The 57,671-nt window shown below is 44.1% G+C and carries 40 protein-coding genes (2 of these 40 only partly in view); 30 read left to right on the forward strand and 10 right to left on the reverse strand.

Translation table 11 applies throughout. The features are described from left to right. From MHH86_RS15595 to MHH86_RS15625, 7 genes are all read left to right on the forward strand, one after another. Positions 1-1,144, forward strand: the 3' portion of a protein-coding gene (locus MHH86_RS15595; protein ID WP_076141231.1) for a hypothetical protein. Its footprint begins 962 nt before the window's first position; the window shows 1,144 of its 2,106 coding nt (coding positions 963-2,106); its start codon lies off the left edge, out of view; it ends in the stop codon at positions 1,142-1,144. A 243-nt stretch (positions 1,145-1,387) separates the two neighbouring features. Beyond that, a complete protein-coding gene (locus MHH86_RS15600) occupies positions 1,388-2,287 on the forward strand; it encodes a sugar ABC transporter permease (RefSeq protein ID WP_036677455.1) in 900 nt (299 codons plus the stop codon). Positions 2,288-2,292: 5 nt separating this feature from the next. Beyond that, the gene (locus tag MHH86_RS15605; protein WP_051490964.1) at positions 2,293-3,177 is read left to right on the forward strand and encodes a carbohydrate ABC transporter permease; all 885 of its coding nucleotides are present in this window, start codon (positions 2,293-2,295) and stop codon (positions 3,175-3,177) included. 142 nt (positions 3,178-3,319) lie between these two features. Next, positions 3,320-4,750 (forward strand): extracellular solute-binding protein, encoded by a 1,431-nt coding sequence (locus MHH86_RS15610; RefSeq protein ID WP_081383668.1) that lies wholly within the window; start codon positions 3,320-3,322, stop codon positions 4,748-4,750. Positions 4,751-4,851: 101 nt separating this feature from the next. Beyond that, on the forward strand, positions 4,852-5,820 hold the full coding sequence (locus MHH86_RS15615) for an alpha-L-rhamnosidase N-terminal domain-containing protein (RefSeq protein WP_076144077.1): 969 nt from the start codon (positions 4,852-4,854) through the stop codon (positions 5,818-5,820). A gap of 96 nt (positions 5,821-5,916) precedes the next feature. Then, a complete protein-coding gene (locus MHH86_RS15620) occupies positions 5,917-7,314 on the forward strand; it encodes a family 78 glycoside hydrolase catalytic domain (protein ID WP_051490962.1) in 1,398 nt (465 codons plus the stop codon). 60 nt (positions 7,315-7,374) lie between these two features. Beyond that, positions 7,375-8,415: a hypothetical protein gene (locus tag MHH86_RS15625; protein ID WP_036677251.1), complete on the forward strand. Its 1,041-nt coding sequence runs from the start codon at positions 7,375-7,377 to the stop codon at positions 8,413-8,415. Positions 8,416-8,770: 355 nt separating this feature from the next. Here the strand turns inward: MHH86_RS15625 and MHH86_RS15630 are convergent, their stop codons facing one another. Both MHH86_RS15630 and MHH86_RS15635 read right to left on the reverse strand, forming a co-directional pair. Next, positions 8,771-10,498 (reverse strand): sensor histidine kinase, encoded by a 1,728-nt coding sequence (locus MHH86_RS15630; protein ID WP_162164258.1) that lies wholly within the window; start codon positions 10,496-10,498, stop codon positions 8,771-8,773. 31 nt (positions 10,499-10,529) lie between these two features. Next, positions 10,530-11,813 carry a response regulator gene (locus MHH86_RS15635; RefSeq protein WP_036677246.1) on the reverse strand — a complete coding sequence of 428 codons (1,284 nt, stop codon included), beginning with the start codon at positions 11,811-11,813 and terminating at the stop codon, positions 10,530-10,532. A 270-nt stretch (positions 11,814-12,083) separates the two neighbouring features. Between MHH86_RS15635 and MHH86_RS15640 the strand changes: the two genes are divergently transcribed. From MHH86_RS15640 to MHH86_RS15655, 4 genes are all read left to right on the forward strand, one after another. Further along, positions 12,084-14,258 (forward strand): alpha-amylase family protein, encoded by a 2,175-nt coding sequence (locus tag MHH86_RS15640; RefSeq protein WP_076141235.1) that lies wholly within the window; start codon positions 12,084-12,086, stop codon positions 14,256-14,258. Positions 14,259-14,321: 63 nt separating this feature from the next. Then, positions 14,322-16,487: a GH92 family glycosyl hydrolase gene (locus MHH86_RS15645; RefSeq protein ID WP_076141236.1), complete on the forward strand. Its 2,166-nt coding sequence runs from the start codon at positions 14,322-14,324 to the stop codon at positions 16,485-16,487. A gap of 417 nt (positions 16,488-16,904) precedes the next feature. Further along, a complete protein-coding gene (locus MHH86_RS15650) occupies positions 16,905-18,002 on the forward strand; it encodes a peptidyl-prolyl cis-trans isomerase (RefSeq protein ID WP_036677240.1) in 1,098 nt (365 codons plus the stop codon). 25 nt (positions 18,003-18,027) lie between these two features. Then, entirely contained in the window at positions 18,028-22,953 is a 4,926-nt protein-coding gene (locus tag MHH86_RS15655) for an S-layer homology domain-containing protein (RefSeq protein ID WP_076144071.1), read from the forward strand. An 855-nt stretch (positions 22,954-23,808) separates the two neighbouring features. Here MHH86_RS15655 and MHH86_RS15660 read toward each other — a convergent pair. The 3 genes from MHH86_RS15660 to MHH86_RS15670 are packed head-to-tail and all read right to left on the reverse strand — an operon-like array spanning position 23,809 to position 25,636. Continuing rightward, positions 23,809-24,054, reverse strand: a complete 246-nt coding sequence (locus MHH86_RS15660; RefSeq protein WP_036677231.1) for a hypothetical protein — start codon at positions 24,052-24,054, stop codon at positions 23,809-23,811. Further along, a complete protein-coding gene (locus MHH86_RS15665) occupies positions 24,051-25,199 on the reverse strand; it encodes a M56 family metallopeptidase (protein ID WP_076144070.1) in 1,149 nt (382 codons plus the stop codon). Before MHH86_RS15665 ends, MHH86_RS15660 begins: the two co-directional genes overlap by 4 nt. Next, positions 25,196-25,636, reverse strand: a complete 441-nt coding sequence (locus MHH86_RS15670) for a BlaI/MecI/CopY family transcriptional regulator (protein ID WP_036677226.1) — start codon at positions 25,634-25,636, stop codon at positions 25,196-25,198. The genes MHH86_RS15665 and MHH86_RS15670 overlap by 4 nt, the downstream gene beginning before the upstream one ends. 374 nt (positions 25,637-26,010) lie before the next feature. Here MHH86_RS15670 and MHH86_RS15675 point away from each other — a divergent pair, with 374 nt between their 5' ends. The 13 genes from MHH86_RS15675 (at position 26,011) to MHH86_RS15735 (ending at position 44,453) form a co-directional block, all read left to right on the forward strand. Further along, a complete protein-coding gene (locus MHH86_RS15675) occupies positions 26,011-26,766 on the forward strand; it encodes a hypothetical protein (protein ID WP_143760444.1) in 756 nt (251 codons plus the stop codon). Between the two features lie 136 nt (positions 26,767-26,902). Continuing rightward, positions 26,903-27,760, forward strand: a complete 858-nt coding sequence (locus tag MHH86_RS15680; RefSeq protein ID WP_076141239.1) for a hypothetical protein — start codon at positions 26,903-26,905, stop codon at positions 27,758-27,760. Between the two features lie 515 nt (positions 27,761-28,275). Then, positions 28,276-28,617 (forward strand): helix-turn-helix domain-containing protein, encoded by a 342-nt coding sequence (locus MHH86_RS15685; protein ID WP_036677218.1) that lies wholly within the window; start codon positions 28,276-28,278, stop codon positions 28,615-28,617. A 317-nt stretch (positions 28,618-28,934) separates the two neighbouring features. Then, positions 28,935-29,498, forward strand: coding sequence for a TetR/AcrR family transcriptional regulator (locus tag MHH86_RS15690; protein WP_076141240.1), 564 nt, complete (start codon positions 28,935-28,937; stop codon positions 29,496-29,498). A 73-nt stretch (positions 29,499-29,571) separates the two neighbouring features. Continuing rightward, positions 29,572-30,759, forward strand: a complete 1,188-nt coding sequence (locus MHH86_RS15695; RefSeq protein ID WP_249267689.1) for an MFS transporter — start codon at positions 29,572-29,574, stop codon at positions 30,757-30,759. Positions 30,760-30,764: 5 nt separating this feature from the next. Then, positions 30,765-31,976: an FAD-dependent monooxygenase gene (locus tag MHH86_RS15700; RefSeq protein ID WP_076316416.1), complete on the forward strand. Its 1,212-nt coding sequence runs from the start codon at positions 30,765-30,767 to the stop codon at positions 31,974-31,976. Positions 31,977-32,118: 142 nt separating this feature from the next. Further along, positions 32,119-33,861, forward strand: a complete 1,743-nt coding sequence (locus MHH86_RS15705) for a histidine kinase (RefSeq protein WP_076316417.1) — start codon at positions 32,119-32,121, stop codon at positions 33,859-33,861. Then, on the forward strand, positions 33,858-35,441 hold the full coding sequence (locus MHH86_RS15710; protein ID WP_036677208.1) for a response regulator: 1,584 nt from the start codon (positions 33,858-33,860) through the stop codon (positions 35,439-35,441). The genes MHH86_RS15705 and MHH86_RS15710 overlap by 4 nt, the downstream gene beginning before the upstream one ends. 8 nt (positions 35,442-35,449) lie before the next feature. Further along, complete coding sequence (locus MHH86_RS15715; protein ID WP_036677205.1) at positions 35,450-37,192, forward strand: extracellular solute-binding protein; 1,743 nt, start codon at positions 35,450-35,452, stop codon at positions 37,190-37,192. Positions 37,193-37,419: 227 nt separating this feature from the next. After that, positions 37,420-40,770, forward strand: coding sequence for a glycoside hydrolase family 9 protein (locus tag MHH86_RS15720; protein WP_076316418.1), 3,351 nt, complete (start codon positions 37,420-37,422; stop codon positions 40,768-40,770). A 121-nt stretch (positions 40,771-40,891) separates the two neighbouring features. Then, entirely contained in the window at positions 40,892-41,851 is a 960-nt protein-coding gene (locus MHH86_RS15725; protein WP_038574490.1) for an ABC transporter permease subunit, read from the forward strand. Between the two features lie 13 nt (positions 41,852-41,864). Next, on the forward strand, positions 41,865-42,800 hold the full coding sequence (locus MHH86_RS15730; RefSeq protein WP_038571187.1) for a carbohydrate ABC transporter permease: 936 nt from the start codon (positions 41,865-41,867) through the stop codon (positions 42,798-42,800). Between the two features lie 90 nt (positions 42,801-42,890). After that, complete coding sequence (locus tag MHH86_RS15735; protein ID WP_076316419.1) at positions 42,891-44,453, forward strand: ABC transporter substrate-binding protein; 1,563 nt, start codon at positions 42,891-42,893, stop codon at positions 44,451-44,453. 94 nt (positions 44,454-44,547) lie between these two features. Here the strand turns inward: MHH86_RS15735 and MHH86_RS15740 are convergent, their stop codons facing one another. The 4 genes from MHH86_RS15740 to MHH86_RS15755 all read right to left on the reverse strand — a co-directional run bounded on the left by MHH86_RS15740 (position 44,548) and on the right by MHH86_RS15755 (position 49,905). Beyond that, positions 44,548-46,308, reverse strand: coding sequence for an ABC transporter ATP-binding protein (locus MHH86_RS15740; RefSeq protein ID WP_076316420.1), 1,761 nt, complete (start codon positions 46,306-46,308; stop codon positions 44,548-44,550). Then, positions 46,308-48,059, reverse strand: coding sequence for an ABC transporter ATP-binding protein (locus MHH86_RS15745; RefSeq protein ID WP_038571195.1), 1,752 nt, complete (start codon positions 48,057-48,059; stop codon positions 46,308-46,310). Before MHH86_RS15745 ends, MHH86_RS15740 begins: the two co-directional genes overlap by 1 nt. Before the next feature lie 119 nt (positions 48,060-48,178). Then, positions 48,179-49,234 carry a HAMP domain-containing sensor histidine kinase gene (locus tag MHH86_RS15750; RefSeq protein WP_080742500.1) on the reverse strand — a complete coding sequence of 352 codons (1,056 nt, stop codon included), beginning with the start codon at positions 49,232-49,234 and terminating at the stop codon, positions 48,179-48,181. Further along, positions 49,231-49,905, reverse strand: coding sequence for a response regulator transcription factor (locus MHH86_RS15755; RefSeq protein WP_076105748.1), 675 nt, complete (start codon positions 49,903-49,905; stop codon positions 49,231-49,233). Before MHH86_RS15755 ends, MHH86_RS15750 begins: the two co-directional genes overlap by 4 nt. A gap of 324 nt (positions 49,906-50,229) precedes the next feature. Here MHH86_RS15755 and MHH86_RS15760 point away from each other — a divergent pair, with 324 nt between their 5' ends. Both MHH86_RS15760 and MHH86_RS15765 read left to right on the forward strand, forming a co-directional pair. Then, complete coding sequence (locus tag MHH86_RS15760; protein ID WP_036677191.1) at positions 50,230-51,195, forward strand: aldo/keto reductase; 966 nt, start codon at positions 50,230-50,232, stop codon at positions 51,193-51,195. A gap of 36 nt (positions 51,196-51,231) precedes the next feature. Then, positions 51,232-52,083 carry an aldo/keto reductase gene (locus MHH86_RS15765; RefSeq protein ID WP_036677189.1) on the forward strand — a complete coding sequence of 284 codons (852 nt, stop codon included), beginning with the start codon at positions 51,232-51,234 and terminating at the stop codon, positions 52,081-52,083. Positions 52,084-52,202: 119 nt separating this feature from the next. On the opposite strand, the gene MHH86_RS15770 is transcribed toward MHH86_RS15765, so the two are convergent. Further along, positions 52,203-53,699, reverse strand: coding sequence for a glycoside hydrolase family 43 protein (locus tag MHH86_RS15770; RefSeq protein ID WP_038571198.1), 1,497 nt, complete (start codon positions 53,697-53,699; stop codon positions 52,203-52,205). 174 nt (positions 53,700-53,873) lie between these two features. Here MHH86_RS15770 and MHH86_RS15775 point away from each other — a divergent pair, with 174 nt between their 5' ends. The 4 genes from MHH86_RS15775 to MHH86_RS15790 form a co-directional block, all read left to right on the forward strand. Continuing rightward, positions 53,874-54,788 (forward strand): ArsR family transcriptional regulator, encoded by a 915-nt coding sequence (locus MHH86_RS15775; protein WP_076316421.1) that lies wholly within the window; start codon positions 53,874-53,876, stop codon positions 54,786-54,788. Positions 54,789-54,942: 154 nt separating this feature from the next. Beyond that, the gene (locus MHH86_RS15780) at positions 54,943-55,962 is read left to right on the forward strand and encodes a phosphotransferase (protein ID WP_179088400.1); all 1,020 of its coding nucleotides are present in this window, start codon (positions 54,943-54,945) and stop codon (positions 55,960-55,962) included. A 70-nt stretch (positions 55,963-56,032) separates the two neighbouring features. After that, positions 56,033-56,956 (forward strand): aminoglycoside phosphotransferase family protein, encoded by a 924-nt coding sequence (locus MHH86_RS15785; RefSeq protein WP_076223645.1) that lies wholly within the window; start codon positions 56,033-56,035, stop codon positions 56,954-56,956. A gap of 235 nt (positions 56,957-57,191) precedes the next feature. After that, a protein-coding gene (locus tag MHH86_RS15790) for a discoidin domain-containing protein (protein WP_076316422.1) crosses the window boundary here: on the forward strand, positions 57,192-57,671 show its 5' end (the start). Its footprint extends 2,172 nt past the window's final position; only the first 480 of its 2,652 coding nucleotides appear in the window; its start codon is at positions 57,192-57,194; the stop codon falls past the right edge of the window.

Consider the following 57,671-nt stretch of genomic DNA (forward strand, 5'->3'; position numbering starts at 1 on the left):
CATTGGGGCGGCAATTACCAGAGGTCAAGAAAGTTATGGCGGTGATGCAGAGCAGGTAGTGGCTGTAGGTGGTTCGCGCGGCGGCTTAACTGCGCTGCTGGCTGGAGGCAATCCGCTTTGCTTACCCTATCGGGTGCGCTACACACTGTGTTATGCACCGCCGTTGATTCTGAACGGGCTCACCCGTGAGTTTGCCGAAGGAGCTTGCCCACTGATCTGGCATGTGGCGGAAGTAGACACCGGTTACCGGGAAATCTGGAAGAAAGATTGGCAGCATCCACAGAACGGCAGCACGGGAATCGAGACTCTGCTACAGACTCTGACGGGAACTATTGACTCTGCAAGTCTAAAGGAAACGACCGGACTGGAATCCGAATTTTTTCTGGAGGGTCTTAAAGCGAGTGGCACAAAGCTGCTGATTAACCATGGCACGCATGATGCCTTTACCCTTAGCCGCTTCAGCTTTTCCTTCGCGGCTTTGGTTCGGAGTCGCGGGATACCGCTTCGCCATGAGATCGGATACCGCTTCGGCCATAACAACTGCACGGATCTTTACGAGCAAGCTACTCTATGTCTAATAGCTCTGCTACAGGAACAGGAGCTCGAATTCACGGGCACGGTGCATTATCGCAGACGCAGTCCGGCTGCGGGAGAGTGGGAGCAGACCGAACGTTTTGTCCCAACTCATCAACCCGTTTTTCTGGAAGCACCTAAGTTCGTAGCGGTGGGTAGCCCTGTGGCTTGGACTCTTTATGGAGAGCCGGGAATGGAATACCGCCTGGATCTGGGAATCCTAGATCAGCAGGCTTGGGAACAGAAGCAGCAGGTAGTTCGAAATGAGCGCATCACACTGGCGTCCGGTGTATTGCCGGACAAACAACATCCGCTTGAACTCTGCTCGTGGCAGGATGGCGTAAGCCAGCTCACTGACGGACAACATGCGGGCTTTTATCTTTATGAGCTGTCATACAGGCTCAAGGGTGAGCAGAAGTGGAGCGTAGTTTCTCCCTCCCGTGTGCCACAGCCCGGCGTAGAGCCTCAGTCGGTGCTTCGTATTTTGGAGGAGCAGCCCAATCCGGCGAGCGAAGCGTTTCGGGCGGAAGCGGCCGTCCTCTGCATCAGCGCAGGGTTAAGTGAGGCCTAAACGATTCACCATAACATGAACATAAGCGGTGTGCGGCCATTCCGGTGCGTGCACTGCTTTTTTTTGCCAACAAATAAGTAGCTTTACAAACGCTTTCGCAGGGTTACCGGATTTCGGCGCTCAGTAGGAAGCGCTATCATTTAGGTATAACAACTATACAACGCCTGACCGGATTAAAGCTTGATTCCGGGAGGAAGGAAGGACAGGAGCATGATTGGAAAAACCAGTGAACTAAATCCTTTAATGACAGAGAAAAAGAAAGGTTATCCTGTACGGCGTTTATTCAAAGATTGGTCATCCTGGATATTAATTGTACCCACACTGTTTGCCTTTTTCTTTTTTTCCTGGCAGCCGCTCGTGAAGGGCATTGTGCTCTCTTTTTTCAATACTGAGGGTTATAATGCCGTAAGCTTCGCCGGACTGCAGAATTACAAGGATGTTATACAGAACTCGGCGTTTCAACAGACATTGACCAACTCTTTTGTGTATGTGTTCTGGTCACTACTGATCGGTTTTGCCGTACCCATTATTGTCGCTGTCGTGATTAATGAATTGAGACATGGGAAGTCATTTTTTCGCTTTTCGGTCTTTTTTCCGAGTATGGTTCCCGGCATTGCCGCTTCGATGTTATGGATGTTTTTGTTTGAGCCCGGAAAGGGTGGCGTGCTGAATATTATGCTGAGTGCCATGGGATTTCCGGTGCAGCAATGGCTTCAGGATCCGCAAATGACGATAATGCTGATTATCTTCACGATTACCTGGCGAAATTTCGGGGGAACAGTGCTGCTTTATCTGGCAAGTCTACAGAGTATTAATCATGATCTGTACGAAGCAGCCTCGATTGACGGTGCGAATGTATGGCGGAGATTCAAAAGTATCACCATTCCGCAAATCTCTAGCATGATCGGACTGATGATGATTTTGCAGATCAGCGGTGTATTCCAGATCTTCAATGAACCCCTAGTAATGACTGAGGGTGGACCGAACAATGCCTCAATGACCTTGATGCTGCAAAGCTATTATTATGCGTTCCGGAGTTTTGAAGCAGGCCATTCAATGGCGCTCGGGGTTATTACTTTTCTAGTCCTGATGGTGCTTACCATTATTTATTTCCGGCTGGATAAGAAATTGAACAGGGAGTAGAAGCTATGAAAACTAAAGAAGCATATGGCATTATCGGCAATATAGAATACAGATCACCTTGGGTGCGCCTGCTGTATTGGTGCATGTTCATTCTGATGATTGTGCTGGCCGCTGTCTGTATTTTGCCTCCGGTCTGGATTATGGTCTCAAGTCTGAAGGACATCAAAGAGTTTTATGCAATCCCGCCCACCCTGATCCCCCGCTCGTTCAATGTTGGCAAGCTATGGGAGACCTGGCAGGAGTTTAACTTCCTCAGTTATTATCTGAATACGGCTTATCTGGCCGCAGGTTCTGTACTGTTCTGCCTTACTTTTAACGGACTGGCCGGATATTTCTTCTCCAAGCTAAAGCCGCGGGGCAGTGCCCTGCTGTTTGCACTGATCGTGTGGACCATGATGGTGCCGAATACAGTGGGCATGGTGCCGCTGTTTAAGAATCTGATTGATTTTCCGCTGTTGCACTTGAACCTGACCAATACTTACTGGCCGATGTGGTTTATGGCTGCTGTGAATCCGGTGGTAATTCTGATCTTCAAAAACTTTTTCGATACCATCCCACAAGCGCTGCTGGAAGCCGCCAAAATTGACGGAGCGAGCACAATCGGTATTTTTATTCGAGTCATTCTCCCGCTCAGCGGACCAGTTATGGCTACAATTACAATCCTTACGATGAACAGTGTCTGGCAGGACTTCTTCTGGCCCTTTATGGTGCTGAAGGATAAATCGACCTGGTCGGTCATTGTGGCTATTTACAATCTGAAGGCGACATTGCCGCAGGACATACAGTTTATTGCGTTGACTTTTGCGATTCTGCCGCCGATTATCCTGTTTATTTTTTTCCAAAAGTACATTATGAACGGGCAATCCTTCGGCGGCAGTATTAAAGGGTAACATCACCCGATCACAAACCATTTCACAGTTTTGCCCCGTAGGGTGCTGCAGAAGGTGCATGTTAAGATGATTTCAGATTCAAAAAGAAAGCGCTTTACATGTTGCGAAGAATGCTTTAACAATAAGACTAGGGGGAATTACATTGAAAAAAGGACACACCAAGAACCTGACAGCTACACTGGCACTTACGCTGCTTTTTTCTGCCGGACTGGCTGGCTGTGGAGGCGGCTCCAATGAGAAGAATGCCGGAGGAAAGACGGAGACAGCGGGCAATCAACAGGTGACGATCAAGGTCAGTAACTGGCCAAAGCCGAATGAGGAAGCCAAAATCGCCCAGTATGAGCAGGTCATGGCGAAGATGAAAGCCAATTATCCGGAAATTATTGTGGACAAAGATGAATGGGGTTATGATGTCAGCTCATTCCTGCCAAAAGCGGCCAGCGGCCAGCTTCCGACGGTATACGAAACCTTTTTTACAGAAACAAGCAAAATCATCAAGGCAAATTACGCGGCTGACATAACGGATACGATGAAAAAATATGGCTACGACAAGGCGATCAATCCAGATCTGCTGAAAATGGTTACCAAGGACGACAAGTATTATGGGATTCCGAAGGACGGATACGTCATCGGTATGCTCTACAATATGAATCTTTTCAAGGAGGCTGGACTGCTGGACGACAAGGGGATTCCTAAATTTCCTAAAACATATGAAGAGCTAGCAGAAACTGCGCAGATTATTAAACAAAAGACCGGTAAAGCCGGAATGTTCTTGCCTACAAAAAGTGGTCAAGGCGGTTGGATGTTCATGAACATTGCCTGGGCATACGGAGCAGAATTTGAAAAACAAGTGGACGGGAAATGGCAGGCGGTGTTCAATTCGCCGGAAGCAGCAGCGGCCCTGCAATATGTGAAGGACTTAAAATGGAAATATGATGTACTGCCCGACAACAATCTGGTCGATGTTACGAACGATATGTTCCGCTTGTTCGGAACCGATCAGGTCGCTATGAGCTTCGGCACGAATGACTGGTCACCGGTCATCCAGCAACAGACTAAGATGTCCAAGGACAATGTGGCAATGTCCGCGCTTCCAGTAGGACCGATCGGGAAACCTGTAACCCTGCTCGGTGGCGGCCTATATATGTTCTCGCCTAATGTAACACCTGAGCAGATTGATGCCGGATTCAAATGGCTAAAAACCTACGGATTTACACCAGAGTCCTCTGAAGAGGCACTGACCGGTTGGGATATTGAGAAGAAGACACTGAGCGATCAAGGGCTGATCGTAGGGCCTTACGGGTTGCGGATTTGGACTGATGAGAAACGGATTGGAGAAGAACAAAAGATTCTCGACAAATACAACAACGTCAATCTGGATTTGTTCCGTGATTATATGGACAATGGCAGCAAAGGCATGCGGGCGGAAGAACCAGTCAACGCACAGGAATTGTACCAAAAGCTGGATATCGTACTGCAAACCGTACTGACGGACAAGAACGCAGATCCGCAACAGATCTTGGATAGGGCTGCCGAAGAATTCCAACGTGATTATCTCGATAAGGTTAAATAAAACGCAGACCAACGGCGACGTCGTCCTTCTGAAGGGCGGCGATGCCGTTTCTGCGTAGATTGCCTTAACTACTTAAATGAGATAAAGGAGATATGCATAACATGGCAGCAAAAGAATGGGGAGACTGGGGAGCACGCTGGATCTGGCCGCAGGAGGAGCAAGGATCAGCGGATAGGGAACAGCAGCACGAGCGTGCGTACTTTCGCAGAGTGTTCGAACTGCCAGCTGGTATCGGAAAGACCTGCACCCTGGATTTGGCCATTACCGCAGACAGCCGCTACAGGCTGTTCGTCAATGGGCAGCGTTTATGGGCCGGTCCTTGTAAAGGACATGGTCATATACAGTATTATGAAGAATTCAGTCTGGACAATGTTCTACAACCAGGTTTAAATGTGCTTGCTGTTATGGTCGTTCATTATGCAGGGACTACGCCCTTTGAACTGGGTGAAGACGGACCTTTGTCCGTCTGGCGCTCGCAAAAAGGCGGTCTGCTTGTGGAAGCGGCAGTTACACAAGGCGGGCAGCTAGTACAGGAGCTAAATACGGATAGCTCATGGAAAAGTATTAAGGATCGCAGCTATAAGCTCCAGCAGTTTCCGATCATACGCTGGATGGGTGGACTGGAAGAAGTGGAGGGTGACGCAGCGCTGCTGGATTGGACACTGCCCGAATATGATGACAGTGCCTGGCTTGCTACCGGAATTGTGCAACCGGTGCGGGATGAATATGGCCAATTAACCCCTTGGCAGCTGGCCCGGCGTCCGATTCCGCTGTTGTATGAGCGGGAGCAATTTTTTCTGAAGCTAATGCGCAGCAGTAGCGGGGTAGGGCAAGCCTTTTTTGAGGAAGGGCATAGTCTGGAGCTGCGAAATGGAGATGGCGGCGCTTCACCCAACGCAGTACTGCCTTCCGCTGGAATAACAATAGAAGCAGGGCAACATTTTTGGTTGGAGTTGGATGCTGGCGAGCTAACCACAGGGTATTTGCAGCTTAGACTTCTTGGAGGCAAAGGTAGCCGGATTACCCTACTATGCGCTGAGTGTTATGAAGAAGAAACGGGGGATGATTAGATTCGCCGCAAAGCTGTCCGCGATAATACGAAGGAACATGTATTAAGAGGGGGCTACGATAGCTATCACCCGGCAGGTTACGGCATCTCTGCGCGGATGGAAATCTACGAACCGTTCTGGTTCCGTACTTTCCGCTATGTACGGCTGGAAGTGCAGGCTGGTGTCGAGCCTCTAACGATTTCCAGCTTTAGCTATAGGGAGACCGGATATCCACTGCAGCCGGAAGGAAACTTTCACTGCTCCGATGAACAATATAACCAACTATGGGAGCTCAGTGTACGAACACTTCAGCGCTGCATGCATGAGACCTACGAGGATACTCCGTATTATGAACAGCTGCAGTATACCATGGATACCAAACTGATGATGGAGTTTACGTACCTATTATCAGGGGACGACCGGTTAGCGCGGAGAGCTATGGAAGATTATAAGGCCTCTCAGCTACCAAACGGGATGCTGCAAAGTCGCTATCCCTCTGTGCTGCCGCAGGTCATTCCTTCCTTCTCCCTATATTGGATCGGAATGATTCATGACCACTACAGATCCTTCGGGGATATGGCCTTGGTGAATCAGTACCGGTTAGCGCTGTTATCTGTGCTGGACTGGTTCGATCAACATCTGACTCCGGAGGGTCTGGTGGACAGAACGCCCCGCCAATATTGGAATTACTTCGATTGGGTGGAGGAATGGCCGCTCGGCGCACCGGATTGTACGGATGATGCACCCGCAACCGTACTGAGCCTGATGTATGCGGCCGCGCTGGAGCAAGCGGCTGAATTGCTTGCAGCCAGCGGTTGGACACAGATTGCTGGTGAACTGCGTCAACGCAAAGCGGCGGTCAACGCTGCGGTAATGGATTGCTGCCGGCTAACGAACAGTCTGCTGTTCCGCGACAGTCCGGAGGCAACTGCGGGAACGCAGCATAGCCAGCACACGCAGGTCTGGGCGGTTTTGGCGGGCACAGTGGATGTTGTAGAAGGGGCGGCACTGCTGGAGTCAACGTTAACAGACACATCACTGGCTAAGCTTTCGTTGCCGATGAGCTACTATCTATTCCGCGCGCTAGAGAAATGCGGAATGTATGACCGCTCGTTCGGACTATGGACACGGTGGTTGAAGCAGTTGGAGCTTAATCTCACTACACTTCCAGAAATAGATTCAACCGGCACCAGAAGTGACTGCCACGCATGGAGCGCACTGCCGATCACTGAGTTCACCAGAGGGATATTGGGTGTCCAACAAGGAATAGAGGGAATAACTATAAAGCCCCACTATGGAGAACTGCGGCAGGCCAGCGGAACCGTAAATACAAGTATCGGCCCAATAAACATCAAATGGGAGATCCGTTCAGTAACAGGACAGGAGATCTTCCACATGAAAGCTTCCTGGCAAACCGGATCGGCAATTACAATAATTCTGCCTAATCATGAAGTGCATGAGACAGATGAGGGTTCCTTTTACAAGGAGATCGACATTAGTCACCTTAGCTGTTAGTCTGATTTCAGTTGATTTTGTTTTCATGATTCATACACCGGAGGGGGATGGGGAAGTCATATGTTCAGATCGTTCGGCCGCAATATCCGCCTAGTCCTGGTGTTGTTCATTACTGTCTATATTGTCGCTTCGAGCTTCATTCTGTACCGTACTATGGAGCATAGAAGCCTTGACATGCTGCGGCAGCTATCCGTTCAGTACACTGGCCAGCAGCATAAGAACACACTTCTGTTCATGAACTGGCTGGAGGAGACCTCGAAGCTTATATCCAACAACCAGGTGGTGCAGAATGCGCTGAAAAAACCAACATATGACGGGGCAATCTCTCCGATACTTGAGGGCATACGTTCTTCCAGTAGTGACATTCTCGGCATTTACATTTGGGGAGAAGCAGGGGGAACTTACTCCTCGAGCAATGTTTCCGGGTTGCTGCCCTTTGCAGAGATCAAAAAAAAACCAGGGATGGAACAATTTCTAAATAACCGAGAGCAGGCTTTGCGCTGGACGGTGCTGAACCGGGAGCATCTAATGAATGCACCTTCGGATCTGCGCGACCGTCTGTTGCTTGAAGTAAAAATTAAGGGTTCGATGGGAGACGTCCTCGGTCTGCTCTCGCTCGAAGTGGAGATTGACAAGCTTTACAGCTTCTACCTATCTGGCGAGAATACAATCTACGGGGAAAATGAAGTTTACCTACTGACCGGAAACGGGAAGCTATTGAGTGCTGCCGATGTCCCGAAGGAGCGACTGCAGGAGATCAAAGCAGCACTAGTTACTTCGGAAAAAGCTACCTTGGCTGAGCCAGTGACACAGGGTATCGATCAAAATAGTACAGGCAGAGGTGATGCAGATCTGCTGGAGCGGGAAACGGCTGACGGCCTGATTTTGCTCTATCCACTACCGGAATCGGCAGAGCGGATTGTCACCTATATCTCAGCAGATGGCATGAATGCAGAGCTGCGAACGTTTAAGTATTTAATGCTCGCCCTGAACATCGTAGTGTTCATAGTGTTCTGGCTGCTGATCTCAGTGCTTAGCGGCAGTATAGTTAATCCACTGAAGCAGTTGTACCTGAAGATTAATTCAACAATGAAAGACTAAGATAAGATGGAGTCTGAATCATGAAAATCGCTAACCGAAGTGTATTTCATACATCTAGCGTGGGCAATAAACGGATGAAGTAAGATATAGTTGTATTCAGTACACTTATTATTCGGAAAGTTAGTTGCTGCCAACAGAATTGGAACGTATAGATGTACCAAATACACTTAAACTTCTGCTCGCTGCAAAAAAGGGTGCTTTAGCTGTATTAAATACAACTAAAGCACCTATAATTCTCGAAAGTATCTTTAATTTTCCACTACTCAATCGTCTTTTTAAGCAAAGTAGAAGTCCCGCCTACCCACTCAAAAAGGATCGATTTCTTTGTTGTGTCCGCATTTATAAACTAAATTCGCTAATTGGGCAGTTCCTTCTTCAAGTTGATCGTAACTGTGGTGCCTTGCCCCGGTGTGCTGGAGATACTTAAACCATATTGAGGACCATATTCCAGTTTAATTCGTTCGTCCACATTTCTTAGTCCATACCCGCTCTGAAACAACACATCTTCCTTGGCTTGGCTAAGCGTCGCACCGTTGGAAAATCCCACCCCGTCATCAGTCACTGTGAAGCGAATCTCATCTGCCACTAATTCGCCTTTAATCCAGATTCGGCCCATCCCGCGTTTCTCGCTGATGCCGTGTTTGATCGCATTCTCTGCAATAGGCTGAAGAATCAGCTTCAGAATGCGAACCTTGCGCAGCGATTCCTCAATCTCGTATTCAATCTCGAACTTATCCGGAAACCTCATTTGCTCAACTGTCACAAAACTCTGCACCAAGCGGATTTCTTCGTCCACGGTCACGAACTTGTCGCCTTTATGCAGGCTGATTCGAAAAAAGGTAGCTAATGAAGAAATCAGTCGTTCTATATCGGGCTGCTTCTTCAGTCGGGCAATCCAGGCAATTGCATCCAGTGTGTTGTAGAGAAAATGGGGATTGATCTGTGATTGAAGTGCGGTCAGCTCAGCTTTCCGTTGCTTTTCTTTCTCCTCATCTTTCTCCAGCATTAATTGGCTGATCCGCTCCACCATCTGATAGTAGCTGTTCTCAAGCTGAAAAATCTCATCAACCTGACCGCGCTGTTCATAAACAGCGGCCAGATCTTTTTTGCCAAACAGGCTCAGCTTCTTCTTCAAGTTCAGCAGTGGACGGGTGATTTTGGCTGCCAGATAGAAGGAAAAAATCAGCAGCACAATAAAGGTAACGCTGGCGAACAGAAGCGCATTTTGATTGCCTTTGGCGATTCCCGAGAGCAGTTTGTGATTGGAAATCACGCTGGTGAATTCCCAGCTGACCCCAAGTGTCTCCAACCGGGGATTCAAAGGATAAGTAGCAATGATGTAGGAATTTCCGTTATCTGACCAGGTACGATAGCCTTCTTTTTTACCTGGGCGAAGAGGGGCGTTTTCCTCCAAAAAATTGCCCAAGAGCCGTTTGTCGGGGTGAGAAATAATCCGATTGTCGGAAGTCAGGAAGGAGTAGCCGATGCCAGTGAAGCTGGAGGAATACAGGTCCGCCAAAGCAGCCTCCCTGACATAAATGATCACGACCCCGATATTTTGCCCTGTATTGAAATTGCGGAACTGCTGGCCGAATGGAATATACGCATTGCCTTCTCCATCCCGTTTGATCTCACCGACAACAGGCATGCTGCTCTCCTGAATGCGTTTGATGAACAGGGCTTCAGGCACCTCCAGCATCTGCTCCTTAGACTGGTAAGAATAAAGCATATTATCGTTGGTGCTGATAATCACGTTACCCACCAGGTCGTTCTGGGCCAGCATACCGTCGATGATAGCTCCGATTCGCGATTCCTTATCAGCTGACGGCAGGGAATCATTATTGATGATTTGGTAGATATCACTGTTCACCAGAAACCGCAGAAACAACATTTGAATGTCATCGACCATGAGCTCCACGCTAAGCCCAATTTGGCGCTGAGTCTGAACGACATGGCGGTACAGATCCTTTTGCAGGTAGGTATAGGAATAAAAATTGAAAATAACGAGCATCAGCACCAGATGCAGAGACAGTCCTGCTAACAGAACAACAACAATCCGGCTTTTGATCTTGAACCGCCTCATCCAGGAATCCATCCGGTTGGCTAGTCTCCGCTTACCCATAGGTTTTTGCATATTCACTCGGCGGGATGCCCGTCATTTTTTTGAAGATCTGGCTAAAGTATTTGGAGTCGGTGAAGCCGACCTGATTGCCAACCTCGTACACCCGATACTTCGGATTGCGCAGCATACGTTTGGCTTCCTCGATACGGTATTCCGTCAGACATTCGTAAAAGGTTTTGTTCAGATCTTTACGGAATAGATGCATCAAATGGGTTGGACTGACGAAGACCGCCGCAGCAACCATCTCAACGGTAATGTTTCCGGCATAGTGCTCCCGGATAAAAGCGAGTGCGTCCCTGATTTCACGCCGGCACCGAGCCCCAGCCTCTTCTTCAGCATACAGCACACGTTCAATGCCAGAAAGGGCACGCTGCGCAGCAAGTACAGCCTGCCGGTATGAATCTACGATCCCGTTCCATTCTCCCGCAGGTTTACCTATGCCGACGCTTAAGGCCTGGCCGAAGTGCTGTTGGCTCCATTCAGATAGTTGTTTGCCCAATTTTCGTGCAGAATCTCCGGCCAGCTCTGGTTCCCCGGTCCGAAGGATCATAACCCACTCCAGATGGCTGTCCCGGAATAGACACAGTTGCTCAAAAGAATGCGCTTCCAGAATAGTCGCCGCTGCATCCTCCAGCGCTTTGCCTACAGTATTTCCTTGAAGGCCGTTATCAGGAGGAAAGGTAATGGACAGCGGTAGGATAGCTTTTCCAGGTTCCAATTGCAGTTCCAGTAATTTTATCTTATTTGAAATAAACTCTTCGTTATGCAGTTGGTCATGCAGCAAATCCTGCCAGAACTGCTTGGAGATCGAGGCCAATTCCTCATTAAGCTGTGAATACCGCTTGGAGAGTTGCTTTTTGCCAAGGATTTCATCCCCGACGCTTCGAACTGTATTTGCAAGTTCTTCTATATTAATGGGCTTTAGCAAATAGGTGGAGGCGCCATAACGCAAAGCAGCCTGCGCATATTGAAATTCGTCATAACCGCTGAGCACGACAATCCCTACGAGCATGTCCTGTTCCCGTATTTTTTCGATGAGCTCAAGACCGTTCATATACGGCATACGAATATCGGTAATGATCACATCTGGACGGTGCACTAGGGCAAGCTCCAATCCTTCCTCGCCATTGCTGGCTTCTCCTATGATCTCGACGTTGTATTCTGCCCAGTCTATGGTCTGGGTGATGCCCATGCGGACCAGATATTCGTCATCCACTACAAGCGCTTTCAACATTGGCTTCACCTCGAAGTAGTTTCTAATATGTCTTACAGCCATTATAAACATGAAACCTCTTAAAGAGGAGGTATAATTTCTGAGGTTGTCAGGATCGCAAACGATTTCGCAGTATATTCCCCGGTGACTCTGCGCAGTGACTGCCACGTAGCGTAAGGATCAAACATTTCAACAGCTTCGCAAACCGTTTCATAGGATTCCATCCTAACTTTTGCAAAATCCACTGTGATAGACTTTAAGCGTAAAAGAGCAGTAAGCGCTTTTATAAACATAGAGAGATCGAAATTGAACGTTGTAGGAGGAGTACACTAGATGCAAGATTCATTTATTCCATTTGGGTTTCAATATTACCGTTCCCCGACCCCCTTCCGTGATCAATGGGAACAAGACCTAAGCAATATTGCCGGACAGGGCTTCAATTGTGTGAAATATTGGGTACAATGGCGCGCGAGTGTGTCCAAAGAAGGGACCTATCATTTCGATGATATTCAGGAGCTAATGGATATTGCGCAGAGGAATGGTTTGAAGGTCATTTTGAATGTAATCTTCGACGTGGCGCCGGCCTGGTTCTATAAAAAATATCCTGATTCCAAAATGGTTACAGCGGACGGTTCCATTCTGGAACCAAGGGCGATTAACTGCCGCCAGATCGGCGGAGCGCCGGGGCCCTGTTATCATCATCCAGCTGCCGCCGAAGAAAAGGCAAAGTTTCTGGCGGAGACGGTGAAGACTTTTAAGGATCATCCGGCGCTCTGGGTCTGGGATTTATGGAATGAGCCTGAACTAACCACAGGAATCAAGCGCAAGTTGTCTTTTGACAACCAGGTGTGTTATTGCGAGCAATCGCTGTGGGTGTTCCAAGAATGGCTGAAAAATAAATATGTTACTTTGGAAGCTCTCAATGAATCATGGCAGCGGACTTACGGGAGCTGGGAGGAAGTAGAGGCACCGCGTGGACAAGGCGTATTTAATGATCTGGTGGACTGGCGCCTGTTCATGTCCGGTACTTTAACGGATGAGCTGCGGAGCCGGGTAGATATAGTGAAGTCACTGGATCTTTTGCATCCTGTTATGGCCCACACTGTGCCCGCCCCTATCTTTAATATGATTACAGCGGGTTCGGACGACTTCAAGCTGGCTGAGCCCTGTGACTTGACAGGCAATAGCCTTGGGTCCTCGGCCTGGTCTGCTGATCTACTGATCTCTGCCGCCAAAGGTAAACCCATTATCAATTCGGAGATTCATGCTTTGCCAGGCAATACTGCAATGAAGCCGCGTCAGCCGGACCTGCGGGAAATGAAACGGCATATTCTGACCCCGCTCGCTCGTGGCATCACGGGATATTTGTTCTGGCAGTACAGACCAGAGATATTGGGACAGGAGGCCCCTGCATGGGGCAGTGTATATTTGGACGGAAGTCCAACCCCATGGTACAAGGATATGGCTCATCTAAATAAGCTGGTGCAAAACAATAAGCAAGAGCTGATGCATGCAAAACGGCGCGGAGACGGGATTGCCATTCTGTTCAGTCCGCAGAACCAGGTTGCTAACTTTGCGGCACATGATCATCTGGACACCTACAACGATTCCTTACAAGGCGCCCATAAACTACTGCATGAGCTCAATTATAAAGTTGAATTTCTGCATGAGACGGATGTTAACGAGAAGACACTGGAGCAATACCACTGCTTGTGGATGCCTTATCCTCTATATTTGAACCGCAAACTGTGTGACATCCTACGCCAGTGGGTGGAAAAGGGCGGGATCTTGATTTCGGAATGCTCGTTCGGTGCACTTCAGGCAGAGAATGGCTGCCACAGCTATACGGTGCCCGGTTATGGATTTGACCAGGTGTTCGGGGTCCGTGAGACTTGGATTCATTCCGCTGAGAACCTGGATCACAGCTATCATCAGGTTGCGTTCGAATCACGGACAGCGATTCCGTTGCGGAATGTTATGGAGCACAGCAAGGCGGAGGAATCGGCAGCAGACGATACGGCGCACGGATCCTATTACAAATCGGATATCGAGCTGGAAAGCCATGTGAAGGTACTGGCTGAATTTGCCGAGGACCGCATGCCTGTGTTGACTACCGCCGCTTATGGCAACGGGCGTGCCGTATGGTTCGGTACCTTGCTTGCGGCTGCCTACTGGCAGGATGGACATCCCGGAACGCTTCAGCTGGTGCGGGATCTATTACAGAAGGAACTAAAGCTGCAGCCGTATGTACAAGCAAGCGGCGGTGTCCGCGCGGATCTCTCCGAGTGGGAAGGTGAGCAGGACCGAGGGGCATTTCTTTATGTTCATAATGAAGGGGATATGGCGGTTAAGGCTGACGTTACGCTGGGTATCATTTATACTTCAGTTGAACCGTGGTTTGATGACGGCAGCGCTGAAATTCAACCAATGAATCTATTGAAACCCACAACTACAAAACTGACTGTGCTTGTGGAAGCTGGAGATGTTCAAGTATTCCGATTATCTTAACCGGTGTCAATAAAGAACGGAGAATATAGAGTCGGTGAAAACTGGCCAAAGGAGTGTATCTATTTGGGTTGGTTAGATTATGTAAATCCATTACAGGGGACGGAGTCAGATTTCCGGTATTCACATGGCAATACACTGCCACTTACAGCGATGCCATTTGGTATGGCGGCTTGGTGCCCGCAAACCTATGAAGCAGGTGGAACCTGGTTCTTCCACCCGCGCCATCGCCACCTAGAGGGCATCCGGCTGACCCATCAGCCCAGCCCGTGGATCGGAGATTATGGGCATCTGACCCTGTTGCCGCAGACAGGTCCACTGCTCCTCAGTCCCGGTTCACGTTCTTCTTCCTTCAAAACGGAAGAGATGCAAGTGTCCCCTCACTATTTCGATGTGTTTCTTCAACGTTACCGCACCCGGCTGGAGCTGACTCCAACCGAACGTTGTGCAGCGATAAGAATAACTTTCGCTGAGAGGCAGCAGAACAGGCTTATTATAGCACCCCTGAAAGGTGAGTCACATATCACCTTCCAGCCGGATAAACGTAGAATTACCGGCTACACAAGAGGCCATACCGCCGGGGTTCCCGATAATTTCGCGATGTATTTCGTGTTCCAGTTCGACAGGGATTTTCACATGGAGGAGTCGGGAATCTTTAACGGAGATTATCAGCCACTGGAGACCCATGAAGGGACTGGCGAACGACTGGGCGCTTACGTAGGAATAGCTGCACCGGAATCTGGCATAGTGGGAGTGAAGTGCGGGACTTCCTTTATTAACGGAGAGCAGGCGCTGCTTAATCTGAACCGAGAGATTGGGGAAGACAGCTTCGGAGAGATCTTGAATAGAGCAGAGGCAAGCTGGGAAGAACGGTTGGGGCGCATTGTTGCTGAAAGCGCAGATGAAGAGAACCTCCGCACCTTTTACAGCTGCATGTACCGAATCTGCCTGTTCCCGAGAACGTGGCATGAATATAACGAGCAGAACGAGAAAATCCATTACAGCCCTTTTAATGGCAGCATCTGCCAGGGTCCAATGTATTCGGATATCGGGCTGTGGGATGTATACCGAACCAGCTTTCCTTTATACAGTATCTTATTCCCATCTTTATTGGGTGAGATAATGCAGGCGTGGACATTGGCATACAAGGAGAGCGGCTGGCTGCCAAAGTGGCTGTCACCAGGGGAGCGCAGTGCCATGCCCGGCACACTGATTGATGCCGCAGCTGTGGATGCCGTGGTTAAAGGCATCGGCGGATTTGATACAGAGGTACTGTATGAAGGTCTTCTGAAGCATGCAGATCGTCCATCAGTGGACGAGAAGCTGGGCAGAAGGGGCCTTGAATTGTACTTGCAGCATGGTTATCTGCCGCATGACCGTTTCCATGAAAGTGTAAGCAACACGTTGGATTATGTATACGGAGATTTCTGTATTGCGCAGATTGCCAAAACACTTGGCAAAATGGATGATTATGAGCGTTTTATGGCTCGGGCACAGAATTATAAGCTGCTGTTTGATCCAACAGTTGGGTTTATGAGAGGTCGCAATGAGGACGGTACTTGGCAGGAAGCATTTGATCCTCTGGAGTGGGGTAATCCGTTTTGTGAAGGCGGGGCTTGGCAGGGGAGCTGGGCTGTGCCCCACGACTTCCCGGGACTAGCCGGGCTGATGGGCGGTGAAGAGGCTTTTGTCCAGCGTCTGGATCAGTTGATGGCTGAGGAACCTGTATTTAAAGTGGGATCCTATGGTTTGGAAATACACGAAATGTCGGAAATGGCCTCCGCCGATCTGGGGCAGTTTGCCATCAGCAATCAGCCGAGCTTCCACATTCCTTATATATTTGCCAGACTCGGTGTGCTGTGCAAAACGCAGTATTGGGTCCGCAAAACCATGACCGAACTGTTCAGCAGCCAGATGGATGGTTTACCCGGCGACGAAGATAACGGCAGCATGGGTGCTTGGTTTATTTGGAGCGCCATCGGCCTGTACCCTTTAAGTCCTGGAATTCCTGAATATGTGCTCGGCAGCCCGCTTTTTGATAAGGTAACTATTCAGCTTGAAAATGGGCAGCAATGGATCATTGAAGCAGAGAACAACAGCCCCGCCAATGTGTACAGTAAATCCGTCCACTGGAACGGATCGCTATGGCAGCACCACTCTCTGTCACATGATGAGATTGCCAAAGGTGGAGTCTTGAATTTCTGTATGTTTTCGGGCACAGATCAGTCTTAAGAACAATGCAAGGCAGTCTGGAAAATTCCGGACTGCCTTTGTTTTTATTAGATGATTTTACAATCAAAAAAAATTGAGGAACACACTGAATCAGTGATGAATGCAAATCGACTTTTCTATAAATCACTCCGATCCCGTAATTGCATGGAAATCATGCTTGATATACAACAAGCTGCTGCTCACTCCCGACAAACGCGCTGAATTCCTGCACATTGTACAACATTCCACGTTCGAATACGTAACTTCTCTATTCTCCGACAGCATTTTTTTATAGGGCGAAAACTGGGCTTTACGGTCAAATCGTGAAATGGCAAACCATTTCGCAGCTTTCCCGCCTGTTATTTCAACGTAAACATGTCTAATATCGAAGAGAATGAAAGCGCTTAACATCGAGGATGAGAGAGGAGGAAATAACTTATGACTCTAAAACTTCATTCCAAAAGAAATCAGCTAATCGTTATTCTGACCGCTCTGTTAGCAGGAAGCCTGCTGCTGATTGGTGCGAAGAATATGCAAGCTCCACAAGCAGAAGAAATGCTTCTGACCCTTAACGGGCAGGAGGCCACAGCAGCGGAGTTCAACTGGCATCTTCAAATGAATCGGGCACTGATTGTTGATTATTTTAAACAAACTTACAACGCCGACTATTCAATAGACTTCTGGTCTGCCTACTATTCCGGCGAAAATCCAATGCAGAAATGGATCAATACAGCTCAAACTCAGCTTTTGACGAAGCGGATGGAGCTACAGCTTGCTCAAGAAGCAGGAGTCGTAACGGATATCAGTTTTGAAGGTTTTCTCAAGGAGATGGAGCGCGAGAATAATCGGCGGAGTCAGGCAGCAGCGAATAAGGAGGTGGTATATGGTCCTCTTCATCTGGAGACGCAGGCCTATTTCAGTTATTACATGAGCAACCTTGAGGATGCCACGATTGAGGCCATGCGCAGTAACGGAAGTATCGTGATTTCAGACGAACAGGTGAAATTGGAATATGAAGCAAATCTAATTGCGAAATATTCTCTGCCGGGAACGATTCGTCTGGAATGGGCAACGCTTCCCTTTGGCCCAGAAACAGAGTACAAAGATCAGCAAAAAGCCTTAGAAAGAATGGAAAAGCTCCATGCAATAGCAACAGCGACAGCAGCAACAGATTCTTCAGGCACAGGCTTCCAAGGCCAGGCAAAGGAGTTTGGCGTAAACGTTGGCGAGGTGAAAATAACAAGTGCTTCACGTCGAACAGCAGCTCTGGAAAATCCAAAGGTATTGCTTACCGCAGAGCAACTGGTGCCGGGAGAGTTTAGCGGTTTGATTACTGAAAATGGGGCTATCCACCTACTTTACTGCCTGTCGGCAGATGATGCAGCTATTCAGCCGTTCGATCATGTGAAGGATGCCATCGCACTGAATTTGGCGCAGCAGAAGTATAGATCCATTGTGGACGAAAAGCTGTCCGAAGCTGTCGTGGAATGGAATTACCCGATGGCTGAAGATCTCGCAAACCATACCATCCAATAAATGTTCAAGGGGGAATAATACAATAATGTTCAAAAAACTCGCAAAATCACTGCTTATAATGGTGCTGATCTTCACAGCGGTGCTTCCTGTAATGGGCGTTTCTGCCCATGCTGAAGAGACGAATGCCGATGATTTCTCAACCCTTCCGGCAGCGGAACACAGGTCCGAGAACTGGCTAATTGACAGTAGTAATCCTCAGTTTTTCGAAGGAGATGCAGCCCGGCTGGTCAGAACCTCCACGGAGACTGGCTATGCCATTTACCCTTTGACTGGAGTTCAGTCGTTTACGCTTCAAGCGTATTATTTCTCTGGTTCCACGGCTGTTATCAAGTTCTACGGATCGCCAGATGCAGATATCTGGACGGAGCTTCCAGCCATCAACGACAGTCCCACGGCAACCGGTTCTGGCTGGTACGGAACAGTATATACACCCTCGGGGGCGCTGCCGGATGGTGTCAATTATCTCAAAATTGAAGTCAGTGGTGACCTCGATACCTGGCTGATGCAGCTTGGGCACCTTACGCTCTCCAATGTGTCGCTTGCACCACAAACGATTGTTGATGAGCTTGACGACATTGCACAGCTTTATGCACACAGTACAAATTGGTCTTTAGATACAAGCAATCCCGCTTTTTTTGGTGGAGATCATTCTCGTGCGGTGAGAACAGCAGACTCAGCAGAATCACTCGTGTACCATTTGCATAATCTGCAACATTTCACAACCCGCATGCATTCCTTTGCCGGGTCTAGCGGGACTATCAAGTTCTATGGTTCGGCGGATGCATCCACTTGGACAGAACTTTCTGCTGTTCATGAACCTCCACAGGCCACTGGTGATGCGGCTTGGACTGGGATGAATTATAGTCCGGCACAAGGGATTCCTTCCGGCATTCATTATTTAAAAATCGAGCTTAGCGGTGATTCCGCACCCTGGCTGATGCAACTAGGATCGGTCACCTTATCCAACCGCTTGCCTGGAGATGGAGGGAGCAGCGGTGGAGACGGAGAATATTATGTGGATTCATTTGCAGGCAGCGACAACAACGATGGAAAAACACCGGAGACTGCCTGGAAGACCTTCTCTGTAGTGAATCAGACTACCTTTGAAGCTGGGGATCGTATTTTGTTAAAGAAGGGTGGAATCTGGAACGAACAATTATATCCTAAGGGCAGCGGCACAGATGAAGAACCGATTACAATATCTGCCTATGGGAATGGAAGCAAACCGATTATCAACGGTGGAGGCATGGCCGGAGCAGCTGTATACCTACGTAACGCCTCGAACTGGGTGATTCGGGATCTTGAGGTCACTAATTATGCTTCCGAGAGGGGAACTGTTTACCGGGAAGGTATTATGGTGGAGAATGCTAATGGAGGAACATTAAGTAATATCCGCATTCAGGATAACTATGTCCATGATGTATCAAGCAGTTTCCGTTATCCGACGGTTTCCGGAGCCGAAGGTGGCCCGCATGCGTTTGGAGGTATCTCCGTATATGTGGGCGGAACGACGGGCACGGACAAGTTCGATGGGGTATGGATCGAGGGCAATACAGTGGAACGGATAGGCCGGACCGGTATTGTGGTATGGGATCAGCGTTTTAACGGAGCAGACTATGCTACGGTCAATGTTACGATCCGTGGAAATTATGTCAAACAAGCCGACAGCGACGGTATTCTCACCTTCGGTGCGGATGGAGCGGTGATTGAGCATAACATAGCGGAGGAAGGCGGAAATTATTCCGAAGAAGGCGAGTTTAACGGCTCTGCCGCAATTTGGCCGACTCGCGGCAAGAATAATATCGTCCAGTTCAATGAGTCTTTTAACACGAACAAACCAGAGGGAGATGGTCAGGGCTTCAATCTGGATATCGATACGATGGACAGTGTGGTTCAATATAATTACAGCCATGGCAACAAAGGCGGATTCATGCTTTTTGTCGATGCCCGTTTGACTCCGGGAGTGCTGACAGGCTCCTCTAACAATGTAGTCAGATACAACATCAGCCAGAATGATCTAACGCATACGTTTAATTTTGCAGGCGGGGTTACGCCAGATACACAAATCTATAACAATACTATCTATATCGGAGCTGGGCAAAACACCAAAATTATCGATCATGAATGGGATGACGCAGGAAATATTAACGCTCCATATTCTTTTAGAAACAATCTGGTCTACAACCTTGGTCAAGGAGGTTATAATCTGCCAGGGGTGAACGGTAGCTTCGATCATAATCTATTATATGGCAACCATCCAGTAAGCGAGCCGGAAAATACCAATCCTATCACAGCAAATCCACTCTTAGTTGCTCAGGGCACCGGCGGAATTGGCTGGAATACAGTGGACGGTTACAAGCTGAGGGAGGGGTCTCCTGCTCTTGGGGCCGGTACCATCATTGCAGACAACGGGGGACGGGACTACTGGGGCAATCCCGTTTCAGCAGCAACTCCACCGAATATTGGAGCTTATAATGGACCCGGACTTGATCCTGCTACGCTTCCAGAAGCCCCTGTAGATGATCTGCGACTATATTTTCAAGGTTTAAAAATTGCTCCTCATATTACAGATGGTAATAACGGCGGCATGTCGCTGCAACTTCAATTTACGAACAGTTCCAGTGTGGATCCTCTGAGAATTAAAAAGATTTCCTGGACCCTAGGGGAAGAGACTGGTCAGATCAGCGGTAGTGAATCGCAATTGTCTGAAATTGCCCCAAATAGTGGATTTACTTATTCAATTCCACTGCCGGGATTCTCTGAAGGGGTTAAATATCCTCTTGAGTTGACAGTTGACCTTGAAGGTTATGAGACAGTTCACCTCAAGCAAAACATAGATATTAACCGGATGCAGCATCAGTCCGATACACGAAGTCCCGCTCTGATTGATCTTGCGGACGGAACCCCTTTGCTCAACGGATATAAGGGTGCGGATGATCTTAGTGGAACAGCGCAGCTACGCTGGGATGAAGAACACATTTATTTGACCGCCGATATCCGCGATGATGTATTCAGCCATAATGCTGCCGGGATTAATATTTGGCAAAATGACAGTATTCAGTTCAGTCTTGCTCCCGGTGTCCCGGGCGATAGTCAATCCTGGTATGAATACGGAATCTCGCAAACACCAGAGGGGCCGCAAATATATCGCTGGCTGTCCATGAAAGGTGCAGCTACCGGAGTGTTGACTAAGGGAACTTTAAGTGTGGCCAGAGATGAGGCGACCAAGGTTACATCATATGCTCTGGCACTACCTTGGAGCGAAATAAGCCCGATCCGTCCAGCGGCGAGCGATATCTTAAGCTTCTCCATGCTGGTTAACGATAATGATGGCGCGGGTCGAAAAGGATATATTGAATGGGGATCAGGCATTGGCGCTGCGAAGGACGCCTCACTTTTCCGCACCTTCCAGTTTATGAACGTAGAAGGTGAAGAAGAGACACCGCTGAGTGATAATGCCGATTTGAGCGTTTTGAGAATGGACGGTACAGACATCCCTGAGTTTGACCGTAAGAAACTGAACTATAAAATAAATGTGCCCTTTTCCAAGACAGCGGTGGCTGTAACTGGGACACCTTCAGATGCAGAAGCCAAATTGACGGTAACAGGTGGAAGTGAGCTTAAGGTAGGAGATAACAGAATCGATGTTAAAGTTACCGCTGCGAACGGCATAACAACTAAGACCTACACTTTGAATGTAGTGCGGAGTGAAGAAGGTGGGGGAACAGATACGACCGGCAATTCGTCCGGCAGCAATAATAGTGGCAACACAAATGAAAGTAGTGGAGGAAAAATAGTTAATCCAGTGAATATAATTTCAGCGGGCCGTATTCGCATTCAGGGTTCACCCGGTGCTGAAGGAATGAAAATTGCACAGCTTCCCACAGGAGAACTCCAAAAAGCGATGAAGGGAGTGCAAGATGGAGCTTTAGTACTTGAGCTTGCTGAAGAGGATGCGACTGCCAGCGGTGTGGCTTTTCAAGTGCCCATTCCCGAACTAAAAGATAATGTTACTTCCCTAACTGTAAAAGCAGGTGCTGCCACAATAACACTTCCAATTAACACTTTAGGTGAGAATATTCCAGAGGGTGCCCGGCAGTTGGAGCTATCTATCCATTTTGTTGATGCGTCAACCCTTCCAGTTGCCTTAAAAGAGAAATGGAAAACGCATGCTTTGTTCCGGATCTCAATGACGGTAGACGGCAAGTCCAAAGAAACATTAAGCCCTTCTGCGGCAATGAAGGTATCATTTGGATATAAATTAACCCCTGACGAGGTCGCACATCAAGCCATCGTCTACTCTGTTACCGGAGAGGGAGTGGCCAAAGTGGTCAAAAACTCCAAATACGTATCAGGTACTGGAAAAATTACGTTTACATCAAGTGATTTTGGACTCTATGCTGCAGCTAATGCAAATATCCACTTCTCTGATGTTGATTCAGGCTCCACAGTCATCTTGGAAGCTTTGGCTTCCCGTGATCTTATTCATGGCACAGGCGGGGGCAAATTCGAGCCTGCCCGGCAAATTACAAGAGCGGAATTTGTTCAGCTGTTAGTATCAGCGCTAGAACTTCAAGCCGAGAGTAGCAGTACTTTCAAAGATGTGAGTTCAAATGCTTGGTATTACCAAGCTGTCTCAACAGCTCAGGCGCTAAAGCTTGTTAACGGACGTAGCGAAGGCGTATTTGCCGCAAAAGAACCTATCTCCCGCCAAGAAATGGCTGTTATTCTGTTTCGCGCTCTGAGCTTAACTGCTCTCCAGTCGGATATCTCCGGCAAGGCAGCAACTTTTGCCGATGAGAATCAAATCGGTTCTTACGCGATGGATGCGGTTGAGTACATGCGGGAGACAGGAATTGTCAACGGTTATACCGACGGTACCTTCAGACCACTGAGCCTGACCACACGTGCAGAAGCCGCTGCTTTAATTTACAGAGTAATGGAATTGTAAGCACCAGAGAAGAGCTGGAGCCAAGTTCACTTGGCTCCAGCTCTTTTTGCTTACAAAGTGTTTATTAATAGGTGGCGAAAGATCTAATAATTAAAAATGTTGTTTCCTTTCACATGTATCCATTAACAGCTACAATTATTAATAAATATCTTTTGAAGTAAGGAGTGGTAAACATGGAAGAATAGCATTTATCACACTAATCACAGGACGCTATTCAGCCACTTATTTCTGTTATTAAGGATCGTTGGGTTGGACGAACCAGCCCTTTGGTCGAGTCTTTGGATGGAGGCAGTGTTACTAGTGAATTTATTGTGATGCTGAGGTTGCTTCTTACTTGGATGCTACAGTCATAGAGTACGATAACTTCTTCGAAGCGAATATCACTAATGATGAATGTGACTCCTATACAACGGAGCAAAAATATAATCTGGTAATAAATGGAAGATTGTGAACTGAGACACTATAATATAATTAATGATTAGTGGTAAAACACAGAATAAAACCATTTTCGTTTTTCGTCTGTGAATGGTATTAAAGCGTATCTATTACAAAATTCCCTTCAAAGGTAATTATTCTGAAGGGAATTGTAGCTCGCTAACTGAACTATCCGATGTTGTTGACCTTACAATTCTAGTGGATAAATTACCCGAGCCGCGCAGCTAGTGTAGCCACACTTTTCTGTGAAATTGCTAGGTATTGTTTATCCATGATCTTAATTTATATTGAAAAAGCGAGACCGTACTCTCTATATTGAAGTACGGTCTCGCTTTAATTTTTGACTTTGGTAGCTCGTGCATCTTAAGGTTTTTTTAGCTCATTTATCATTTTTCAGAAAATTATATTCGTGCAGATAATCTAATTCCGCTTAATTTCTTTTTTACTAATGATCTTCCCCGTAGTTCTATTAAATACGATTTCATACCATTTACCGTCAATAAGTACTATCTTATTTTCCAGTACGTCTGCAAATATTTTAAAGTCACTTTGTTCGAGTGGTGTTGTATATGAACTAGCTTCTATATGTACACTCAAAAAATTACTAAAAAAAGCAATGATTATAATACTTCCAATGATCCTCTTGAAAATCTTCTGGTTCTTCATTTAATATCGTCCTCTTTCATTTTTATGATAGGTAACTTATCGTAAAACGGATTAATCTCTTGTATGGTAATGAAGTAACCTAATTTATTGAGATAAATATCAAAAGTACCATCCTTGTTTTTTATTATGTAAGCTGTATCAGGCGTTATATCAATAGCTGTGCTAGCGTAATTATCTGGAAAAGAATATCGTGGTTGTACAACAAAAAATAATGTAGACACAAAGCATGATAAGGCTAATATACTCGTGGTTGAAAACCTTAACCATGATTCTTTAGGTTTATTGTTTGATAACAGTAGCTCAAAGCGGTTCATGAAAGTAGATCTGTTTTTATCAATAAGGTCCATAGTAAAGGGCATATATTTAGATTTTATAGAGTTTTTATAGGTATTCACAAGAAATTCGAGGTAATTAAGCCGTTTATATTCCTCCCAATTTTTTGTTATGGTAAGATCATTTTTTATTTCCAAAATTCTATCCACTTGGTTACGCAATTGATATACAAAAGGATTCCACCAATAAAAAGCACATAACAGTTCAATGATAGTTTTAATCCAATTATCTTTATTAAAATAGTGATGCAATTCATGCCGAATAATAAAATATTCCTCTTGATCAGTAAAATTATGTACTGGAAAAACAATTGTGGGTCTAAAAAAACCATACATCATGGGAACTGAAGTCAATGAGGTTTCAATTAACTTTAAATTTTTAGGTATTTTAATTTCCTTCTGGAGGACACTTAAAAGTTCAGAGTTTATATTTTTCTTGATAGAACACGTCATTATTAATTTACACAAATTAGAGTACCTTTGAAAAATCCGACTAATACTTATGAGTGTTCCCGATAACCAAATAACACCCAAAAAAAGATATAAGTTAATCTTTATTTGATCGCTGAATGAATAAATAGAAAAATTAAAAAAATCATTTATTATGGGTAGGAATTTTGGTAATTCGATAGTATGAGCAAAAGGTATTTCTATTGGAACAAGTAATCTGATTGTAATAAGTAACAGCAATAGGGATAAAACCGGAACACCAACTTTACTAATAGTAGATGATTTTTTAGTTATAAGGCAATATAAGCAAATAAACAAACTACTTACTAATAGAGTAGTTTGTATACTCCAAATGGTTATCATCTATCGACCTCCCCATTTTTTTGCGTCAGTTTCGTTTGTTCAAGCTCTGTTTTTTTCGCTTTTATTAACTTTTCTAATCTATCAATCGTGTGTATATCAATATTTTCATCCTCGAACTTAAATAATGTTGAGATTAATTCTGTAATACCAGTTTGAGCATCATCCGTTGAGTAATATTGAGCAAATTGCATAACTGCATAATCATTTGTAGTGATAATAGGTCTGTACTTTCTTGCAGTTGTTTTAAAAACCTTTGTATAAGCTGCAACTTCAATTGCATTTTTAGTAAGTAACGATTGTAAGGCGTTTTGTATGCTGTATATACTAAATTTCTCCTCGATTTTCTCAAAAATATTTGTCGCGGTAAGAGGGTGGGGTTCCTTCCATAAAATATGCATGATTTCTAATTCCCGATTAGTCAATTTTGTATAGGACATAAAGGTTCCCCCAGTATAATATAGTATCTTAAAATTATAGATCGATTTTCACGTTATATCAACCGTTGATTTTTACTTTATATTAATAATTAAGAGAATAATGGTATCTATTAAATTATCGTTGACAAAATAATGATTTAAATGGTAATTTATCCATACACATTAAATGTTAAGCGTTAATGTTAAAAGTACATACATGTCTTTATTTTTATTCATATGAAGGTGGGTGGTCATATTGATTTATTAATAAGTACAATTGTTGTTACTTTTTTCTTGTGAAATTTTTTGAAACTAAATTGTTGATGATGTAAATAACTATTATTTGGATAACACATTTTAACGAAAAATTCCATAAATTCGAAAGGGTGACTTTGATGCGATATGAAAAAAACTGTACTAAGATAGGTGGTTTAAAAAAAAGGGGTGGAGCTGTAAGAACACAAAAAACTAGGAAAGTTTTTACAATGCTGCTTGCATGCTCTTTTTGTTTTGGTCTAAGCACAACCGCTTTTGCAGCATCAGAATATCAGGATACAATTACTGTAAATGAAGCCGGCGCAACTGAAACTTATATCGGTGACTATGCATCCGAGAGTATCTTTAAATCCGAACAGGATACAATTACTTTAAATGAACCAGGTGCAATTGAAACATATATCGGTGACTATTCAACCAAGCGCAGCTTTACACCAGAACTGGAAACAATTACGCCGAATGAACCCGATGCAACAAATTATTTGGCAAGAGCGACATACACACTTTCTAATGTAAGTAAGCCTATAAGTTATAATTTATTTAAGCCAGTCTCAGATTACGTTGCTTATCCTGGTACTGTTTCAGTTTCGAAAGGAGTAACCACAACTGTCACTGCTTCAGTTACGGGTGGTGGTGGAGTGGACGTAGCGTTTTTAAAAACCAATATTTCAGGAACGATCGGTTCAAGTGCTGCATTCACAACGACACAGACTATTTCGTACCCAACTACTAAAGGATACAAAGGTAGGATTATTTTAAGATATTACCAAGAACAGTATACTTATGATGTTACTAAGTTAGGTGTTAAATATGCAGGCAGCGCTTTTACTGAAGCACATGACCAATATTACGCATTACAGCAGGTTGCTCTATAGATTTGATATTAAAGATGAGTTATAACAGCAGAAATAGGTTTGAGAGTTTAAGAGTTTAGTTAATGTAAAAAAGGAGTGGATACATACTATTCACTCCTTTTTTATATCTGTATAACTGGAAGGGAATTGACACTATTTGAAAAAAATAATGTTTTTGATTGAAGTAGCTCTTCTATTAATAGTATTTGGGTGTGAATCTAATAGCATTAGTAATATACTAAATAAGCTAGAATTCAACCAAGCAGTTGGGATATATACGATCAATATAAAACATTCAGAAAATAATGGTTCGTCATTGCTGCTATTTGGATCAACATCAAATTTAAAAAAAGATACTTTTGAAAAATTAAATAAATCGGATATAACAATAACTTTATCCAATGAAAAAAAGGATGAAATTGAATTTAGCCCAGACGATATAGAATGGGAATTGACTGACCAGAATTTTTTAGTAGAAGGATTTTCTATAAGGTTAAATTCTGATAGGATATTAGGTTTAGAAAAATTGGGTTTTGATAAAATCAAAATAAAACTAGGAAGTAAAACCTTTAAAAAAAATATTAGTCCAGTATATTTACAATTTTATTCTGGTGAGGAAAATGGAATTTCCGTAATGGAATCTCCGATATCCCCTAAAAATGTAACAGCACTAAATAAAGAGTATTCATACTCGTATAAGATATTAGATTCAAATCATATTATTACTAGTGATATAAAAGCAGAATTAATTTATCCGAAAGAAGTAAAGAGTTTTATTGAAATTGTTACTGTAGAAGTTAATCCAGATATATATGCAGAGGAAGAAATTAAGGAAGAATTCAGAAATAAAGTTGATAAAAAAATTTTAAAAGAACTGAAAGTTTATGAAATTAAATGTAATTATATTATTAAGAAAAAGGAGAATATAGTTTTTCAACCAGAAATAAAACTTCTTTATAATAATAAAGAACAAAGTTTAGCACCATTTACACCAATAAGTTTTTTTAATTTTTAGAAAAATATATTATTAATATAAAAATAGGAGATAAGTAATTATTTCATGAAGATGATTTGTAATAGTTGCTTATACTAAAAGTATTAAATGCTAATATAGAATCTAAAAGAAAAGAAACAATGAATAGTAATATGCACATTTTTCGTTTAATCCAGAGTGTTTTACGATGGAAGTATGATAAGCGGCACTTCTCTCCAGATGCAACTTTGTAACGATCGCGTTCCCTTTGCTTGACTTTTATCACAATCTTCATGGGTCTAATGATTTGCTGAACGTTTTAGTTATTTCACTTTAAAATGAGAGCAGCTGAAAATATGTGGTGTGTCGAATAAAATTGAGGAGTAATATGTAACTAAGTACAACACTCATCTTTTCCTGATGTATTACAATAAGAATTAGAAATGGTGCTTTATTGAAAAAACGAACAAGTTTCTATTAAAGGTAGCAAACTAAATAAAATTAAGAAGTTTATTAGCTGCAAAAATTACAAGAACTAAATAAGCGGGGGAATATCTATGAAAAATCTTAGTAACGTTATTAGTTCAATAATTTTAGGAATTGCAATCATTACTGGTTGTTTTATTATCAAAGGCAGTCAGTCATCTATAAGTCCAACAATTAACAATGAATATTCAAATAAACCATTAATGACACTTAAAGAAACTGCTAAATATTTAAACATCACTGAATCTCAAGTGCGCAAGATTATTACTACAGAAGAAACAATGTTGAAAACACAAGGTGCATATACCGGTGTGTTGTTTCCCATTATTAAAATCGGAGATGAAATTTTTGTTAGTACATCCGTTTTAAATGATTGGATAAAAGAATCTATCCAACAAAGGAAAGAATTTTAAAGGATATTGCACCGATAACAGATGTAGCTCAAGTTTTAGCCATCATCAGTGGAATGATGTATCTGGACTAGTCATCAAATCCTAAATTGCAAATATCCACAAAAACTAACGCTTCGGACCATTCCGAAGCGTTAGTTTTTGTATGCACAAGTTATGTTTAGTCATCTAACGCATGCCTAAATCCAGAAAATAATAATTCTCAAATTAGCTATTTTAAATTTGATGAAAATGATATAAGATAATGTAACAGTGGAACGATACGTATCGTTCTATAATTACATACTTTTAATAAATAACATCTAGGAGGTGAAATGAATATGAAAGGGAAAAACAAAGAACCTCGAAGTAAAAAGGAGATTCTTACTGCAACCATTGAAATGTTAGAATCCAACAGTTATTCATCATTAACGATTGAGGCGATTGCAGCACAAGCTGGAGTAGGTAAAACAACCATCTATAGATGGTGGGAAAATAAAGCACGTCTTGTATTGGACGCTTTTCTAATGACCGTAGAATCAGAGTTTGAATTTGATAGCAATAAATCCATTGAGGTTAACTTTAAACAACAGCTTGAAGCTTTAGCTCGTATCCTCAATAGCAAAATCGGGAAATCCACTTTAACTATAGTTACAGAGAGCGAAGAAATCGCGAAAGATTTTTACGTATTGTTTTTAATGACTAAAAGAAATGAAGCCAAACAATTACTCCAAGCAGACATAGATAAGGGAGAATTGAAGTCAACAATTAACCTGGATATAACTTTAGATCTGCTTTATGGTCCCATTTACTTTCAAATTCTCATCTATAAAAAAATTCCGGATGCGGATTACATAAACGATTTGTTGATCCATGTCTTGGAAGGCATCACTGTTGCAAATTAATAGTAAACCGGGGGATATTCACTTTATGAATCAGACGATAGACGTTCAGAATTACAATAAGAACTATTCATTAATGACGATTATTTTATTTTGGTGTGGTTTAGTTATTCTAACTAGCATGTATATTACAATTCCATTATCCGAAGTGTTTTCGCATGCCTTCCAGATTAGCCCGAGTGAGGCGGCTTGGATTGGGAGTTCATTTTCTCTTTGTTATGCGCTGGGCTGTCTTTTGTATGGACCTTTCTCAGACAGGTATGGACGTAAAGTATTTTTAGTAGCCAGCATTATTGGGTTAACCGTAGTTACGCTTGCGCTAGGATTTGTGGATAGTTTTTACGGGCTTATTATGCTCAGAGGAGTGCAAGGCCTAGTGGCTGCTGCATTTGCACCTATTGCGCTAGTGTATGCAGGGGAAATGTTTCCGCCTCATAAAAGATTAACAGCCGTTGGATTTATAAGCTCAGGACTGTTAATGGCAGGCATAGTAGGCCAGGTTTTTAGTGGGATTGTTAACGAAGCTCTTGGCTGGCGTGCTATTTTCTTTATTTTGGGGATTGTGTATGGTATTACTTCAGTGATTGTAATAAGGTTCCTTCCTAAAGATGAAATGCTAAGACCGAAAGAAAATGTTCTGCGGAAGTTTAAACAAATGACAATTCTGCTAAAACAATCACAATTGCTTTTGGCTTTTGCGATAACCTTTATGCTTCTATTAACTTTAGTTGGCATGTACACTGTTTTGGGAAGTTATTTAAGCTCAGCTAAGTTTGGACTTTCCTCACAGGATATCCTTTATATTCGTGCATTTGGAATCGCGGGGATGCTTTTAGCACCCTTTTCCGGAAGAATTGCTCAAAAACTTGGAATGGCCGCTGTTCTAAGGGGAGGCTTAGCTTTAGCTGCAATTGGGTTGCTTGCTCTAGGTTTTAGCACGAACCTGCCACTTCTTGTCCTAATGAGCGTTGTATTTGTGGCTGGTATCGCGCTGGTAACTCCCGTTATCATCTCAATTGTCAGTCAATTAGGGGGAAATGCAAGAGGGTCTGCTATTTCATTCAATGCATTTATTCTATTCCTAGGCGCTAGCACAGGCCCGATATTAGCTTTGAAATTATTAAAAACAGAAAATTATTCGTTATCCTTTACTATATTAGGTTCTATTCTTTTATTAGGTTTTTTAATCTCTCTTTTTCTTAGATTATCGGCTAGGGAACCCGCAGTAAAAAATGAACGGGCTGCTTCTTTACCCACAGAGTGATAGGAATGATTAAAGAAACGGAGATTTGCATTGTTGGTGGTGGACCTTCTGGCCTCTTTCTAGGGCTGCTGTTAGCCAAAAACGGAATTAGAGTTACCGTACTGGAAAGTCAAACAAGCTTTAATCGCAAGTTTAGAGGAGAAGTTCTCCAGCCTCGATTTGTAAGGCTCATGAAAGAGCTGAACCTGGAACAGTGTCTTGAAAAGTATGAGCATATAAAATTATTTAATTCCGAAATATGGAATAATAAGAAATATATCACTCAAATTGATTATGAAAAAGAAATGCCGGAGGCACCTTACGCAATTAAAATAAAACAATCCGTCCTGTTAACTTTTCTTTACGATCTAGCAAAGGATTATACTAATTTTGAGCTCATTTTTAACGCTAAGGTCACTTCAACTATTAAAAGTACAAATCGAACAGTCGGGGTAAACGCCTTAGTAGATGGACAAATGACTGAGATCCATGCTTCTTTAGTAGTCGGAGCGGATGGACGGATGTCCACGGTTAGGAAGACAAGCGATTTTTCTTTTAAGTATAAAAAAGAAGATTTTGATTTAATCTGGTGCAAAATATCGACTAATGAGTTCAAGCTAAATCAAAAACTCCTTTTCAGATTGTCTGATTTTAGTAACTTCATAGGGCTTCCTTATTCCTCTGATTGTGTGCAAATAGGTTTTACAATGAAGAAAGACCAATGGAATACCATAAAAAGAAAAGGCATCGAACCATTAAAGCTTGAATTCATAAAGGCCTTTCCTGAGCTTGAAGAAGACATTGAAAAAATCAGTGATTTCAAATCGTTCGTTTCTATCCAATCAGAGACTTTTATGGTGGACAATTGGCATGATAAGGGTTGTATTCTAATCGGTGATGCTGCACATTGTTCTTCTCCACTCGGAGCTATCGGATTGTCCTTGGCTTTTGAAACAGCGCTGGTCACAGCTGAACTTATTGTTACATCAAAATTAGAGCCAAATCATGAATACAAGCGTTTAGATCGTTTGCAGCCCATTCGTAATCGGGAAATTCGTTTAGTGCATTTTGCTCAACAGTTGATAATCAGCATGATCGTTAAATCCCCTAAAGGGATTAAAAACTTCTCGCTAGCGTGCATGAAACTGATGGGAAATAGCAGGATCGCTAGATATTTAATGCGGAGATTCTTTTTGGGGAGTCCTAAAATAACGATTGATAATGCCTTTAAATTTTAACGAAGCCTCATTCCTAAGTAGAGTTCATTGGGAATGAGGTTATTTTAATTTGTTGAAACGCAAAGAATTTGTATAGAAAACGCTTTCTATCCATTGTAAAATACAGGTTGAGGTGTAATTACAAAACAAGGATGGAAATCCCATGCGGATCAAATTTAATATTTTTCAGAAAATGTTAGTGTTATTGCTGATTCTGCTAACTCCGGTTGTAGCGCTGTACTATTATTCTACCTCTAAGAGCATCAACGTCATACAGGAGGAGCTTATCAAAGCCAGCCTGAACCGGATGGAGCTTTTCGTGGCACAACTGGATGCCAGCATTGAGAAGTTCGACTTAGTCTCCGCACCTATGCTCGTTGACACGAACGTGCTGGAGTACCTTTACAACCTCAACATGAGCGATTATTCCCTAATGAAAACAAGGCTGCTGATCCAAGAGAAGCTGTCGCTGGCCAGCGCATCGGGCAACTGGCGCAATGACGTAACCGTCTATTTCCCGCAACGAGACGATAGTATTTCTTCTTCCCCCTCCTATGAATATGACCTTAAAAAGTTTGAAAGCCGATTTTCGCTAGGGTGGAGCTACAGCGAAGATTTGGAGATTGGCTCCGGTTTTACTCGAACTTATGTCACTACGGGTTACAAACCAGCCCGTCCGGACGATCTGGATGTTGCCGTTCGCATTAACCTCTACAAGTGGAGCTTCGAAAATTTGCTTGATACCTACAAATCTGGTCACTCTGACAACCCGTTTTTTTACAAAGAAGGACATGCCATCATCGCCAGCCGGTCCGCAGATGGGCCCAAGATGGACCAAATTATCACGGAATTAGGCGACAGGATCAATAGCCGGGATTCAAGTTTTTTAATTCATTCCTTCGACGGCAGGCCTTATCTGATTACCTATTATTATTCCAATATTCTTGAGTGGCATCTCGTCGATTCTGTTCCACTTAACCAGATTATCGGACCTATCAAGCAACAGCGGTTATTGTTTGGAGCTTCTTCGATTATTTTGCTCCTATCCTGTATTACCGCCGCGTCTGCCTTGTACTGGAACGTACATCGGCCTATCTTTCAACTTGTGCGTGCGGTGCAGCGGATTAAGGAAGGCGATTACGCCTACCGCCTGCCGAAGAAATCAAACAATGAATTCACGTTCCTGATGCAGAACTTTAACGAGATGGCGACGCAGATCCAAGATCTCATCGAGAATGTCCTACAATCGCGTATCCTTGCGCGCGATGCTACGCTAAAACAACTACAAGCACAGATTCATCCTCATTTTCTGTACAATTGTTTAGGTTTCATCATTAATATGACCAAGATGGGAAAGAATCGGGCTGTCATAGACATGGCGTATCATCTGGCCGACTATTACCGGTATACGACGCGAATGGATAATCAAGGAGTCAGCCTGGGGGAAGAACTGGCGTTCGTGCGCATTCACCTCGAGATTCTTCGGCTTCGCAATGAGACGCTGTCCTACAGCATCGAACTGCCTGAAGAGTTGGCGGAGCTGCGAATTCCCCGGCTTCTTATCCAACCGATCGTGGAGAATGCGATCGTGCATGGACTTGAGAACGTCGAATATCCAGGCCGGGTTGAAATTAGAGTTTACGTCAATGAAGACCAATTGCACTTGGAAGTGGAGGATAACGGAAAAGGATTAAATAAAGAACGGATGGACCAACTGCAAATGGAGCTTCATATTCCGGCCAGCGAATATGCAGGCTGCGGTCTTTGGAACGTATATCAAAGACTGCAAGGCAACTTCGGTTCAGACGCTCAAATTGAGTTTTGCCCGTCCAGACTGGGGGGTCTAAACGTGAGGCTGATTTGGAGTATGGGGATAAATGACGAAACGAAGGAGGAAGAGCAATGAATAGCCTGCTTGTAGTTGATGATGAGAAACATTATGCGGACAGTCTGGCAGATACGATTCCATGGGCGACACTTGGTATCTCCCGCGTTTGGAAGGCTTACAGCGCGAGCGAGGCACTTGCTCTGATAGACACCTTCCCCATTGACATCCTTATGACGGATATCCGTATGCCGCGCATGAACGGCCTGGAACTGATCGAACAGGCCAGGCTTCGTATTCCAGGGCTGAAGTGCCTGCTGCTCACAGGTTATGCGGACTTCGATTACGCCCGAAAAGCGATTGAGCTGCAAGCGCTCGATTACCTGATGAAGCCCGCGAAGGACGAGCAGCTACTTACGGCAATGGGCCGGATCATTAAGCAGCTTGAGCAGGAGCGATCAATCGAACAGGGCTTCCGTATCTACCGAGACAATAGTGCAGAACTGAAAGCAGGGTTGTTGCTCAAAGTGCTCAGCGGAAATCTGAATAGCAAGGCGCTTGCAGAGAAGTTAAAGCTGTTTGACCTCCCTCTTCCGATACCAGGTCATGTCTCGATGTGCCTGGTCCGATTGGGTTCCCCCTTCGATGGACAAGACCTCTATTCGCAGTCACTGATCCGGTTCGCGGTAACAAACATGCTGGAAGAATTGCTGATGGACCGCTATGACTGCTGGTCGGCGGCGGATGATGAAGGAAACCTGCTCGCTTTGGTATACGACCTGTCAGGAGCACCACCCGATCCGGAATGGGTGCTTGAGCGGATAGAGCGATTAAAGCAAGAAGTACAGAGTTTGCTTAAAGGTAAAATTTCTGTAGGGGAAACCGACTGTCTATTCCCGGAAGGACTGCAAGCTAGTTATATGACAGCTAAATCGCGATTAGATAGTGACGGTTTTTCGGGTGGGCAGGTGCCAGAGCGGAATGAAGAGGAAGCGCGTCTTATGCGCAAGCTGTATGAAACGCCTCTGCTGACACATCTTTTGGAAACGGAGCAATGGGAAGCGGCGGAAGCTAAGATCCGAGCGTTCGTGTCACCGCTATTGCATACGGGTTCACCTAACCTCATGCGCGACGTCTTTTTCTTTCTCTCCAATGCCTTCCAGTATATCGCGAATCGCAGTGGCAGGACGCTGGCCCAAATGCTCACTCCTGAGCAATCGGCTTTCGTTAAAGGAAAAGCGATGCTGCACGCGTCGCAGCTGGAAAGCTGGGCGCTCGACTTACTACGCACACTTCGCGATAAGCTAGGGGAGGAGACCGAGGACCACAGCCAGGTGATCGTCCGGAAGACGCAACTCTACATCCAGAAAGAGCTGGACAAGGACTTATCACTTACTTTGCTGGCCAAACGCGTCTTCGTACATCCTAACCATCTGTCAAAAATCTTTAAGCAGTGTACAGGCACTACCGTATCCCAATATATTTACGAGCAGCGTATGCTCAAAGCCTGCGAGGTGCTCAAGCATACAAATAATAAAATCTACCATATTGGTGAAAGTATTGGCTATCCCAATACCAACTGGTTTATTCGGAAATTCCGTGACTATTATCAGGTGACACCGCAGGAATTCAGGGATAGATACCGATCGGGAATGGAGTGATTGGGCCGGTGAAGAAGCAAAAAAGAAAGGCCAGATTTCTATGGGCAGTTCTGAGCGGAGTACTGCTAGTTTCCGGCTGTTTAAGTAACACAGGGAAAACGGCACAGAACAGTACATCCAATGGGGAAACGAAGCCGGTATGGGACTTTAAATACGATCCGCCTATAACCATCACAACAGGAATCGTGGACGAGAATCGGCCTAACGCATTCAAGCCAGATGAGAGCCTTACAGACAACGTGCACACCCGCTGGATGGAAGATAATCTGGGAATCGTCACGAAGTTTGATTGGATTGTCAGCAAGTTCGAGGATGCAGATACCAAAATTCGGCTGGCGCTGGCTGTGAATGGCAAGCTGCCGGACACCCTTAGCGCTGAAGGAGACATCCTGAAGTATCTGCTGAAAGCCGACAAGCTGCTTCCGCTGGATGATGCCATCGAGAAGTATGCGCATCCTAAGCTAAAAGAAGCGCTCGAGAAGTACGCTTATACTATGGCAGAAGTGACCAAAGACGGCAAGATATATGGACTTCCCCGTTTTAGTGCAGGAGATGAGGGAACGGTCATGTGGATCCGTAAGGATTGGCTTGAGAAACTGTCGCTGAACCCGCCTACGACGATAAGTGAGTTGGAGAACGTGCTGAAGGCATTTTCTGAACAAGATCCTAATGGGAATGGTGAAGATGACGAAGTTGGTCTGGCGGTTCCGCTAAAGGAAGGTCCCTGGAGCTGGATGGGGCAGACAGATGCGATCGCCGGAGCTTTTTCAAGGCAGATGATTAGCACGTCTGACATCAAACTGTTCTGGAATGAGGACGAGAAGGGCAGCTTGATGTTTGGCGCCGTACATCCGGATGCTAAGAAATACCTGGAAACGATGGCGTCCTGGATGGCGAAGGGCTACATGGACAGAGATGCAGGCATGCAGGACCCGAGCCAAGCGTCCGAACTGGCGGTTAACGGAATGGCTGGTGTCATGTTCGGCCCGTTTTGGATGGGAGCCTGGCCGCTCGGCGATACAGTGAAGGTCGACCCGGAAGCGGATTGGGAGGCTTATTCCGTTCCTGCCGGACCGGATGGGTTAAAGGGCAAGGCACAAAAGCCGTTGTACGGTATCTATACGGTGTTCAGCAAGGATTTCACGAATATGGAAGCCTGGTTCGCTTATTATAACAAGTTGCTTGCCAAAAATTTCGGACCGGATGATCCGTACTTCGATCCCCGATTCGCACAAGGGTTTCACGAAGGTTACGATTATGTGATCATGAACGACAAGGTCATTACTGTCAATTTTGCGACTGAAGGCGTGCCGAATGATAAGTGGCCGCTTGCGGACGGGTCTTCAATGGATATGCGCTGGATGCTCTATCCGCTGACAGGTGGCGCTCCAGCCTTGCCTTATATGAATGCGGATGCAATCAGAAAATTATCTGAAAATTCGGAAGCCATAGTGACGACGCCGATCGAACAAGCCATTAAAGGTTTGAATTCGGCTCAACTTACGGCGGCTGGGGTAGCGATTGCCGAGCAGGGACTCGAAATCCCGAACCGGTACCACGGACCTTTAACGGACGGGATGGAGAAACACGGAGTGTTCCTGCAGAAACTCGCAACGGAGAGTTATCTGAGCATCATTTATAGCGAGAAGCCGCTCTCCTACTTTGATGAGTTCGTAGCCCAATTTTACAAGAATGGCGGCGACGTAATCACGAGAGAAGTAAATAATTGGTACATGGAAAACAAGCCATAATATTGTGGCTTGTTTTCTTCTATGTTCCTTTATTTCTTCTATATAACAGGATTAACTTATTGAATTAAAATGATTTTATTAGAAAGCGTTTTCAATAAAAAGAGGTGATGGTATACGAAGCTAATCATAGAGTAACTCTCACAACTAAGTGTAAACTTTCGAACTGAGTTTTGTTTGAAGCGGAGCGAAGCAGTTTATGCTCACAAAACTTTTTAGGAGGAGAGGTAATGAGGAAAAAAGTAAGCGTGTTTCTGGCATTAACTATGTTTGTGACTATCTTTTTTTCAAATCCGATCAAGACTAATGCGGCAACCCCCGAAGCGCCTGCAGGATGGAGAGACTTACTAGATTACCAAATATTCAGTAATATATCCGATGGCTGGGCAGGAGATAGCGGGTTTGGATTGGAGACGGAGAACAGCAAGCTGCCCATAGATTCTACAGCAATGTACAATGGATTGCCTTCATTATTGTTGAATGCGAAGACGCCTACCAGTCCTTCCTGGTACAACGCTTTAATTACGGTTGCCGGCTGGAAAGCGTATGACTTTACCTCTTATCATCCAAATGGATTCCTTGAGTTTAATATCAAAGGAAATGCGGGTGGAGAGTCCTTTTTACTGGGCTTCAAAGACCGGGTATTCGAAAGAGCTGCCGGCAATGAAATTACCACTACAGTAAACATTAACAACTACGTCAGCATTACTACAAGTTGGACCCATGTGAAGATCCCGTTAAAGGATCTAATTCAGGTCTCCCAAGGAATTGATGTATCTTCCATAGATGCATTATCCATCAAGAATAATGGTTTTCAACCTTTAAAAGTCTGGCTTAATGACATTAGGGTTACGTCTCCCGATAAGGAAAAAGAGTACGCACCCATCAAGGTCAATCAATTAGGTTATCCCGTAGATGGAGTAAAGCAAGCGCTCGTAACCGGTTTTGAGGATGTGCTCACGGTCGATGCAGGTACTCCGTTTAACGTTATTAACGCCACAAATAATTCCACAGCTTACTCCGGAACGCTTGTACTCACCAAGAATTATGATGCTATTGACAGCGGGGAGCGTATTTTTACCGCCGATTTCACAAATTTAACGATTCCGGGAAAATATTATGTTTCAGTTCAGGGTCTTCAGAATTCGCCCAAGTTCACTATCAGCGAAGCTAACGAAATCTATGAACCCTTTTTAAATGACGTAACGAGATACTTCTATTACCAGAGAACCGGGATTAATATTACCAGCCCATACACTCAAAATTATCAAAGAACAGATTTTACTCCTGACACCGCAGTGCCTTTAATGTCCAATCCTTCCATCAAAAAAGATGTTTCCAAGGGATGGTACGATGCGGGCGATAAAGGCAAGTACGTTAACGCAGGAGCCAAAGCCTTGTCGGATCTCTTCTGGGCCTATGAAATGATGCCGGAGAAATTTACGGACAATCAATTTAATATTCCTGAGAGCGGAAACGGCATTCCCGACATCCTGGATGAGGCAAGATGGGAACTGGAATGGATGCTCAAAATGCAGGATGCTGCAACTGGCGGTTTCTATGCGCGAGTGACCTTTCAGGATGACGACAATATGGTAGACAGAGAAATTATCGATAAGGATACGGTAAGCTCGCGTACTGATATCAAAACGACCGCCGATACAGCTACCGCAGCCGGTGTATTGGCACATGCCTACTTAATGTATCAGAATATTGATCCGGCTTTTGCCCAAAGTTGCTTGGATGCGGCAATAGACGCATGGGGGTACCTGGAAGCACATCCGGAAAATATTCGGACGCCTAACACGGGCAGATGGCCTTACGATGTGACGGATGACGCTTCGAATCGTCTGTGGGCTGCTGGCTCTCTGTACCGATCGACCGGCGATGCCGAATACAACGATTATTTTCTGGCGAATTACACTGATATGGGAATATTTTTTGAGGATACCCTTGATTTCGCCAGTGGTTGGGCAAACACCTGGAATACAGGCTTCTTCAGCTATCTGAAAGCCGCTAATCCGGACTCTGGAGTCTTAAGCTGGTATTCGGATAAATTCCAGCAATGGTTCAATGACAAAGTGAGCAGATACAACGACAGCCCTTGGAAAAGCATCATAAAAGATGGTAACTACTATTGGGGAATCACCATGCAGGTTGCGGACACACCGATGGAAATGATCATCGGTACGAAATTGCTGGGAACTTTTGAGAGCAACCGCGCTATCATTAATGAGATTAACAATAGCCAGTTAGACTGGATTCTGGGGCAGAACCCGGTAGGCGTATCTTTTGTATCAGGTTACGGCGATAACAGCGTGAAATATCCGTTCAGCATCATGTATAGAACGGATGGTTTACCTGGTGTACCTAAGGGATATCTGGTCGGAGGACCGAATAAATACTCCAACGACATAACTGTAGGAAACCAGATATCAAGATTTGCAGCCAAAAACTATACCGATAACTTCCAAGAATGGACTACAAATGAACATACCGTTTATTGGAATTCAGGGTTGGTATTCATTGCCGCATTCGCAACCGGAAATAGCAGCAACTCGACCATTAATCCAACGACTGCTGCCTTTGATAAGAAAACCGCAAATCAAGCTGATATTCCGGTGACCCTAACGTTGAACGGCAACACGCTCACCGACATTAAGAACGGTACGACATCTCTGGTTGTGGACACAGACTATACCGTTTCGGGTAACACGGTCACTCTACACAAGAGCTATCTCGCGCAGCAGCCAATCGGCACGGTCAACCTCACTTTCCTGTTTAACGCCGGTTCATCTGCTACGCTATCCGTTGCTGTGAACGATTCGTCGGTTATTAACTCGACGATCAGTCCGACGACCGCTGCCTTTGACAAGCAACCCGCGAATCAGACCGACATTCCGGTGACCTTGACGCTGAACGATAACACACTCATCGGCATTAATAATGGCACGACTGCCCTAGTTGCTGGTACGGACTACACCGTATCAGGCACGACAGTGACGATCCAGAAGGCTTATCTGGCTGCCCAACCGGTGGGAACAACGACACTGACTTTCAACTTTAGCACAGGAGCAAGTGCGAATCTTGCGGTCTCCGTGGTCGATACCTCCTCTACCGGAAGTGGTTCTATCACAGTGCAGCAGTACAATTCTCCTGTTACGGCAACGAGCAATTCGTTAAACCCACGGATAAAGCTGAAGAACACCGGTACCACTGCCATCAATCTGTCCGACGTGAAGCTTCATTATTATTACACGATCGATGGGGAGAAGGATCAGAATTTCTGGTGCGATTGGTCCACTGTCGGCAGTAGCAACGTAACTGGCGTCTTCGTCAAGTTGCCGGCTCCTTTGACAGGAGCTGATCATTATCTGGAAATCGGCTTTACGAGCGGAGCTGGAAGTTTGGCTGCTGGAGACAGCATTGAGCTTCAGATCCGCATGAACAAGACCGATTGGACGAACTACACGCAGACGGGCGATTACTCCTTCGATCCGACCGATTCGACTTACACCGATTGGAGTCATACAACTGGCTATGTCGCAGGCGCTCTTCAGTGGGGAACAGAACCTCAATAAGTAACGTCACAATTGCCATTACGGCTCAATAGCGAAAACCTGAACTCCCCATTACCGCCTAAACAACGGTGTGGGGAGTGTGTAAGACAGTGAAAGGAGTGCAACAACTCTATTGAAAGCTATGCCACTTCCTACAAATAGGAAACCGATACGTACTGTACGTAATTTTTCCATCGTGAAGAATCTTCGTACTTACTGGATGTTCTACGCAATGATGCTGCCGGGAATCGTTCTGCTTGTAATAAATAACTACATCCCTTTGTTCGGGATCGTAATTGCCTTTAAAACAATTAACTACCAGGACGGTATCCTTGGAAGCCCCTGGACAGGGATGAAAAATTTCGAATACCTGTTTGCCTCGAAGGATTCGTACATCATCATTCGCAACACATTGCTTTATAACTCGCTGTTTATTGTATTGAACATGGCGCTTCCACTGGGGTTCGCCTTGATGCTTAACGAGATGAAGAACCGCTTCCTCTCGAAGCTACACCAAACGATCATGTTCCTGCCATACTTCCTGTCGATGATCGTCATCTCGTACTTAGTGTATGGGTTCATGAGCGACGAACGAGGATACTTCAACGGCACATTGCTGCCGGCGCTTGGTCTTGATTCCGTACGCTGGTACTTCACGAAAGAAGTGTGGCCGATCGTCTTGCCGATCATTAACACGTGGAAAAACATGGGGTACTACACGGTTGTGTACATGGCAGCAATCATTGGTATCGACGAGGAGTACTACGAAGCCGCGACGATAGACGGGGCGAACAAGTGGCAACAGATCAAGAAAATCACGATTCCCTTGATCATGCCTGTCCTCACGATTATGACTTTGCTGCAGGTTGGCCGGATCTTCAATGCTGACTTTGGCCTATTCTTCCAAGTGCCGCGTGAATCGGGGGCATTGTTCCCTGTGACAAACGTTATCGATACCTATGTCTACCGCACCTTCCTGACCGTTGGGGATATCGGACTTTCCTCAGCAGCAGGCCTGTTCCAATCAGTAGTTGGTTTCATCTTGGTTTTTGTATCTAATTGGGTCGTTCGCCGCTTTAACCGCGAGAACGCGCTGTTCTAAGAGAGGAGCCCTTATGACCAATACAAAGAGTAAATCCTTATCTGGGTCCAATCCAAAGAATCAGCTGTCGGGATGGGCGTCAACCCTCATCAACATCTTCTTCGTCATCTATTCGGCGCTCTGTATCCTACCGCTTTTGCTGATTCTTTCGGTATCGTTCTCCGATGAGCAGTCCGTTATGACACACGGATATCGATTTATGCCCGAAAATTTCAATCTGGCAGCCTATCGATTCCTAATGAAAGATATCAGTCAAATCGTTCATTCCTATGGAATCTCACTAACTGTCACGGTGATCGGCACGATACTAAGCGTCATCATAATAGCACTGTATGCGTACCCCATTTCCCGGAATAATTTTCCACAGGCTAAGTATTTTACATTTTTTGTTTTTCTAACGATGCTGATATCCGGCGGTTTAGTCCCTTGGTACTTGGTTTACGTACAGATGCTGGAATTAAAAGATACACTTTGGGCACTGATCATGCCGCTGATCATGTCCGCATTCTGGGTACTGATCATGCGCACTTTCTTTAAGGAGACCGTACCTGAAGCTGTGCTGGAGTCAGCCAAAATAGATGGGGCAGGGGAGCTACGGATATTTATCCGAATTGTATTGCCCTTATCTCTGCCGGTTCTGGCAACCGTAGCACTGTTCCAAACACTGACATACTGGAACGACTGGTTCCTAAGCTTAATGTTTATTACAGACAACCACAATATATCCGTGCAGTACTTTCTTTACAAGATGATGGTCAACATCCAGTACTTATCCAGTAACCCGAACGCGATGGCTGAAATTACCCGAGCTGGCGGAATGATTAACTTCCCAAGTGAAACCGTGCGTATGGCGATGGTGGTTGTAGGTGTTGGACCTATTGTATTTGCTTACCCGTTCTTCCAGAAATACTTTATTAGAGGACTGACAGTAGGCTCCGTTAAAGGCTAAGATTGCTGATCACTTACGTGGGCACGGAAACGGCTAAAACCAGTATACGGTTTAGCATATCATTCTATTTTATGGGGGGATTACTTGAAAATGAAGGATACGAAAAGCAAGGCTTCACTGCTTCTCACACTGATGCTTATCTCAGCAGTAGCCACTACGGCTTGCGGCAATTCAAACAACTCGAACAACGCTAGACCGGATAATGCCGGAAAAGAAAGCGCCACACCGAGCTCATCAGCGAATTCAACCACCGATAACACATCCATTGAGCCCTCGAAGCTGGAACCCTACAAACTAAAGCTGGTCTACGAAGGAGCTCCACAGGCGGACGAGGCTATCGTCGAGGAAGCGCTGAACAAGATCTTGACCGAAAAAATCAACGCGACGGTAGATATCGCACCAATCGATTGGGGAGCATGGGATGATAAGACTAACCTCATCATCGCTTCTCGAGAGCCCGTAGACATTCTATTTACAGCCTCATGGAACGGGTATGCAAAGAACGTTGCCAAAGGTGCTTACTTAGATCTCGGTCCCTTGCTCGATCAGTATGGCCAGGGCATTAAGGATAGCTTGGATCCAGCTTTTCTCGATGGCTCCAAAATCGGCGGCAAAAATTATGCAGTCCCTACTAATAAAGAATTGGCATCGTCAGGGGGCATTGTGTACCGGAAGGACATTGCCGATGAACTCGGCATCGACATGAGTAAAGTGCAAAAAATCGAAGATTTAGATGCCGTTTATAAGATCGTTAAAGAGAAGAAGCCAACCATGTATCCGCTGTATACAACGGGTGGTACGTTCGCCTCTCACTCCTTTGTGGAATTGGATTTTTTAGGTGATACGACGATACCTGGCGCTATCGATAAGAATGGCACGGAGGCGACAGTCAAACCGGCCGAAGAGTATCCCCAATACTTAAATGCATTAAAAGTAACCCGTGATTTCTTCCAGAAGGGGTATCTAAACAAAGATGCGGCCACTTCCCAAACGTCATCCCTTGATGCTTATAAGACGGGCAACGTATTTTCCACTGTAGAGCCTCTCAAGCCAGGCAAAGCAGAGGAAATCGCATCCGCGACAGGACTTGATGGCAAGCTTGCACAAATTACTTTGACAGGTAAAACGGTCGCCACATCGGAGACTACCGGTGCCATGTTAGCCATCTCATCAACGTCCAAGAACCCGGAACGCGCCATGATGCTGATTAACCTGCTTCATACAGATCAAGAGATTATTAATCTGCTTAACTTCGGTATTGAAGGTACACATTTCACACTTAATGGTAATGTTATGACGCAGACGGAGAAGTCAGGACAGTACGCACCGGGCGTCGCTTGGGAGCTGGGAAATCAGTTCCTCAACTATGTCTGGAGCTCGGAAGCTCCGGACAAGTGGGAGCAGTTCAAAAAGTTCAACGAAGGGGCCAAATCGTCACCAGCGCTGGGCTTCACCTTTGACAGTGAGCCAGTCAAATCAGAAGTTGGAGCACTAGCAAACGTCCTAAGAGAATATCAGAAGATGCTTGAGACCGGCTCGGTTGATCTGGACAAAGAATTACCGAAATTTATCGCCGCCCAAAAATCGGCCGGCCTAGATAAAGTCATTGCTGAAAAGCAAAAACAGCTTGATGAATTCCTTGCCAGTAGGTAATATGCGTTCATAGCGAACAAAGGACCTGCTTATTGTTCTTATACTGAACAATAAGCAGGTCCTTTCGCTATATAATTCACAGTTCAACTAGGATTTAAGAGGCTTGATCAAATTGGCTATTATAAAGCTCCGCATAGAAACCATTTTTGGCAAGTAGTTCTTCGTGGCTGCCGCTTTCCAGAATATCGCCTTCCTTCAGAACCAGAATCACATCGGCGTTCTTAATGGTTGAGAGTCTATGCGCAATAACAAAGGAGGTTCTTCCTTCCATAAGCTTATCCATTGCCTGCTGAATCAAGAGCTCTGTTCTTGTATCGACTGAGCTTGTAGCTTCATCGAGGATGAGCATTGGAGCATTCTTGAGCATCGCGCGGGCGATGGTAAGCTGTTGCTTTTGGCCGGTGGATAAATTAACCTTGTCATTTAGTATGGTATTGTAACCGGCACTTAAGGTCTGAATGAAATGATGCAAGCCTACCGACTTACAAGCATCTTCAACTTCTTTATCGGTTACACCTGTTTTGTTGTACACCAGATTTTCCCTGATAGTGCCCTCAAAAAGCCAGGTGTCCTGCAAGACCATACAGAATAGATCATGGATGTTTTCTCTTGTTAAGCTGCTGATGGGGGTATCATCAATATAAATCTCTCCGCCCTTTAATTCATTAAACCGTATTAGAAGATTTATCAGTGTAGTTTTACCTGCGCCGGTAGGGCCGACTATAGCAATTTTTTGCCCAGGCTTAATCTCTGCAGAAAAATCTTTAATCACAAGTTTATCTGAATTTTCATAAGCAAATTGCACATGTTCAAAATCCACTTTGCCCGTTGCAGTTTTAAGATGTCTTTCTTTATGACTTTCATTGTCCATTTCATCAGCATCGAGGAACTCAAAGACACGTTTGCTTGCCGCGGAAGCCGATTGCAGACTTTGTGCGGCTTGAGCAATCTGAGAGAGCGGTTGTGTAAAGTAACGGACATACAGTATAAAGGCTACAATGACCCCAAAGGATATCGTTCCGTTCATAGCAAGTACAGCACCAACGACACAAACGGCCACAAAACCTAGATTGCCTATAAACATCATAATCGGCATCATAAGACCGGAGAGGAACTGCGCTTTAAATGCACTATCTTTAAGATTCATATTCAGGGATTCAAATGTATTGCGCATTTGTGATTCACCATTGTAAGCTTTCACTACAGTATGTCCTGTATATACTTCCTCCACATGACCATTGATTTTCCCTAAGTATTCTTGCTGACTTTGAAAATACTTTTGGGATTTTTTCATAATTGCCGCTATGAGGCCAAAGCCAATGATAGTTGCAACAACCGCCGTAATAGTCATGATCACATTTGTTTTGAACATCATGATGATGGATCCCGTAAAGAGGGCAAGGGCAGTTACCAGTGTGCCGACGCTTTGGTTTAAAGCTTGCCCGATCGTATCCACATCGTTGGTAACCCGGGACAGAATGTCACCGGTTGTAGAATTATTATAATAAGAAATTGGAAGTTTGTTCATTTTGCGTGAGAGATCGGCTCTTAAGTTTTTGGAGACCTTTTGCGTAACTGCGGACATAATTAATCCTTGTACCAAAGATAACACAGCGCTAAGGATATAGATAAATACAAGGAAAAGGCCGATAGAAGTTACTGCTTCCATATCAATTCCGGTGACGAGGCCCGCCGTGATCAAGTCTGTCATCTCCGAAAGCTTATCCGGTCCAAGCAAAGTCAGAACCGTACCGATTGCTGCACTAATAATAGCTATAAGGACTACAGGGATATATTTTCTGCAATAGTGGAGAAGTTTGCTCCACGTGTTGAGTTGCTCTTTGCTTTTGTTCATTAAGCTAGCTCCTCCTTTGAAAGTTGTGAGTAAGCAATCTCTTGGTAGACATCACAGGTCTGCATCAATTCATCATGTGTTCCCATGCCTGCCATTCGTCCGGCTTCCAGTACAATGATTTTATCTGCGTCTTTGATTGTACCGATCCGCTGCGCAACGATTAGTATCGTCGTACCGCTGGATTTCTTCTTCAATTCACTACGCAATTTGCGATCCGTCTTATAATCAAGTGCTGAGAAGGAATCGTCGAAGATCAATATTTCAGGACGACGGGCAATGGCTCGGGCAATGGAAAGACGTTGCTTTTGACCGCCAGACAAGTTCGTACCGCCTTGAGAGACATGAGCCTCGTAGCTTCCTTCCATCTTTTCAACAAAATCTGAAGCTTGAGAGGTGTAAATGGCATCTACAACATCAGAGGACAGATCACTGCCATTGTCGCCGAAAGCAACATTAGAGCTCACCGTGCCGCCAAACAAAATCGCTTTCTGAGATACATATCCCATTTTATTGCGCAGTGCAGTTTGCTCATATTGGTTAACATTAATACCATCCACCAACACTTCACCTGCTGTAGCATCATAAAAGCGAGGGATCAGGTTCACTACGGTACTTTTTCCGCATCCGGTTGAACCGATGAAGGCCACAGTTTCTCCTTTTTTCACCGTAAAGCTGATATCCTCAATAACGTATTCTTCTGCATCCGGATATTTAAAGCTGACTTTTTTGAATTCGACTTCACCCAACCGATTTGTCTTAGAGGAAGTAAGTGATCCGTTCTCTAAGCTTGGCTTAGTATCCAGCACTTCATTGATTCTTTTAGCGGATACATGGGCACGAGGCATCAGGATAAAAATCATGATCAGCATCATGAATGCCATAACCACCTGCATCGCATAGGATGAGAAGACAATCATATCTGAAAATAAGCCCATCTTCGCCGTACCATTGGCATTTTGAATCAAAATAGCACCAATCCAATATATTGCGAGACTTAAACCGCTCATAATGAGAGAAATACTTGGCATCATCATGGACAGTACATTGTTGGCAAATAAATTCGTTCGGGTAAGCTCGCTGTTGGCTACGCTAAATTTATCTTCCTGGTAACTTTCCGCATTATAAGCACGAATGACACGAAGGCCTGTAAGATTTTCTCTTGCAACACGATTAAGATTATCAGTCAGTTGCTGCAATTTTTGGAATTTCGGAAGCACAAGCACGATCACTATGCTGACAATAAGAATCAATACCCCAATTGCGACACCGGTAGCAAGCGACCACTGCCAACTCTTGCCTGTAATTTTGAGCATTGCCCAAACGGCAAGGATGGGAGCCTTCACCAGCAGTTGCAGACCAATGACAATTAGCATTTGCACTTGTGTAATGTCATTCGTTGAACGGGTAATTAAACTAGCTGTAGAGAAGTTGTTGATTTCTTCCATAGAAAAAGACTGTACCTTATCAAACAATTTGGAGCGTAATCTTGAAGAGAAGTTAGCGGCAATTTTAGCGGCGATCCCTGCCACTATGATTGATGTGGCTAAACTGCCGAGGGCACAGAGCAACATCCAGCCTCCGGCTGCAATGATTTCGCTCATTTCACTTCCTGGTATCTGTACAAGACGAGTAATCTCGCTCATATAACCGGGCAATTCCAGATCCAGCCATACCTGTGTGACAATGAACAGGATGCTGATACCGATTAGGGTCCATTCCTTCGGTTTTAAGTACTTAAGTATAGTTACCATACATCTGACTCCTTTATGTGGCGTTGCTTAAATGATAACGAAAGAAGATAAACTGAAAGTTAACTTTTCTGAAAAATGAAAAAACCCTGAAAGAACGATGAGGTTCTCCAGGGCTCGTACTACATTCCAATCGGAATCGTAACTGTAAATGTGGCTCCTTGTAATGGAATGCTTTCGCAAGAAATGGTTCCATTGTGTAGATGAATGATTTTTTTAACAATTGCTAATCCAAGTCCATTGCCCGCAGTCGAATGGGAAGTATCCTGCTGATAAAATTTATCGAATATCTTGGGAAGAGCCTCAGGATGAATACCGCTTCCGCAGTCACGAACTAGAATCACCACGTTATCTTCGTTTCTCTTCATGTTAACTTCAATTTCGCCATGTTCAGGAGTGAATTTGATCGCGTTATCCAATAAATTTAACCAAACTTGATTTAAAAGCTCTTTATTGCCGGAGAGTTCATAATCCTGAATATTAACGTTCAGCTTCAGGTGCTTCTTCTCAAATTTAGCAGCTAGCAAAAGCACAGATTGGCGAATTTGTTCCCCAACATTAAACCTCATTTTGTTTGTCAGAATCTTTTGCGTCTCAACTTGTGTCAGCTCCAGTACATTCGAAGCAAGGGAGGCAAGTCTGGTCGATTCCTCAATGACAATATCTAGATATTCATTCCGTTCTTCTTTGGTAAGATCATCGTTCTTTAAGACTTCGGCAAATCCCTTGATAGATACAATCGGTGTTTTGAATTCATGGGAAAAATTATTCACAAAATCGGTTCGCAGAATTTCAATACCCCCAAGCTCTTCAGCCATCCGGTTAAAGTTCTCTGATAGAATTTCAAACTCCGGCGGGCTTTTGAGCTGAAGCCGCATGGAGAAGTCACCGCTGGCAAGACGCTCTGTGGCCTCAATAAATAACCGGATGGATTTTACCATTTTCCGGCTTGTGATGGCTGATATCGTGGTACCGATAATTGTACAAGCGATTAATACCATTATGGGTAGTACGAATCCATCCTGGGCAAGCTCTTCGTTCAACAAACCAAAAACCTGTGCGAGAAAGAAGAGTAGTCCTGTAATCACAACGGTAATAAGAAAGATGAAAAATATGATAAGAGAAAAATAGATGGGAAGGCTGATTCTGTTGCTGAGCTTGTTACTTATTTTGCTCACTGGCTTCGCACCGCCTTGTATCCAAGACCTCTGACGGAAACCAGTTCAAACTCTGGATAAGCGTCAAACCGTTTCCGCAGGCGATTGATATGTACATTAACGGTTGTATCCGTACTTTCACTTTCCATGCCCCATATTTCGTCCATAAGCTGGATACGGGTGAATATCCGTTCCGGATAAGATAATAGCTTATACAACAAATAGAACTCTTTTTGCGGAAGCGTTTGTTTCTCGTCCTCCCGGGTTACTGTCAATGCGTCATAATCAAGGATCACTTTACCCACTACTAATTTACGGGCACTTGCGATTTGCGAACGGCGAAGCAGCGCTTGGATTCTGAGCAGCATTTCTTCGGTATCAATCGGTTTGGTCATATAATCATCGGTTCCAATCCGGAACCCCTTTTTCTTATCTTCAGGCAGCTGTTTTGCTGTAGCCATGAGAATAGGGATTAAGCTATCAGCAGCTCTTACTTCCTTGGCGAATTCATAACCATCCATATTAGGCATCATGATATCCAGAATGATTAGATCAATATGCTGTGAATCAAGGACCTCCAAAGCTTTAACTCCATCTTCGGCAGTTACAACATCATATCCTTCGCGTTTCAGAACAGCTTCAAGAAGTCTTCTTACATGCTTATCATCTTCAACTACGAGTATGTTAATCATTACTGTTCACTCCAATAGTAGGTTTGTATCCATTATTACCTGTGGGGAATTTGTTTTAAAGGGAGCAGAATCAATATTTATCTAATCTTAAGATTCGGTTTGAAATCCTTGTAGTCGCTATAAAGTGACTCATATATCTGTCTATTCGTTAAAATGAGAGGAATAGGCAATGATTTAATACTATTATGATATCTGTTTTGTGAAAAATTGTTGCATACTAAAATAGTACCCAAACTAATTTAGCTGAATTAACGTGCTGAAAATAATGCAGACTACGTTGAACGTTGAACTTTGACTGAACTTCATGCGAAAGGAAGATCTCAGATGCAAATGCGTAAATTAGGAAATAGTGGCTTGGAAGTTTCGGCAATAGGGCTTGGCTGTATGGGAATGGATCATGCCTATGGAAAGCCAGCAGATCGTAATGAAATGGTTAAATTAATTCGCAGAGCAGTTGAACTAGGATGTAATTTCTTTGATACTGCTGCTTTTTATGGACAATCCAATGAGGAATTAGTAGGCGAAGCTCTTGCACCACAAAGAGATCAAGTTGTGATTGCAACTAAATTTGGAATTTTAGGACAAGAAGCTGTAGACGGTCAACCTCAACTTATTTTAAATAGCACACCAGATTCTATTCGTGAGCAAATAGAAGGTTCATTAAACAGGCTGAGGGTCAATTGTATTGATTTATATTATCAGCACCGAGTGGATCCGAATGTCGAACCTGAAGCTGTCGCAGAAACAATGAAAGATTTAATAGCTGAAGGGAAGATTAAAACATGGGGTGTCTCAAATGCACCGATTGATTATATGAAACGAGCACATGCTGTTTGTTCGATTACTGCAACCCAAAATCAGTACTCCATGATGTGGCGTGAACCGGAAAAAGAGTTGTTTGAACTTTGTGAAGAGTTAGGAATTGCTTTTATCGCTTACAGTCCATTAGGAAATGGTTTCTTAAGTGGTAAATATACTAAGGAAACCAAATATGATGAAGATGACTATCGAAGTTTCATGGGAAGATTCAAACCTGATGTGATTGATCATAACCAAGTGTTATTAGATTTAATTACTCAAGTTGCAGAAAGTAAAAATGCAACACCGGCTCAAGTCGTATTAGCGTGGGAATTAGCTCAAAAACCATATATCATTCCAATTCCAGGCACTACAAAATTAAACAGATTAGAAGAAAACCTATATGGAGCTGATCTGAAATTAACAAAGGAAGATGTAGATAGACTAAATGAAGCTTTGTCTAAAATGGAAATTGATAGTACACACTTCTAACTAGAGGTGTATCATCAACTAATAGGAGGATTTTTTATGCAAAAAGTTATTTTGAACAATGGTGTTGAAATGCCGATACTTGGTTTTGGAGTTTTTCAAATTCAAGATGAAGCTGAATGTGAACAAGCTGTTTACGATGCGATCATGTCAGGTTATCGACTGATAGATACCGCAGCCTCTTACCTAAACGAAGAAGCGGTGGGAAGAGCCATCAAACGGAGTGGAGTACCAAGAGAGGATCTATTTATTACTACGAAATTATGGGTTCAAGATACCGGATACGAACGTACAAAGGAAGCATTTGAAAAATCCCTTTCAAGATTGCAACTTGATTATTTGGATTTGTATTTAATTCATCAGCCCTTTGGCGACGTGCATGGTTCTTGGCGGGCGCTGGAGGAATTGTACCGTGAAGGAAAAATCAGAGCGATTGGCGTAAGTAACTTCCAGAACGATCGTCTGATTGATTTGATTATTCATAATGAAGTAACGCCTGCCGTTAATCAAGTTGAAACACATCCATTCTGCCAACAAATTGAAAGTGCTGCATTCATGAAAGAAAACAATGTTCAGATCGAATCATGGGGTCCATTTGCTGAAGGTAAAAACAACATGTTCCAGAACGAAGTTTTAGTATCAATAGCTCGAAAATATAATAAATCTGTTGCCCAAGTGGTTTTACGCTGGTTGACGCAAAGAGGAGTTGTTGTGATTCCAAAGTCTGTCCGGAAAGAAAGAATAATTGAAAACTTTAATATCTTTGATTTTGAATTAAATTCAGAGGATATAGAACAAATTGCGCTGTTAGACACAAAAGAGAGTTTGTTCTTTTCACATAGAGATCCTGTAATGGTAAAAGCGTTAAGTACTAGGAAGCTGGATATCTAATTTTTCTTAGGATCTTATTGGTTTTGATAAAAGATGGGTTAACCATAATTAAGGGGTTAACCCATCTTTTATTTATAAGAACACCCTTAGCCTTGTACAGTTCATTCTAATTTGGAGGTTTAAGAATAAAGGCAGCTAAAATTTGTGAATATCGCATTATAATCTTGGTCTTCTCCAGTGGCGTACAAACCAATAAGCACACCTGTGAATCCTCCGGCTATTTCAGAGGATAAATATTTGGTTTGCGCAGCTCCGAGTAAGATCTCAGTACCGTCTACCTGGATATAAAAGTGATAATGCGTTGGACTGCTTTTGACAACTAATGAAGCATGGTTACATTGACCTATATGTTTTGTTTTTTCAATGGATTTGATATCTCCGATATTCAGCCGTTCGATAATCTCATAACCCTCTGGATGTTTACGCAAGGCCAAGTCATAATGGTGATTTTCGTCCATGTAAAGCGTAATTCCGGCTTCACCATTCGTAAGGCTGACTTCGCATGAAATAATCGCGTTAAAGTCTTTTTGACGAATACCAATAAATGTCGGGGTAGCCGGGATATCTAACGTTATTGGAGTTCCTTTAAGCTTTATTTTATCAGCTTCTAACCGATAATTTTCTGTAACCGGGTGACGCAGGTAACACCAGTCCAAATTCCAATCTGTGTTCTCGAACGTATAGACTTCTTTCTCCTGCTGAATGACTGTGTCCGCAATACGATCAGTCTCGAAACTTATTAGAGTGGTACCTTCATGACCTGCTGTAAACCATCCATCCTCGCCAAAGGTAATCGGAGTTAGAAAAACCTCACGCCCCAAATGGTGATAGGTAAGATACTGGCCAGTCTGCCGGAATCCAAGATGTAACAGCCACCAATCCCCCTCATGATCTTGTACCAAATCTCCGTGACCAACACCCTGAAGCTCGTAACCGCCTAAATTTCGATTAGTCAATACGGGGTTATGCGGATAGGCTTCGAATGGGCCAGCAGGAGAATTGCCCCTTGCATAAGTGACCATATGCCCATATTCGGTTCCGCCCTCAGCTGCTAGCAGATAGTATTGTTCATTAATTTTGTATAAATGAGGACTCTCCAAATAACGCCCACCGGATCCTTGCCAGATTGAACGGCTTGGCGACAGCTTCTGCCCAGTTTCAATTTCAATTTCACATTGGATTATACCATTAACTCCGTAATCGTCTGTCCCATTACTCATGAAATACGTTTTGCCGTCTTCAAAATACAAGTCCGGATCAATACCGCCTTGATCTACATTAATCGGATCAGACCATTCGCCGTAAATATTGTCAGTCCAGACATAGAAGTTCTGGCGCAAAGTGTCATTAGTGGTCGTCATGTAGAATCGTCCATTATTGTACCGCAGGGTGGGGGCGAATACACCACCGGAGCTGTCCACAGTATCCAGTTGAATCTGGTTCTTTCGGGTTAAGCAATGACCGATTTGGGTCCAATTAATTAAATCTTTGCTTTCAAAAATCGGAACACCGGGAAAATACTGAAAGGAACTGCAGACCAAATAATAAGTGTCTTCAACTTTACATGCGCTGGGATCAGGATAAAACCCTTTGATGACCGGATTATTGTATTTCATTTCTCCACCTCATTAATAAATTTATATAAATATGAATTCAATATATTTAACTACTAAGAAAATTAAACACTATTGTTTATAGGTTTTCAATGAATCGGGGTTGAAGATATACGTTATATTTATTAAATTAATATATATGTAATTTCAATAAGCACAGGTCAGGTGATTATGATGATGATCAAAGCAAACGGTGAAGCAAAATTCATGGCGTTGTATGAAGCGCTGGCAAGCGAAGTCAGATGGAGGATTATGAGCCTCATTGCAGATAATGAAATGAATGTGAAGGAGATCGCGGCTAAGTTAGAGCTTAGCCCTTCCATAGTTACTATGCATATCCGAAAGCTCGAACAAGCTGGACTTACAGGAAGCCACAGGGTACGCCTAAACGGAGGAACGCACAAAATGTGCTTCCTTAAACAAAAAAGAGTTGAGATCGAACTCCCCACTGCCACTCAAACCCCGAGGATCAGAGAGCAGACCATTTCAGTCGGTCATTATACTTCGTTTGATGTTCATCCTACATGTGGTCTTGGGACACAAGAGAAAGAAATTGGGGTTTGGGACGATCCCCGCTTTTTTCTGGATCCCGAGCGGGTCAACGCCGGCATTTTGTGGTTTGGGAGAGGTTACGTAGAGTACAAAACGCCTAACTACTTACTTCCCGGTCAAATGCCCGACGCCATCGAGATTTCAATGGAAATTGCTTCTGAAGCCCCGGGCTTGAGAGATCATTGGCCTTCGGATATTGAGTTCTTTTTTAACGGTGTGAAGCTTGGAACCTGGACCAGTCCGGCAGACTTTGGAAGAGCGGCACGAGGCATATATACTCCGGATTGGTGGCATCGGAATGTAAATCAATACGGGTTATTGAAGACGATCCGCATTGACACTTCGGGCACATTTATTGATGAAGAACGGATGTCGGACATTACTGTCGCAGATATTTTGCTGCGGGAACAATTCTGGACGCTTCGGTTCGCAGTTGACGAGAAGGCTGCTAATGTTGGTGGTTTGACACTTTATGGGGCTGGATTCGGCAACCATGACCAAGATATTTTAATTCGTGTGTACCTAGGAACGATGACCTAATGAAGCAGGATATTTCAGTTATAGTTGTTTTCTCCATCCAGTTTATCAGCTGGAACTGGTAAACTATCCATATATTGAAGAAGTGGAGAGGAGAGATATTCTGAATTATAACGAGGTTATTAAAATTGCTGATACACACATACTTCCATTAGTGATGGAATTGTACGGATTGGAAGGTTATGAAATCAGGCTTATCAATGCACATGAAGGAGGACGGAATGTTGCATATAACTGTGATAAAGCTGATTCTGAAGCAAAAATAATCAGAATTGCCTTCTTAAGTGACAGAAGCCGAGAAGATATTCTGGGTGAAGTGGAATATATCAGGTATTTGTACGAGCATGGCGGCAGTGTTTCGAATGTGGTCAACTCCCAGAAGGGGAATCTACTGGAAACGATAACCCTTAATAATCATACCTTTTTTGTCTGCTTGTTTGAAAAGGCCAAGGGGGGTATGCTCGTGGAAAATAATTATCAGTATCGGGAAGGCGTTCCTATTACGGAATACTATTATAACTGTGGCAAAGTTCTTGGGAAAATGCATCAATTATCGAAGGGATATACGCCTGTCCATTCTCGGTATGATTTTTTTGATAAATACAATGCCGATTATATAGATAAGCTAATACCTGACTCGTTATCTCTGCTGAAGGAGAAGCTGGTAGATCTCCTTACAACGTTAGAAGGGATGGACAGGGATCACGAGTCTTTTGGGATGGTCCATTTTGATTACTGCGATGGGAATTATATGATCGATTTTAATACAGGGCAAATAACTGTGTTTGATTTCGATAACTCCTGCTTTTGTTGGTATATGTATGACCTGGCAAATCTCTGGACACTTGGAGTGGGCTGGATACAATTTGAACAAGATACTGATAAACGCAAAAAGTTTATGGATGATTATTTTAAAACAGTCCTTGATGGCTACAGATCCGAGACCAGGATCGAAGATTCGATGTTAGATACATTACCATTATTTATCCAAGTAACCCTCATGGAAAACATCGTTGATGCATTCGAGGTAATGCGGAACAATGGTGAAGAGCCGGAATGCGATGAAGAGCTGTCATATCGTATAAAATGTATAGAAGACGATATCCCATATGTAGGATTTTTCCATGAAATTTACTCATGTGATGAACCCTTTGAGTATGAGGAACGAGATATTTAGGATAATGGTGTTTTTGATATGCTGCGGATAAATTCATAGTAGACTCAAATAAGCAGGAGTTGGAGTAAAAATGGCTTACGAAAAACCGGAATTGACCATGAGTGAAATTGAAAAAGTACTGTGGAATCATCTTGGACAGGGAGCGGCTGAGATTACACCGATGTCTGGCGGCAATATTAGCAACGTGTTTTCTTTTATTCTCGAAGGAAAAGACTATGTTGTTAAATTCAGCGATTTGGAACGAGCATATGAGACCGAACAATTTGTATCCAATTTGCTACTCGACCAAGGTATCCCTTTCCCAAAATGTTTGGGGTTAGGGAGGACTAATCAGTTAACCTATTTGATCATGGAGCGAATGGAAGGTCGCAATCTATCCGATTGTACAGCAGAGGAACAAACCCGGCTGATGCCTGAAATTATCGGCATTTTAACAAGAATGGCCGAAACGGATATTGGGGGAACTAACGGGTATGGTTGGATCGGTCCTAACGGCAATGGCTCCTATTCATCTTGGAAAGACTTCGTCATTGCCGTAAATGCGGAAGATCAGATGGGGACATTCTGGGAGAATTGGCATGAACTCTTCCGCACGTCTTGCTTGGAAAGAGACGTATACGAAGAAATCTATAGTCGTTTGATGACCTACGTACCCTATAATGAATCTAATAGAAGCTTTATACACGGAGATTTTCAACAGTGGAATATTTTGTCCAACGGAACAAGGATAACCAGCATTATTGATGGAAATTGCATGTATGGCGATTCTCTCATAGACCTTGCGATTCTCGACAAGCATATGCCTTGGTGTAATGTCATTAACGCGTATCAAAACTATCAAGAGAAAGCTAGAATAGTGACCCCGAATTTTGAGGAGCGGCTAATCGGTGCCTATTATTTTAAGGGACTCGATGGACTTCGATTCTATGCTAAGATGGGCTGGACAGATGCTTATCAGGACACACGGCATTTTCTTTTAAACCTGAAAGCGTAATAACTATACACTTTACCTTATCCTATACATTTACATTTACTAGCCGCATAATTGCGGCTTTTTGTATATAAATATCAAATTTATAGGAGCAAATTCCCCACTGAGATTATTGACCTTAGACTTACGACCTGTAATAATTGCACCTGAACTTGCCATTAATCCACTATCTATAGCTTTGTTCAACTTGATAAAATGTAAGCGCAATCATTTAATCTATCGATTGGAGGAGTATGGCATGAAAAAGATTGGGGCAGGTTTTATATTCTTACTTGTGATGTGCGCAGCCTTATCCACAACTGCGTTCGCGAAACAGCCTTATTCATCCTATTGGTTTCCGGAGCAATTGCTTCAGTGGAGTCCGGCATCCGACCCGGATGCGGCATTTAACCGGAGCACAGTCCCGCTGCAGGACCGTTTTGTAGCAGATGGAGTCAACGCTCATGCAACCAAAGCGCCAAAAGTCATGGCTTTATCAGCACTGAACCCGGGAACAAGCGGAGTTCCATCGCAGGGTTCAAGCAAATTCGAAGCTAACACATTTACCTATTGGCAATATGTTGACAAGCTGGTCTATTGGGGTGGTTCCGCGGGCGAAGGGATCATCGTACCTCCAAGCGCTGATACGATCGACGCGGCTCATAAAAATGGCGTGCCGATTATCGGAACGGTGTTCTTCCCACCAACCGTATATGGCGGGAAGTATGAATGGGTCAAG

The sequence above is a fragment of the Paenibacillus sp. FSL F4-0097 genome (genome assembly GCF_038593125.1).
Lineage (GTDB): Bacteria > Bacillota > Bacilli > Paenibacillales > Paenibacillaceae > Paenibacillus_AQ > Paenibacillus_AQ odorifer.

Coding starts and splice junctions, on each gene's coding strand:
- MHH86_RS15605 (WP_051490964.1), top strand. CDS start 2,293: ATGAAAACTAAAGAAGCATATGGCATTATCGGCAATATAGAATACAGA.
- MHH86_RS15630 (WP_162164258.1), bottom strand. CDS start 10,498: ATGAGGCGGTTCAAGATCAAAAGCCGGATTGTTGTTGTTCTGTTAGCA.
- MHH86_RS15635 (WP_036677246.1), bottom strand. CDS start 11,813: ATGGCTGTAAGACATATTAGAAACTACTTCGAGGTGAAGCCAATGTTG.
- MHH86_RS15600 (WP_036677455.1), top strand. CDS start 1,388: ATGACAGAGAAAAAGAAAGGTTATCCTGTACGGCGTTTATTCAAAGAT.
- MHH86_RS15735 (WP_076316419.1), top strand. CDS start 42,891: ATGAAGGATACGAAAAGCAAGGCTTCACTGCTTCTCACACTGATGCTT.
- MHH86_RS15620 (WP_051490962.1), top strand. CDS start 5,917: ATGGAAATCTACGAACCGTTCTGGTTCCGTACTTTCCGCTATGTACGG.
- MHH86_RS15725 (WP_038574490.1), top strand. CDS start 40,892: ATGCCACTTCCTACAAATAGGAAACCGATACGTACTGTACGTAATTTT.
- MHH86_RS15660 (WP_036677231.1), bottom strand. CDS start 24,054: ATGAAGAACCAGAAGATTTTCAAGAGGATCATTGGAAGTATTATAATC.
- MHH86_RS15615 (WP_076144077.1), top strand. CDS start 4,852: ATGGCAGCAAAAGAATGGGGAGACTGGGGAGCACGCTGGATCTGGCCG.
- MHH86_RS15655 (WP_076144071.1), top strand. CDS start 18,028: ATGTTCAAAAAACTCGCAAAATCACTGCTTATAATGGTGCTGATCTTC.
- MHH86_RS15650 (WP_036677240.1), top strand. CDS start 16,905: ATGACTCTAAAACTTCATTCCAAAAGAAATCAGCTAATCGTTATTCTG.
- MHH86_RS15770 (WP_038571198.1), bottom strand. CDS start 53,699: ATGAAATACAATAATCCGGTCATCAAAGGGTTTTATCCTGATCCCAGC.
- MHH86_RS15730 (WP_038571187.1), top strand. CDS start 41,865: ATGACCAATACAAAGAGTAAATCCTTATCTGGGTCCAATCCAAAGAAT.
- MHH86_RS15785 (WP_076223645.1), top strand. CDS start 56,033: ATGGCTTACGAAAAACCGGAATTGACCATGAGTGAAATTGAAAAAGTA.
- MHH86_RS15685 (WP_036677218.1), top strand. CDS start 28,276: ATGAAAAATCTTAGTAACGTTATTAGTTCAATAATTTTAGGAATTGCA.
- MHH86_RS15675 (WP_143760444.1), top strand. CDS start 26,011: ATGCGATATGAAAAAAACTGTACTAAGATAGGTGGTTTAAAAAAAAGG.
- MHH86_RS15670 (WP_036677226.1), bottom strand. CDS start 25,636: ATGTCCTATACAAAATTGACTAATCGGGAATTAGAAATCATGCATATT.
- MHH86_RS15775 (WP_076316421.1), top strand. CDS start 53,874: ATGATCAAAGCAAACGGTGAAGCAAAATTCATGGCGTTGTATGAAGCG.
- MHH86_RS15760 (WP_036677191.1), top strand. CDS start 50,230: ATGCAAATGCGTAAATTAGGAAATAGTGGCTTGGAAGTTTCGGCAATA.
- MHH86_RS15720 (WP_076316418.1), top strand. CDS start 37,420: ATGAGGAAAAAAGTAAGCGTGTTTCTGGCATTAACTATGTTTGTGACT.
- MHH86_RS15745 (WP_038571195.1), bottom strand. CDS start 48,059: ATGGTAACTATACTTAAGTACTTAAAACCGAAGGAATGGACCCTAATC.
- MHH86_RS15705 (WP_076316417.1), top strand. CDS start 32,119: ATGCGGATCAAATTTAATATTTTTCAGAAAATGTTAGTGTTATTGCTG.
- MHH86_RS15625 (WP_036677251.1), top strand. CDS start 7,375: ATGTTCAGATCGTTCGGCCGCAATATCCGCCTAGTCCTGGTGTTGTTC.
- MHH86_RS15700 (WP_076316416.1), top strand. CDS start 30,765: ATGATTAAAGAAACGGAGATTTGCATTGTTGGTGGTGGACCTTCTGGC.
- MHH86_RS15665 (WP_076144070.1), bottom strand. CDS start 25,199: ATGATAACCATTTGGAGTATACAAACTACTCTATTAGTAAGTAGTTTG.
- MHH86_RS15765 (WP_036677189.1), top strand. CDS start 51,232: ATGCAAAAAGTTATTTTGAACAATGGTGTTGAAATGCCGATACTTGGT.
- MHH86_RS15780 (WP_179088400.1), top strand. CDS start 54,943: ATGGAATTGTACGGATTGGAAGGTTATGAAATCAGGCTTATCAATGCA.
- MHH86_RS15640 (WP_076141235.1), top strand. CDS start 12,084: ATGCAAGATTCATTTATTCCATTTGGGTTTCAATATTACCGTTCCCCG.
- MHH86_RS15710 (WP_036677208.1), top strand. CDS start 33,858: ATGAATAGCCTGCTTGTAGTTGATGATGAGAAACATTATGCGGACAGT.
- MHH86_RS15695 (WP_249267689.1), top strand. CDS start 29,572: ATGACGATTATTTTATTTTGGTGTGGTTTAGTTATTCTAACTAGCATG.
- MHH86_RS15690 (WP_076141240.1), top strand. CDS start 28,935: ATGAAAGGGAAAAACAAAGAACCTCGAAGTAAAAAGGAGATTCTTACT.
- MHH86_RS15755 (WP_076105748.1), bottom strand. CDS start 49,905: ATGATTAACATACTCGTAGTTGAAGATGATAAGCATGTAAGAAGACTT.
- MHH86_RS15740 (WP_076316420.1), bottom strand. CDS start 46,308: ATGAACAAAAGCAAAGAGCAACTCAACACGTGGAGCAAACTTCTCCAC.